This is a genomic window from Kitasatospora sp. NA04385, assembly GCF_013364235.1.
Classification (GTDB): Bacteria; Actinomycetota; Actinomycetes; order Streptomycetales; family Streptomycetaceae; genus Kitasatospora.
Genome location: NZ_CP054919.1, coordinates 1,609,877 through 1,666,119, shown reverse-complemented (window position 1 = coordinate 1,666,119; position 56,243 = coordinate 1,609,877). Strand labels below are relative to the sequence as shown.

The following is a 56,243-nucleotide window of genomic DNA, read 5'->3' as shown; positions in this document are numbered from 1 at the left end:
CGTGGCCCGGTAACCCGTCACCGCGTCCCAGGAGTTGTCGCCCGCGGTGACGTCGGTGATGCCGCTGAACTGCTGGGGCAGCAGGGCCAGCGCGTACAGGCGGGGGTTGAGCTGGCCGAGGCGGTGGCCCGCCAGCTGGTTCGCCAGGGCGACGACGCCGGAGAAGATCGGCGTGGCCTCGCTGGTGCCGCCGACCAGGTGCCAGCCGACGGCCGTCGGGTCGTACGACTCGTACGTCCAGGCGGCGCCGTCCACCGCCGCGCTCATCGAGATGTCCGGCGTGCCGCGGTGGTTGCCGGTGGTGCCGGCCACGGCGGCCTGGTACCAGGGGCGGGCGAAGACGCCGGAGACGCCGCCGCCCGCCGCGCCGTACTTGTCGTGCCACACCCGGTCGGGCGCGGTGCGGTTGCCGCTGTCGTCCAGGGTCAGCTGGGTGCCGCCGACCGAGGTGACCAGCGGGTCCGCGGACGGCCAGGAGTTGACCTTGTACGGGTACAGGTCGCTGCCGTTCTCCATCGCGTCGGTGGCGCCGTTGTCGCCGGAGGCGGCCAGCACCGTGACGTTCCGGGCGGCCGCCGACTCGAAGGCGTAGCGCAGCTTCTGGATCGACGTGAAGTCGCCCTTGTCGTAGCCGGGGAAGGTGTTCTCGGTCGCGCCGAAGCTCTGCGAGATCACGTCCACGTCGTGCGACTTCATGACGGCCTTCTCGGCGTCCATCATCTCGGGCAGGCCGGTGACGCCCTCGGTCTCCGCGACGCCGGTCTCCACCAGCACGATGTGCGCGTCGGGGGCGACGGCGTGCGCGTACTCCACGTCCAGGGTGGTCTCGCCGGCCCAGCCGGTGTGGTCCTCGTTGGTCGGGTCGAAGACGGGGACGTTGCCCCACTTGACCACCTCGACCTCGGTGTCCGGGATGCCCCACTGCTTGTCGAAGGTCTCCAGGTCGTGCTGGATCGTCGGCGAGCCGAAGGAGTCCACGATCACGATGGTGCGGCCCTTGCCGGTCACGCCCTGCTGGTAGAGCGGGTCCAGGTGGTAGGCGGTGCGGTACTGCAGCGGCGAGTAGCAGTGGATGCCGATCTGGGTGACGCAGTCCGAGGTCGATATCGGCGCCACCCGGCCGACCGCGTCGATCTGCCCGGCCGAGGCGGGGCGCAGGTGGAACACCGCCGGGAGGCGGGTGGTGGACTGGGCGGTGGCGGTCGCGCCGGTCAGGGCGGTGGCCCCGACGGCGAGCAGCGCGGCGGTCCGCAGCGCGGTGGAGCGTCGGGTGCCCGCGGTGGCGGGGTGCATGCCCAAGGAGACTCCTCGAAGAGACGGTTCCCCGGCCCGGTCCGGCCGGGGGCGCCCCTTATCCCATCGGCCGCCGCCGGACGCTTCCATAGTCCGAGACGGCGGTGGGCATGGCCCCGACAGGCCACCGGATTCGGTAAAGGGAACGGCGGGGTTCGGTAACGCCGCAGCTCCGGGGTCGGGGCGCGCGGGGCGCTGCTGCGCGCGGGCGGCCCCGGCTCGTAGAGTCGGGCGGCATGGGACTGCTGACAGCACTCGACGGCGGGTACGGGGATCGCGCGGACGCGGTGGCGGTGGACGGCGCCGCCCTGTCCTGGGAGCAACTGCTCGGCGCCGCCGGGGCGGTGGCCGAACGCGCCGTCGGGGCGCCCGGCCTGGCGGTACTGGCCCGGCCGACCGCCGAGACGGTCGCCGCGGTGGTCGGCGGCCTGCTGGCCGGCGTGCCGGTGGTGCCGCTGCCGCCCGACTCCGGGCCGGTGGAGCGCGCGCACATCCTGCGCGACAGCGGCGCCGCGCTGCTGGCCGGCACCGGACTCCCCGAGGACGCCGACGGCCTGACGGCCCTTCCGGTCGACCTGGCGGACCGCCCGTCCGGCGCCTGGCGCCCCGCCGCCGAGGACGGCGACCGGACGGCGTTCGTGCTGTACACCTCCGGCACCACCGGCGCCCCCAAGGGCGCGCTGATCCCGCACCGGGCCGTCGCCGCCGGGCTCGACGGCCTCGCCGACGCCTGGCAGTGGGACGCCGCGGACACCCTCGTGCACGGGCTGCCGCTGTTCCACGTGCACGGCCTGGTGCTCGGCGTGCTCGGCGCGCTGCGCACCGGCAGCCGGCTCGTCCACACCGGCCGGCCCACCCCCGCCGGGTACGCGGCCGCCCGCGGCAGCCTGTACTTCGGCGTCCCCACCGTGTGGTCGCGGATCGCCGCCGACCCCGCGGCCGCCCGCGGACTCGCCGCCGCCCGGCTGCTGGTGTCCGGCAGCGCCCCGCTGCCCGTGCCGGTCTTCGAACGGCTGCGGGAGCTCACCGGGCAGGCCCCCGCCGAGCGCTACGGCATGACCGAGACGCTGATCACCGTCGCCACCCGGGCCGACGGCGAACGCCGCCCCGGCGCGGTCGGCCTGCCGCTGCCCGGCGTGCGCACCCGGCTGGTCGGCGAGGACGGGCGGCCGCTGCCCGCCGACGGCGAGAGCGTCGGCGAACTCCAGGTGCAGGGCCCGACGCTGTTCGACGGCTACCTCGGCCGGCCCGAGGCCACCGCCGCCGCCCGCACCCCCGACGGCTGGTTCCGCACCGGGGACGTCGCGGTGGTCGAACCGGACGGCTTCCACCGGATCGTCGGCCGGGCCTCCGTCGACCTGATCAAGAGCGGCGGCTACCGGATCGGCGCCGGCGAGGTCGAGGCCGCGCTGCGCGACCACCCCGGGGTGGCGGACGCCGCCGTGGTCGGCGCCCCCGACCCGGACCTCGGCCAGGCCGTCGTCGCGTACGTGGTGGCGTCCGGCGCCGGGGTCGGGGAACGGGAACTGGTCGACTTCGTGGCGCGGCGGCTGTCCGTGCACAAGCGGCCCCGGCGGGTGGTGCTGGTCCCCGACCTGCCGCGCAACGCGATGGGGAAGGTGCTCAAGCAGCGGCTGCTCGACGGCGGGGCGTGACCCGCCCGGCGGCCCGGCGCGCGCTCCGGCGCGCAACCCGCCCCGCGGAGCGCCCTTTCAGGAGGCCGGGGAGTGGGTACCACTGGGATGGCGCGGGGGCCGGAGCCCCGCGCTGCCCGGTGCACGGCCGGGCCGCCGAGGAGGGGCAGGGATGCTTGTGATCGTCTGGGTCAATGGGGCGTTCGGGGCGGGCAAGACGAGCGCCTGCCGGGAGTTGGTCCGACTGCTGCCGGGAAGCCTGCTGTTCGACCCGGACACCCTGGGGCCCGCGCTGCGGGCCGCCCGGCCGGAGATCGCGGACTTCCCCGAGTCGCCCGCCTGGCGGCGGCTGACCGCCGAGACCGCCGCCGCGCTCGCCGCCGAGGCGGACGGGCCGGTCGTCGTCCCCGCCACGCTGCTGCGCCAGGAGCACCGCGACGAGATCTTCGGCTCGCTCGCGGGCCGGGGCATCCCCGTCCACCACGTCGTCCTCGACCCCGTCGAGACCATCCTGCGGGCCCGGATCGCCACCCGGGAGGACGTCCCGGGGGACCCGGAGGCCACCGCGGCGCTGCGCCGGCGCGCCCGCGAGGCGCTGCCCGCGTACCTCACCGCCCGGGGCTGGCTGGCCGGGGACGCCCGGATGGTCGACAACGGGGTGCTGACCCCGCGCCAGAGCGCCGAGCGGATCGCCGAACTGGTGCGCAGCGGCGCCGCCCGCTGCCCGATCGTGCGCAGCGAGGGCGGCGACGGGGACACCGTGGCCGCCGCGGTGCTGCTCTTCGACGACCGGGACCGGGTGCTGCTGGTCGACCCCGCCTACAAGCCGCACTGGGAGTTCCCCGGCGGCGTGGTGGAGCGCGGGGAGCCGCCCACCGCCGCGGGCGTCCGCGAGGTCGCCGAGGAGCTCGGCCTGCGGCTGCGCCCGGAGGAGCTGCGGCTGCTCGCCGTCGACTGGGAGCCCGGCGCGGGCCGCGGCCGCGGCGGGCTGCGGCTGGTCTACGACGGCGGACGGCTCGGCCCCTCCCAGGTGCTGCGGCTGCGGCTGCCCGCCGGGGAGCTGCGCGACTGGCACTTCGCGACGCTCCGGGAGGCCGCCGAGATGCTGCCCGCCGCCCGGATGCGTCGGCTGACCGCCGCGCTGGAGGCCCGGGCGGTGGGCGAACTGCGCTACCTGGAGGGCGGGCGGCCCGCCGCGACGGGGGTGGCGCCCGCGCGATGAGAGCCCGTGCCGGGGGCTCGGCAGAGCGCGCGCATTCAGGGGCTCGGGGAACGGCGAGTCCGTGGCTGCTGACGGTTCACTGCCGTTGGGCGCGTCTGCTGCTGGTTCTGTTCACTACACGCAGCAGCACGGACTCGCCGTTCCCCGAGTTCCCGGCGGGGCTCCCCAGGGGGAGCGGGCAGGATGGGGGCATGCCGTTCACCCTCAGCCACGCCGCCGCCGTCCTGCCCGGCCTGCGCGCCGCGAAGCGCCGGGGCGCGCTGGTCGCCGCCGGGCTGGTCGCCGGTTCGATGGCGCCCGACGTGCCGTTCTTCGCGGAGTCCCTCGTCCGGGGGGTCTACCGGCACGGCGGGTTGACGCACCGGTGGTGGGCGGCGCCGACCGTCGACGCGGCGATCGGCGCCGGGCTGGTCGCCGGGTGGTACGGCCTGTGGCGCGAGCCCCTGCGGGCGGCGGTGCCCGGCCGGTGGAACGCGGTGGTGCCCGCCGGGCGCCCGACGGCCGGTGAACTCCCCTGGATCGCCGGGGCGTCGGCCGTCGGCGCGGCCACCCACCTGGTCTGGGACTCCTTCACCCACCACGGCCGGGCCGGGGTCCGCGCCCTGCCCGTCCTGGAGCGCCGGGTCGGCGGCGTCCCGCTGCACGGCGCCCTGCAGTACGGGACGTCACTGGCCGGGCTGGCCGTCCTCGCCCGGTACGCCGGGCCCTGGCGGGAGAGCCGGAGGGGCACCGCGGCGCTGCTGGCCGCGACGGCGCTGGCGGGCGCGGCCGAGCGGGTGCGCCGCCGCGAGCGCGGGTTCGTCGACGAGGCCTGCTTCGGCGCGGGCGCGGGCCTCGCGGTGGGAGCTGCCCTGCTCGGCCTGGGAGAGCACCGCCGGGGGCTCGGGGAACGGCGAGCCCGGGGCTGCTGACGGTGCACTGCCGTTGGGTGCGTCTGCTTTTGGTTCTGTTCACTACACGCAGCAGCTTCGACCTTCGATGGGCTCCGGCCACCAGCAGCACGGACCCGCCGTTCCCCGGGCCCCTGAATGGTGCACGCTCGGCTGTCTAGAGGTAGCCGTTGGCGGCCAGGTGGGCGCCGATGGCGCGGTAGGCGGCCGGGTCCTCGGGGGTGAGGGCGGCGAGGCCGTCGACGTAGCGGTTGTACATGCAGAAGGCGGCGGCGATCAGGACGGTGTCGTGGACGGTCTCGTCGTCGGCGCCGGCGGCCTTCGCGGCGGCGACGTCCTCGGCGGTGACGGACAGTCCGCTGTCGGCGACCTTGGCGGCGAGTTGGAGCAGCGCGCGCATCAGGTCGGTGACGGGGGCGGTGGCCAGGTCGGTCTGGACGGCCTCGACCAGGGCGAAGTCCCCGTCGAGGCGGTGGGCGGCGGTGGCGCCGTGGGCGCCGGCGCAGTAGCGGGTGCGGTTGAGGGAGGAGACGTAGGCGGCGATCAGCTCGCGTTCGCCCGCGCTCAACGGCGACTCGCCGCGCAGCAGTTGTTCGGCGAGTTCGCTCAGGCGCAGGCCGGAGGCGGGCTTGGCGGCGAGCAGGCCCCGGATGCCGGGGGCGTCGGTGGGGAGCGCGATGTGGGGCATGGGGGCCACTGAAGCGGTTCGGGGCGGGCTTGGCAAGGGGGTTGACCTGGGCGGAGGGGATCGGCGGCGGGCGGGGCGGGGCAGGGCCGTGCGGGAGGGCGGGCAGATTAGGATGGGCGACCGTGACTGACACCGGTAGCACCCAGGACCAGGCCCTCGCCGACGACACCGGTGACGGGGCGTCGGAGGAGTTCGCGGGCACCGACCCGCAGGACGCGCAGGACGCCGAGGCGGCGGCCGCGCTCGACGGCGTGTGGGACGTCGTGGTGGTCGGCGCGGGCCCGGCGGGCTCCTCGGCGGCGTACGCGGCGGCCTCCCGGGGCCGGCGGGTGCTGCTGCTCGACAAGGCCGAGCACCCCCGGTACAAGACCTGCGGCGGCGGCATCATCGGCCCCTCGCGGGACTCGCTGCCGGAGGACTTCAAACTGCCGCTCCAGGACCGCATCTCGGCGGTGACCTTCGCGCTGAACGGGAGGTGGACGCGGACCCGGCGCTCGAAGCGGATGCTGTTCGGCGTGGTCAACCGGGACGAGTTCGACCTGCGCCTGGTGCAGGCCGCCGAGCAGGCCGGCGCGGTGCTGGTGACCGGCGTGACCGCGACGGGCGTGGAGCAGCAGGGCGGCGACAGCCGCACGGTGTTCGTGACGCTGGCGGGCGGCCGGAAGGTGGAGGCGCGGGCGGTGGTCGGCGCGGACGGCTCGGCCGGCCGGATCGGCCGGCACGTCGGCGTCAGCTTCGACCAGATCGACCTGGGCCTGGAGGCGGAGATCCCCGTCCCGGAGTCGGTGGCGCGGGCCTGGGCGGGCCGGATCCACCTGGACTGGGGCCCGCTGCCGGGCAGTTACGGCTGGGTGTTCCCGAAGACCGACTCGGGGACGCTGACGGTCGGCGTGATCTCGGCCCGCGGCGAGGGCGAGCGGACCAAGGAGTACCTGGCGGCGTACATCCGCCGCCTGGGCCTGTCCGGGTTCGAGCCGCTGGTGGAGTCCGGGCACCTGACGCGCTGCCGGGCCGAGGACTCGCCGCTGTCGCGCGGCCGGGTGCTGGTCGCGGGCGACGCGGCCGGGCTGCTGGAGCCGTGGACCCGGGAGGGCATCTCGTACGCGCTGCGCTCGGGCCGGCTGGCCGGTGAGTGGGCGGTGCAGGTGGCCGAGGCGGGCGGCGCGGCGGACGTGCGGCGGCAGGCGCTGAACTACGCGTTCGCGATCAAGGCCGGGCTGGGGGTGGAGATGCGGGCCGGGAAGGTCATGCTGGCCTCGTTCGAGAAGCGCCCGTACCTGTTCCACCTGGCGGTGTCGGTGATCAACCCGGCGTGGCGGGCGTTCGCCCGGACCACCCAGGGGCACACCACGTTCGCGCAGTTGATGCGGGACCACCGGGCGGCGCGCAAGCTGGCCTCGGTCGCCGGGCGGTAGCCGCAGCGGGTGGGCGCGGGCCCGCCCGGGAGGGGTCGCCTCCCGGGCGGGCGGTGCGGACGGGCGCGGGGGTTGGGATTCGGGGGGCCGCCCCGCACCCGCGTCCCGGGGTCACTTCAGGCCGGTGTCCAGGGCGTTCATCAGGGTGCCGGACGGGGTGTCGCCGGACATCTCCCAGACCATGACGCCCAGCAGGTTCTTGGACTTGAGCCAGGCGGTCTTCTGGGCGATCGACCAGGTGTCGTCGAAGGTCCACCACTGGCCGCCGTTGCCGGTGTAGCCGTAGGTGGAGACCGAGACCGGGTCGTGGTAGACGGTCAGGTTGGGCACCGAGGTGATCAGGTTGTTGTAGCCACGGGTGCCCGCCTCCTCGGCGAACTGGCCGGGTGCGGCGCCGCCCGCGGCCTGCCAGGCGCCGTGCGTGCCGCCGTCGGTGACGTTCTGCCAGCCGCGGCCGTAGAACGGGAAGCCGATGGTGAGCTTGCGCGGGTTGACCCCGGCGTCGAGGTAGGTCTTGACGGCGTTCTCGATCGAGAAGTGGAACGGGTACGGGTCGGCGGGGTCGGTGTACAGGTTGGCCTGCTGGCCGGTCCGGTTCGGCTCCCACGAGTTGTCGCTGCCGGAGCCGTGGAAGTCGTAGCCCTGGACGTTGGCGATGTCGAGGGACTGGAAGATCTGCGCGAGGTCCCAGCCCTGGCCGATCTTGGCCGGGTCGGCGGGGGTGAAGGCGGTGAGCAGCTTGTGCGAGCCGCCGAGGGCGTCGAGCTGGCGGCGGAACTCGGCCAGCAGCAGGGTCAGGTTCTGCTTGTCGGCGGCGGAGTAGTGGTTGCCGGCGTGGCCGTCGGGCGAGCCGGGCCACTCCCAGTCGAGGTCGATGCCGTCGAAGATGCCGGCGCCGGTGCCGGGGCCGCCCGCGCCGTTGTAGGACGGCAGGTTGCCCTTGATCCAGATGTCGATGCAGGAGGAGACCAGCTTCTTGCGGGAGGCGTCGGTGGCGGCCGCGTCCGAGAAGTACTTGGAGTACGTCCAGCCGCCGAGCGAGACCACGACCTTCAGGTTCGGGTACTTCGCCTTCAGCTTCTTCAGCTGGTTGAGGTTGCCGCGCAGCGGCGACCAGCCGTCGTCGGCGACGCCGTCCACGGACTGGGCGGCGCTCATCGGACGGGCGTAGTCGGCGTCGGCGTCACCGGCGCCGGTGCCCTGGTCGGGGTCCTGCGGGTTGGCGGTGGTGCCCTTGGTGACGCCCGCCAGGCAGGTCAGGTTGACCGGGTCGATGTTCTCGAAGGCGTAGTTGACGACGTCGAGCTTGGCGGCGCTGCCGGAGGTGTCGAGGTTCTTGACGAAGTACTGGCGGCCGTAGATGCCCCACTGCACGAAGTAGCCGACCCGGGAGTACTTGCCGGGCCCGGCGAGGTCGCCGGTGGTGACGTTCAGCGTGTTGGAGGCGGGGGAGTTGTTGTCGGCGGCGTCCCGGGCCTTCACGGTGAAGGCGTACGGGGTGGCGGGGGAGAGCTGGCCGACGGTGGCGGTGGTGGTGCTGCCGCCGACGGTCTGCACCAGGGTGGCGCCCTGGTAGACGTCGTAGGCGGCGACCCGCTTGTTGTCGGTGGCGGCGTTCCAGGCCAGCGAGACGCCGGTGCTGGTGACGCCGGTGGAGCGCAGGCTGCCGGGCGCGGTGGGCGGCACGGTGTCGGTGGCCGGGTCGACGGTGGCGGCGCTCAGCACCGGGCTGACCGGGCCGGTGTTGCCGCGGGTGTCCTTGGCCCGGACGGTGAGGCCGTACGTGGTGGCCGGGGTCAGGCCGGTCAGCGTGGTGGAGGTGCCGGTGGCCGAGCCGAGGATCACCGAGCCGTTCAGCACGTCGTACGAGGCGACCGGGAAGTCGCCCCTGCCCGCGGCCGTCCAGCTCAGCGAGAGGCTGTGCGCGGTCGCGTCGACCAGCGCCGGGGCGCCCGGCGCGGTCGGCGGGACGTCCGGGGTGCCGTCGCACTTGTCGCCGTTGACGCGGCAGTTGAGCGGGGCGGTGATCGGTCCGTTGCCGATGAACCAGAAGCTGTACGGCTCGGTCGAGCCGTTCGCCGGCACCGTCGCGTTGTAGTACGCGTTGGTGGCGACCACGTGGCTGCCGGTGGTGGTCGAGGTGCCGTTGTAGGTGCCCGTCATGGTGACGCCCGGGGGCAGGTCGAACTCCAGCGTCCAGCCGGTGACGGCGGTCGCGTTGGGGTTCTTCACGATGAACGTGCCCTTCCACCAGGACCCGTAGTTGTCGCCGGTGAAGGTGGCGGTCAGTTTGGCCGCGGCGTGCGCGGGCGTGGCGGCGAGCAGGGCCATCGGCAGTGCGAGCGCGGCGAGCAGGGCCAGCAGGCGGGCCCTGAGCCATTGCCTGGAGCGGACGTGCATCGGTACTCCCTGTCTGGTGTGGGGGGTTCCGTACAGGGGTGCCGGGAGCGGCACTCAGGAGGGTAAGTGGACTGGACCAACTCGTCAACAGGTCTATACCGGAAGCGAGTTGACGATCATTCGGGCGCGCGCCGAGGGTGCACCGGGGGGCGTGCCGGGGGCGGGCCGCGGCCGCTGTCGGCGCCCGGTGGCAGGATCGCGGCCATGGGACTCGACGTGATGGTGGGCGCGCTGATCGGCGCCGACGAGGAGACGGCCGACTGGTTCCGCGCGCAGTGCGCGGAGATCGCCCGGGTGCTGACCGCCGAAGGGCTGCCGGGGTGGCGCGAGCCGGAGGACGGGCCGCGCTTCGGCGACCGGATCTGGGGCTACTCCGGCCTGCACGCGCTGCGCCGCCTCGCCGCGCACCTGGCCGCGCACGGGAAGCTGCCCGAACCCCTGGCGGAGGGCGAGCGGGCCACCGACGACCCGGTGCTGCGCGCGGCCTACGAGGACGTCCCGGACGAGCGGCCCGGCCCGTTCGACCACCTGATCCACCACTCGGACTGCGAGGGCTACTACGCGCCGGTGGACTTCGCCCCCGTCCTGGCCGACTTCGAACTGAGCGGCGGCCTGCTCGGCTCCTCGGTGCGGCTGCTGGCCGAACTCGACGAACTCGCCCGGGCCCTGGGCCTGCCGGACGACCTCGAACCGGACTCCGCGGAGGTCGAGGAGGCGGTGGAGGCGGACGACCCGGCGGCGGAGGGCTGGCGGCGCTACGGCACCGAGTCGTTCATCTGCCTGCAACTGCGGGCGGCGGCGCGCTGCTCGGTGGCGACGGGGGCGGTGCTGGCGTTCTGCTGAGGCGGAACGCGCACATCCAGGGGCTCGGGGAACGGCGAGTCGATGCTGCTGACGGCCGGAGCCCATCGGTGTGTCCGTGCTGCTGCGTGTCCTGAACAGCACCCGAAGCAGCTGCGCGCCACGGCAGTGAACCCGCAGCAGCCACGGCCTCGCCGTTCCCCGAGCCCCTGGAGGGGGCTCTCTTCACGGGCCCAGCAGCCGGTCGGCGAGGGGGCTGCGGGCGTACAGGACCAGGCGGCCGTGGCGGGCCCGGGTGACCAGGCGGGTGGCGTGCAGGACGGCGAGGTGCTGGCTGACGGCGCCGGGGGTGACGCCGAGGCGGCGGGCGAGCTCGGTGGTGGCGGTGGGCTCCCGGAGCAGCGCGAGCAGGCGGGCCTTGGGGGCGCCGAGGAGTTGTTCCAGGGCGTGCGGGGCGGGCGGCGGGTCGGCGGGGCCGGCCAGGTTGCCCTGGCCGCGGGCGAGGTAGGTGATGGACGGGGTGAGGTCCGGGCCGATCGCGGTGAGCGCGCCCCGGGCGAAGCAGGTCGGCAGCAGGGTGAGGCCGCGCCGGTCCACCGCGATGTCGAGGTCGCCGTCGCCCCAGTTCCGGTCGATGGTCAGGACGCCCTCGGACCAGCGCAGCCGGTGGTCCAGGTCGGCGAACAGCCCGGCCGCGCCGCGTTCGCCCAGCACGCGGGAGCGGTGCACGATGTCGGCGTGCAGGACCGAGCGGGCCCGGGGCCACCACGCGGGCTCCAGGACGTGCGTCCAGTAGGCCTGGAGGGCGTCGGCGATCTCGGCGACCAGCGCGGCGGGGTGCCCGGCGCGTTCGGCGAGCGGGGCGGGCAGCACCCGGTCGTGCGGCAGGAAGGTGAGGGCGAGCTCGTCGGCGAGCCGGGCCGGGTCGAAGGCGCGGACCACGGCGAGTTCGGCGCGGAACTCCGGGAAGGGCGCGGCCGGACGGGGCGTCAGGAAGTCCGGCACGTACTTGTTGCTCGCGACCAGGGCGCGCAGCAGCGGCGCCTGCGGGAGCGCCTCGAAGGCCGGGCGCATCGCCTCGAACGCGACCCCGTGCGGGTACTGGCCGGGGTGGGTCCACATCCGCAGGCTGAGCACCGCCTCCTGGAGCGGCGAGCAGGCGAAGGAGGTGGCGGCCAGGTCGGCCAGGTCCAGCCGGAACCGCAGTACCACCGAGCCCCCCGGAGATCCGTCCGGCCCCGAGGATTCAGGCCGGGGCTAAATCAATACCACGGACCCTGCGTACCCGGTCTGATCGGGGCATGACCTCCACCGCTCCCGCGGCCGACCAGGCCGTGCCGCCGCCCCCTGCCCCCGACCGGGTCCGCAGCCGGTTCGCCCGGCTGCTCCCCGAGGACCCGGTGCTGCGCCGGCTGTCCGCGATCACGCTGGTCAACACGGTCGGCAACGGCCTGGGCATGACGCTCGGGGTGGTGTACTTCACCCGGGTCATGGGCTTCGGCGTCGGCGCGGTCGGCCTGGTGCTGACCCTCGCGGGGGCGTGCGGGGTGGCGGCGGGCGTCCCGGCCGGGCGGCTGTCGGACCGGTACGGGCCCCGGCCGGTGCTGGTCGCGCTGCTGGCGCTCCAGGCGGTCTCCGCGGCGGCGTACGTGCTGGTGCACGGGCTGGCGGTGTTCGCGGTGCTGGCCTGCCTGGTGGCCGTCGCCGACCGGGGCGGCTCGACGGTGCGCGGCGCGCTGTTCGCCGAGGTGCTGCCGGTGGACGGGCGGGTGGCGGGCCGGGCCTACCTGCGCTCGGTGACCAACATCGGCCTGGCGGTGGGCACCCTGGGCGCCGCGGCCGTCCTGCAACTGGACACCCGGAGCGCCTACTTGACGGCGATGCTGGTGGACGCGGCCTCGTTCGGGGTGATCGCGGTGCTGTACCTGCTGCTGGTGCCGGTCGCGCCGCGCACCGCCGAGCAGGCCGCGCGGGCGGCGGGCGGGCCGAACCCGGCGCTGCGCGACCGGGCGTTCCTCGCGGTGACCGGCCTGAACGCGGTGATCACCCTCCAGTTCGTGATGGTCGAGGTGGGCCTGCCGCTGTGGGTGGTGCGCGACACCGCGGCGCCGCGCTGGATGGTGGCGGGCGGGCTGCTGGTGAACACCGCGCTGGTGATCGCCCTCCAGGTGCGGGCCACCCGGGGCACCGAGCGGCCGCGGGCCGCCGCCCTGGTGTTCCGCCGCGGGGCGCTGCTGGTGGCCGCGTCCTGCCTGGTGGTGGGCCTGGCCGCCGGGCTGCCCGGCTGGGCGGCGGCGCTGCTGGTGGCGGGCGGGGTGGCCTGCCAGGCGCTGGGCGAGGTGTACAGCCAGGCGGGCGCCTGGGCGCTCAGCTACGACCTGGCGCGGGAGGGCGCGCACGGCGCCTACCAGGGCGTGTTCAACACCGGCGCGTCGGGCGCGCTGATGCTCGGCCCGGCGCTGATGACCTCGGTGGTGATCGCGCACGGCCTGGCCGGCTGGGCGCTGCTGGCCGCGCTGTTCGCCGCCGCGGGCTGCGGGATGACGGCGCTGGTGCGGCGCTGAACGCGGGCGGCCCCCGGCTGACGTCGAGTCAGCCGGGGGCCGTGCGTCAGGCCGTCAGGGCGTCAGCAGCTGAGGTTGTTGCCGGTGGGCACGCCCAGGATCGAGGTGAAGCTGGTGTAGGCGTTGATCCGGCTCTGTACCTGGGCGGGGTTGCCGCCGTTGCATTCGAGCGAACCGTTGATGGAGCGGATGGTCTCGCCGAAGCCGGCGCCGTTGACCATGGCGTTGTGCGCGGTCATGGTGCCCGGGCCGTTCTGGGTCATCCAGTACCAGATGCCGGTCTTCCAGGCGACGGCGGCGTCGGTCTGCACCAGGTTCGGGTTGTTCAGCAGGTCGATGCCGAGCGCGTCGCCGGCCGCCTTGTAGTTGAAGTTCCAGCTGAGCTGGATCGGCCCGCGGCCGTAGTACGCGGCCTGTCCGGCCGGGCAGCCGTAGGGCTGGCTGGTGTCGCAGTAGTGCGGGTAGTTCGCGGTGTTCTGCTCGACCACGTAGACCAGGCCGCCGGTCTCGTGGTTGATGTTGGCCAGGAACGCCGCCGCCTCCTGCTTCTTCACGGTGTCCGAGCCGGTGCCCGCGAACGCCGGGTAGGCGTTCAGCGCCGCGACCAGGCCGGAGTACGTGTAGAAGGGGTTCCGGTTCGGGAACATCTGGTTGAACTGGGCCTCGGAGACCACGAAGCCGCCCGGGTTGGGGGTGGTCACGGACGGGCTCGGGCTCGGGTTGTCGGTCGTGCAGGTGGTCGGGCTCCAGTACCAGGTGGAGACCGTCGGGTCGTAGCCCGGGTTGTCGTGGGTGGCGACGTAGAACTTGCCGTTGGGCGCGTACTTCACCACGGTGCCGGTGGTGTACTGGGTGCCGGCCACCCAGATCGACAGCTCGCACGACCGGGGGGTGGAGCTCGGGTTGGGGCTGGTCGAGGTGCTCGGGCTCGAGCTGGTGGTGCCGCCACCGCCGCCGCAGGCGCCCTGGTCGGCCCAGACGCCGGAGCCGCCGGTGCTCGGCGCCTCGCCCTGGGTCCACCACTTCGCGTTCCAGTTGTGCCCGTTGTACGAGGCGGAGGTGCCGCCGGTGTAGACCTGCGACGCGGAGTACGGGGTGGTACAGGCGGCCGCCGCGTTCGAGGTGCTGGGCACCATCACGGCCAGACCGGTCGCGGCCAGCGCGCCGGTCAGCAGCGCGGCGACCTTGCCGCGGCGGGAGCGGGCGCGGTGCGCCGGCTGGTGGGTGGTACGGGTGTGGGACATTCGGCCACTCCTTGTGGGGGAACGAGCGGTGTACCCAGCACTCAAGCGATCCTGTTCATTAAGTGTCAATAGGTCTAGACCTAAAGGCAGTTGAGGACGTGTACGGAGCGGTCCGCGGCGTGGCGGCCGGACCGGCCCGGGAAGATCGGGTACTGGTCAGTAGCGCCGGGGTGTGCCAGGGTGCACGGGACGCCCCTCCGACCCACCCTCAGCCGGAAAGGCAGGCCGCCGATGACCAGCGAAGCGCCCCTCGTCCGCCGCACCACCGCGGACGCCGTCACCACCCTCCAGCTCGACTCCCCGCACAACCGCAACGCCCTCTCCACCCGGCTGATGGCCGAACTCACCGCCCACCTCGCGGACGCCGCCGCCGACCCCGGGGTGCGCGCCGTCGTCCTCGGCCACACCGGACGGGTCTTCTGCGCCGGCGCCGACCTCTCCGAGGCCACCGGCGACGACCCCACCGCCGCGCCGCGCGGCCTGGTCGCCCTGCAGTGGGCCCTCGTCGACTGCCCCAAGCCCGTCATCGCCCTGGTCGACGGCCACGTCCGGGCCGGCGGGCTCGGCCTGGTCGGCTCCTGCGACCTCGCCGTCGCCGGGCCCGACGCCACCTTCGCCTTCACCGAGTCCCGTCTCGGCCTCGCCCCCGCCGTCATCTCGCTGCCGCTGCGCCCCAAGCTCGACCCGCGCGCCGCCGCCCGCTACTACCTCACCGGCGAGACCTTCGACTCCGCCGAGGCCGCCCGGATCGGCCTGGTCACCGAGGCCGCCGACGACGCCCCCGCCGGGCTGCGCACCGTCCTGGACGCCGTCCGGCTCTGCTCGCCGCAGGGCCTGGCCGAGTCCAAGCTGCTCGCCAACGCCGCCGTCCGGGAGTCCTTCGAACGGCACGCCGAGGAACTGGTCGCGCTGTCGGCCAAGCTGTTCGGCTCCGAGGAGGCCCAGGAGGGCATGCGGGCCTTCCTCGCCAAGCGGCCCGCGCCCTGGGTGCGCTGAGCGGCTGGGCGCGCTGAGCGGCTGGGCGGGTGGGCTGACCTCGGCTTTCGGCCGGAAGTTACCGGCCGGTGTGAGTTTGGTCCCGTTGCGGGCCGCGCGGGCGCACCGGCCGCTACGGTGAGCGCATGTCGATCGTCCGCAGGCTGCTCGGGCCCGTCCGCGAGAGGTCGCGCCGGGCCGCCGGGCGCGCCGTGCACCGGGGCTGGCGCTGGGTGCAGGACGCCGGCGCGGTCACCAACCGCAACCCCGGCCCGTACCGGTTCGGCGCACTCGGCGACGGCACCAAGCTGGCCTTCCCGCTCGGCACGGTCTTCAACGAACGCTGGATCACCATCGGCCCGTTCTCCATCATCGGCGAGCGCGTCACCCTGTCGGCCGGCTTCCTGCCCGGGCTCGACCTCGGCCCCGAACCGATCGTCCGGATCGGCGGCGGCTGCGTCATCGGCCGCGGCAGCCACATCGTCGGCCACCAGCGGATCGAACTGGGCGACGACGTGTGGACCGGCCCCGGCGTCTACATCACCGACCAGGCCCACGAGTACCGCGACACCGCGCTCCCGATCGGCAAGCAGTGGCCCCGCAACGCGCCCGTCTCGATCGGCGCCGGGTCCTGGATCGGCACCGGCGCGGTGATCCTCCCCGGCGCCCGGATCGGCCGCAACGTCGTGGTCGCCGCCAACTCCGTGGTCGCCGGCGAGGTCCCCGACTACGCGGTGGTGGCCGGCGCCCCCGCCCGCCAGGTCCGCGGCTGGACCCCCGAGGAGGGCTGGCAGCCCCCCATCCGCCACGACCCGCCCCGGCCCGTCCCCGACGGCGTCACCGCCGAGCAGTTGCGCGCCCTGGTCGGCTGGGACCTGCGCCTGCCCGGCGAGCGGGAACGGCCGCCCGCGGCCGGGAACTGACCGCCCGTCGGGGTAGGCGGGGGCGCCCACCTGCGCGGTCGCGGGGTGCGACGACCGTCACAGCTGCGCAACGGAGGCAACCGGGCGGGGCGGCCCGGCGTGGTGGGTTCTGTCGGGTCGGACCGGATGTCCGCCCGACGGATTCCGGACGTGGGGGTCGGGCCGCGGGGGCGCCGACCGGAACACGGCCGGATCCGTTCCACCCGCCCACACCAGTACCCGGGGAATTCGTACCGTGCGTCTCAGCCGTTCCACCGTGGCCGCCGTCCTGGCCGCCTCCGCCCTCGCCCTGACCGCCTGTGACCCGGACGGCTCCGGGTCCGACGCCGCCGCCTCCGCGCCGGCCGCCACCGCAGCCACCGCCGCCACTACTGCCGCCTCCGCGCCGACCGCCTCCGCCGCCGCGAAGCCGACCACCGGCGCCAAGCCGTCCGCGAGCGCGGGAAAGTCCACCGCCGCGGCCACCGGGAAGGCCACCGCCCCGGCCGCTGACTGCACGGCGAACGCGGCCGGGACGACGGTGCTGGAGGCCACCGAGAACGCCTACTCCGTGCACGTCTGGATGCGGGCCAGGTCGACCAGGTTCGTCTGCGGCCCCGACGTGGCGAACGACGGCTACTGGGAGCCGCAGGGCGACGCCCAGGTCTACGAGTTCGCCAACGAGGTGAGGACGACGCTGCTGGACGGGGACCTGAAGGCCCGGAGCGTCGACCTGACCACCTTCATGCGGGTGCAGGAGGCCTGCCTGAAGAAGGCCGCGCCGGCCGCGCCGTACCGCTGCTTCGGCAACCAGTACCAGGTCGAGCTCGGCGCCCAGAACAAGGTGCTCGCCATCACCCAGCTCTACCACCCGTGACGCACCGGCCTCAGGGCCGGTCCTAGCGGACGACGGGGCGGCGGCCCGGACGCGCAGGGCGTCCGGGCCGCCGTCGTCGTGCTCCGGCGGGCGGGCCGTCAGGCGGCGCGGTGCCGGCGGACGGTGAGGGCGAGCAGGCCGGCCAGGGCCGAGCTGGCGGCGACGGTGAGCAGGGCGGCCGGCAGCGAGAGCGCGTCGGCCAGGAAGCCGATCACCGGGGGGCCGATCAGCATGCCCGCGTACCCGAGGGTGGAGGCGGTGGCCACCCCCTGCGGACCGGCGGCCGCACCGGCCTGGGCGATGGCCAGCGGGAAGACGTTGGCCAGGCCGACGCCGACCAGGACGAAGCCCGCCAGGGCCAGCGGGACGGACGGGGCCAGGGCCGCGGTCGTCATGCCCGCGCAGGCGGTCAGGCCGCCCAGCAGCATCACCCTGGTCTGGCCGAGCCGCTCGGAGAGCCAGGTGCCGGAGAGCCGGCCCGCCGTCATCGCGAAGGCGAAGGAGGCGTACCCGGCGGCCGCCGTCGCGGTGCTGGCGTGCACGTCGTCGGTCAGGTGCAGGGTGGCCCAGTCCGCGAGGGCGCCCTCGCCGTACGCGGTGCACAGGGCGGTCAGGCCGAGCAGGACGACCAGCAGCCGGGCGTGCCGGGACGGGCGGGCGGCCGCGCTCCCGGCCGTCGCGGCGGTGGCGGCGGCGAGCCGGGGGCGGGCGGCCGGGGCGCGCAGCAGGGCGGTGCCCGCCACGGCGGCCACGGCCAGGCCGAGTGCGGCGGCCGAGGCCAGCGCCCAGGAGGCGCTGATCCGGGCCGCGAGCAGGCCGCCGACCGCGGCGCCGAGCAGGCCGCCGAGGCTGTAGCCCGCGTGGAAGCTCGGCATGACGGGCCGTCGGAGCTCGGCGACCAGGTCGACCGCGGCGCTGTTCATCGCCACGTTGGCCGCGCCGTAGCCCGCGCCGAACAGCAGCAGCACCGCGCCGAGCGCGAGCACCGAGTGGGTGTGCGCGGGCAGCGCCACGGCCAGCGAGAACACCGCCACCGAGGCGACGGTGACCCGGCGCGAGCCGTAGCGCAGGCACAGCCGCCCGACCAGGGCCATGGTGGCGACCGCGCCGGCCGAGATGCACAGCAGGGCCAGGCCCAGCGCGCTGTGCGAGGCGGCGACCTGGGCGCGGACGTCCGGGATCCGGACCACCCAGGCGGCGAACAGGAAGCCGTCGACGGTGAAGAAGGCGGTGAGGGCGAGGCGTGCCGCCGACCAGGAGGAGCTGCGGCCGGACGGGGTCTTCGAAGGGGCAGCGGAGAGGAGGGAAGAGCGGGCTTCTGTTTTGTTCAGTAGCGGCACAAAGTCAGAATAGGGGAGTGCCGCACACACCTTCAAGCCCGAATCCGAGCCAGAGTCGGAATCCGTCACCGGCGCCGTCCCGGGAGGCCCCCCGGGGCACGCCCAAGCGAGCCGCGCCCGACCGCGGCCGCACCCTGCTCGGACCGGCCCTGCGCCTGATCCACACCGGACAGGCCCCCACCCGCTCCGCGCTCACCGGCGCCCTCGACGTCACCCGCGCCACCGCCGGCGCCGTCACCGCCGAACTGGAGGCGCTCGGCCTGATCACCGTCGACTCCCGCCCGGCCGGCGGCGGCCGCGGCCGCCCCTCGCACCGCCTCGCCCTGACCGACCCCGGCCCCGCCGTCCTCGCCGCCCAACTGCACGCCGACGGCGTCTCCGCCGCCCTGGCCGGGCTCGGCGGCCGCCTCCACGACCCCGTCCACCTGCCGCTGCCCGCCGACACCTCGCCCGCCGCGCTGCTCGGCGCCGTCGCCGAGACCGGCGCCAGGCTCGCCCGCGACAGCCGCCGCCGCGTCCTCGGCTTCGCGCTCGCCCTGCCCAACCCCGTCACCGAACCCGACGGCACCGCCCTCGCCGCCCTGCACTTCGGCTGGCCCTCCGGCACCCCCGCCGCCGAACTCTTCGCCGCCGCCGTCGCCCGCACCGACCTCGGCCCGCGGGCCCGCACCGCCCCGCCCACCGCCGTCGCCAACGACGCCAACCTCGCCGCCCTCGCCGAGCACCGGCACGGCGCCGGCCGCGGCGCCCGCCACCTGCTGCTGGTCACCTCCGGACACCGCGGCGTCGGCGGCGCCCTGGTCATCGACGGCCGCCTGCACACCGGCAGTTCCGGCCTCGCCCTGGAGGTCGGCCACCTCACCGTCGACCCGCTCGGCCGCCCCTGCGCCTGCGGCAACCGCGGCTGCCTGAACGCCGAGACCGACACCGACGCGCTGTTCGCCGCCGCCGGGCGCCGCCCCGACCCGGACCGCCCGCTGCTCCCGCAGGCCCGCGCGCTGGCCCGCGACCCGGAGGCCGCCGCCGCCCTCGCGCACGTCGTCGACCGGCTCGGCCTCGGCCTCGCCGGACTGGTCAACATCCTCAACCCGGACCGGATCGTGCTCAGCGGCCTGCACCTCGACCTGCTCGCCGCCGCCCCCGACCGCCTCGCCGCGGTCGTCGCCGAACGCTGCCTGTGGGGCCGCAGCGGACGCATCCCGATCGTCCCCGCCCAGGTCGTCCACGCCGGGCTGGTCGGCGCCGCCGAACTCGCCTGGGAGCCCTACCTGGAGGACCCGCAGGCCGTCGCGGCGCCCTGAGCGGCGCGCCCGGCGGTGGCCTCGGCGGCGGCCTCGGCGGCGGGCGGCCGCGACCGGGCGGAGAACACAACGGCGCGGGGGACGGAGGACCGTCCACCCGCGCCGTTCGGCACGACCGTGCGTGCTTACTTGCCGAAGCGCAGCTTCCAGGGGGCCACCGCGGACTCCAGCTGCACGCCCAGGCTCATCTTCGACATGCCCTCGACCCGCTCCTCGAAGCGGATCGGCACCTCGGCGATGCGCATGCCGCGCTTGACGACCCGGTAGTTCATCTCGACCTGGAACGAGTAGCCGTTGGAGCGCACCGAGTCCAGCTCGACCGCGCGCAGCGCCTGCGCCTCCCACGCCTTGAAACCGGCGGTGGCGTCCTTCACCTTCAGGCGCAGGATCGCGTTGACGTAGAAGTTCGCCCACGCCGACAGCGCCTTGCGGTGCCACGGCCACTCCGACGCGGTCGAGCCGCCCGGCACGTAGCGCGAGCCCAGGACCACCGAGGCGTCCGTGGTCGTCAGCTTCTCGACCATCGCGGGCACCGCGGTGTGCGGGTGCGACAGGTCGGCGTCCATCTGCACGACGATGTCGGCGCCGTCCTCCAGCGCCCGCGACATGCCGGCGATGTACGCCCGGCCCAGGCCGTCCTTCTCGGTGCGGTGCAGCACCGAGATGTTGCCGCCGGAGTCCGCCGCCAGCTTGTCCGCGACGTCGCCGGTGCCGTCGGGAGAGTTGTCGTCCACGACCAGGACGTGCAGGTTGTCCATGCCGAGGTCGGCCAGCCGACCAACCAGGACCGGCAGGTTCTCCCGTTCGTTGTAGGTCGGAACAACCACAACAACCTTCGGGTGGGCCTCAGCCATGTTTTTCTATCCTCGATGCAGTACGAGCCGGATGCGGCAGTCTAGCGTTCCTTCCCGAACGTTCGTCCCACGGGGCCGTTTCGTCCGGGTACCCACCGGGTAACCCGGCGAAGGACTTTCGGGCCGGCGGGGAATCCCGGGCCCCGGCCGGTCCGTTCAGCAGGCATGACCGACACCGCGCCCGCCTCCCCCGCCCCCCGGCCCGAACCGCTGCACTACGCCGCTTTCACCGCCGACCCCGCCGGGGGGAACCCGGCCGGCGTCGTCCTGGACGCCACCGGGCTCACCGACGAGCAGCAGCTTGCCACCGCCGCCCGCCTCGGCTACTCCGAGACCGCCTTCCTGGTCGCCGACCCCGACCGGCCCCGGGCGTACGCCGTCCGCTACTTCAGCCCGCTCGCCGAGGTCCCGTTCTGCGGCCACGCCACCATCGCCGCCGCGGTCGCCCTCGGCGAACGGCACGGCCCCGGCGAGTTCCGGTTCGCCACCGCGGCCGGGCCGGTGCCGGTCGAGGTCACCCGCGACCGGGACGGCGGCTACCGGGCCACCCTGACCAGCGTGCCCGCCTCCGTCGAGGACGTGTCCGGGCCGGACGTCGCCGAGGCGCTCGCCGCCCTGCGCTGGCGGCCGGAGGAGCTCGACGACCGCCTCCCGCCCCGGATCGCCTACGCGGGCGCCCGTCACCTCGTCCTCGCCGCGGCGAGCCGGGCCCGGCTGGCCGACCTCGACTACGACTTCGACGCGCTCGCCGCGCTGATGCGGCGGCTCGACCTGACCACCCTCCAACTGGTCTGGGAGCAGGACGCCACCACCTACCACGTCCGCGACCCGTTCCCGGTCGGCGGCGTCGTCGAGGACCCGGCCACCGGCGCGGCCGCCGCCGCCTTCGGCGGTTACCTCCGCGAGCTGCGCGGCCTGTCCACCGCCCGCCTCACCCTCCACCAGGGCGAGGACCTCGGCCGCCCGGGCGTCCTCACCGTCGACCTCACCGAGGGCGACAGCCGGGTCCGCGTCACGGGGCGGGCCGTGCGGATCTGAGGGTTCACATTCAGGGGCTCGGGGAACGGCGAGGCCGGGTCTGCTGACGGTGCACTGCCGTGGCGCGCATCGGCTTCGGGTTCCTGTTACGGCACGCAGCAGCACGGACACTTCGATGGGCTCCGACCGTCAGCAGCACGGACCCGCCGTTCCCCGGGCCCCTGACGGGGCCGCTGTGTAGCACGGCCCGCCGTACTTCCGGGGGAGTACGCGTGTCTGCTCCGGCGGGACGATGGTGGGCGGCCGGGCGGTGGCTAGCCTTCCGGTATGGGTGAATCGCGACCGCTGTGGGTGCCGCCGTGGGTGCGGGCGGCGAAGGCCGGGTGGCCGGTGGCGGGGGCCGTGGTGGTGGCGGTGGCCCAGGTGGTCGGGACGACGGCGGCGCAGCGGCACCAGGACGGGCGGGTGCCGCTGGACGGCTGGGGGTACCTGCTGCTGGTGCTCGGCCCGGCGCTGCTGGTGCTGCGGCGCAGGTGGCCGGCGGCCACGGTCGCGGCGGTGGCGGCGGTGACCGCCGGGTACCTGTGGGCCGGGTACCCGTACGGCCCCGGGTTCCTGGCGATGGTGGTGGCGTTCTTCACCGCCGTCCGGCACGGCCACCGGCGGGCGGCGTGGCTGAGCGCGGGCGGCTTCTACCTGGTGCACCTGCTGACCGGCCACGTGCTGCCGGACGGCTGGCTGCGGGCCCCGGACCACGGGGTGCGGGGGTGGCAGGAGCTGGGCGTCACGGCCTGGCTGCTGCTGGTCTTCGCGGGCGCCGAGCTGGCCAGGTTCCGGCAGGAGCGGATCGCCGCGGTGCGGGCCGCCGAGGAGGAGGCGCGGGCCCGGCGCAACGACGAGGAGCGGCTGCGGATGGCCCGGGAGCTGCACGACATCCTGGCGCACTCCATCTCGCTGATCCACGTGCAGGCCGGTGTCGCGCTGGAACTGCTGGACGCCCGCCCCGAACAGGCCCGGGAGGCGCTGACCACGATCAAGGCGACCAGCAAGGAGGCGCTCGGCGAGGTCCGCCAGGTGCTCGGCACGCTGCGCGGCCCCGGCGCCGCCGCGCCGCGCACCCCCGCGCCGGGGCTGGAGCGCCTCGACGAACTGGTCGAACAGGCCGGGCACGCCGGGCTGGTGGTGACGGTCGAGCGGCGCGGCCGGGCGGCCCGGACGGGCGCCGGGCTGGAACTCGCCGCGTTCCGGATCGTCCAGGAAGCGCTGACCAACGTGCTGCGGCACTCGACGGCCCGCACCGCGTCCGTCGAACTCGCCTGGAGCCGAAGCGAGTTGACGGTGACGGTGACCGACCCCGGGCCGGCCGGCGGCGGCGACGCGGGCGGCAGCGGCAACGGGCTCACCGGCATGCGGGAACGGGCCGCCGCGCTCGGCGGCGGCGTCGAGGCCGGCCCCGACGCCGCCGGGGGCTGGCGGGTCCGGGCCCGGCTGCCGGTATCGGCCGGCACGGAGCACGGGAACGGGGGGACGGCGTGATCAGGGTGCTGCTCGCGGACGACCAGACGCTGGTCCGGGCCGGGTTCCGGGCCCTGCTGGACGCCCAGCCCGACCTGGAGGTGGTCGGCGAGGCCGAGGACGGCGAGCGGGCCCTCGCGCTGGCCCGCGAACTGCGGCCGGACGTGGTGCTGATGGACATCCGGATGCCCCGGACGGACGGGCTCGCCGCGACCCGCCGGATCTGCGCCGACCCCCTCCTGGCGGACGTCCGGGTGGTGGTGCTGACCACCTTCGAACTCGACGAGTACGTCTTCGAGGCCCTGCGGGCGGGCGCCGCCGGATTCCTGGTCAAGGACACCGAACCCGGCGACCTGCTGCGCGCGGTCCGGGTCGCCGCGGCGGGCGACGCGCTGCTCTCCCCGGGCGTCACCTGCCGCCTGATCGGCGAGTTCGCCGCCCGCTCCAAGGAACCCGCCACCACCCGCCTCGACGTCCTCACCGACCGCGAACGCGAGGTCCTCGCCCTGGTCGGCCTCGGCCTGACCAACGAGGACATCGCCCGCCGCCTGGTGGTCAGCCCGCTCACCGCCAAGACGCACGTCAGCCGCACGATGGTGAAACTCGGCGCCCGGGACCGGGCCCAACTGGTGGTGCTGGCCTACGAGTCGGGTCTGGTCCGGCCGGGGTGGCTCGGGTAGGCGGCCGGCGCCTGCTGCGGGGGGAGTAGGGCGGGTGTCGCCCGGTGGGGGACGTGCCGGGCGGGGTGGTGGGGGGACGGTGGAGGGGCCGGTAGGGAGCCGGTGTTCTTGGCCGAAGGGGATGAGTGGTGATGGTGACGTTGCTGGCTGACGGGTGGCACGGGCCCGGGCCGTGGGTGCTGGTGTTTCCGCTGTTCTGGCTGCTGGTGGTGGTGCTGGTGGTGACGGTGCTGCGGCGGGCGGCGTGGCGGCGGCGCGGGTGGTGCGGGGGCGGGGAGCACGCTCCGCTGGCGGTGCTGGGGCGGCGGTACGCGCAGGGGGAGATCGACGAGGCGGAGTACCGGGAGCGCCGGGGCGTCCTGACCGAGGAGCGCGGCGCGGGCGGGGGGAAGCGGTGACGGCCGCGGCCCGGGTCGAGGGGGCCGTGAAGGAGTACGGCGCGGGGGAGACCCGGGTGCGGGCGCTGGACGGCGTCAGCGTGGAGTTCGCGGCGGCCCGGTTCACGGCCGTGATGGGGCCCTCCGGGTCGGGCAAGTCCACCCTCATGCACTGCGCCGCCGGGCTGGACACGCTCAGCGGCGGGCGGGCCTGGCTGGGGGAGACCGAGCTGTCCGGGCTCGGCGACCGGGAGTTGACGCTGCTGCGCCGGGAGCGGATCGGCTTCGTCTTCCAGGCGTTCAACCTGCTGCCCACGCTCACCGTGCGGGAGAACATCACGCTGCCGCTGGACCTCGGCGGCGCCGCCCCCGACCGGGAGTGGCTGGACGCGCTGATCGACGTGGTCGGCCTCGGCGACCGGCTGCGGCACCGGCCGAGCCAGCTCTCCGGCGGCCAGCAGCAGCGCGTCGCGGTGGCCCGGGCCCTGGCCGGGCGGCCGCAGGTGGTGTTCGCCGACGAGCCCACCGGCAACCTGGATTCCCGCAGCGGCGGCGAGGTGCTCGGGCTGCTGCGCTCCGCCGTCGACACCATGCGCCAGTCGGTGGTGATGGTCACCCACGACCCGGCCGCCGCCGGGTACGCCGACACCGTGCTGTTCCTCGCCGACGGCCGTCTGGTCGACACCATGCAACAGCCCACCGCGGAAAGGGTGCTGGACCGGATGAAGGCCTTCGACGGCCGCCGCGGCACGGCGGCCGCCCGGTGAACGCCGGCGTGCGGATCGGGGCGCGTTCGCTGCTCGCCCACCGGCGCCGACTGTTCGGCACCGTGCTGTCGATCGTCCTGGGCGTGGCGTTCCTGACCGGCACCATGGTGCTCGGCGACACCCTGCGGGCCAACTTCGACACCCTGTTCGCGGACGCCGACGCGGGCACCGACGCCGTCGTCCGCAGCGCCCGGGTGCTGGACGTCCCCGACGTGCCCGGCGGGGTCCGCGCCCCGCTGGACGAGTCACTGACCGCGAAGCTGCGGGCGGTGCCCGGGGTGAGCGCCGCCGAACCGTCCGTGCAGGGCGCGGGCCAACTGATCGGCGCCGACGGGAAGCCGGTCGGCGGGCAGGGCCCGCCCACCCTGGCCGGGAACTGGATCGACGACCCGGAGCTCAACCCGTACCGGCTCGCCGAGGGCCGCGCCCCCGCCGCGCCCGGCGAGGCGGTGGTCAACCGGGGCGCCGCGAAGGCGGGCGGCCTGAAGGTCGGCGACAGCACGGTGCTGCGCACCCCCGACCCGGTGCGGATCACCGTGGTCGGCATCGCCACCTTCGGCGCCGACGCCGACGGCATGGGCCCCAGCACCTTCACCGCGCTCACCCTCGCCGACGCCCAGGCCCACCTGACGCCGAAGGGCAGCGGGCAGGTCTCCACGATCCGGCTGCGCTCGGACGGCCTGAGCCAGCGCCAACTGGTGGACGAGGTGAAGAAGTCGCTGCCGGACGGGGTGGAGGCGCTGACCGGCGCGGACGCCACCGCGCAGTCCACCGCCGACGTCTCCGGGCGCTTCCTGAGCCTGTTCACCACCCTGCTGCTGGTGTTCGCCGGCGTCGCCCTGCTGGTCGCCACCTTCACCATCCACAACACCTTCGCCATCGTCACCGCCCAGCGCACCCGGGACAACGCCCTGCTGCGCGCCCTCGGCGCCGGCCGCGGCCAGGTGCTCGGTACCACCCTCGGCGAGGCGCTCGCCCTCGGCGTGCTCGCCTCCGGGCTCGGCCTGCTCGGCGGCTTCGGCGTCGCGGCCGGACTGAAGGCGCTGTTCGCCGCGATCGGCTTCACGCTGCCCACCGGCGGCACCGTGGTCCACCCCGCGACGGTCCTGCTGCCGCTGCTCACCGGCACCCTGGTCGCCGCCGGGTCCGCGCTGGGCCCCGCCCTGCGCGCCGCCCGCACCGCCCCGCTGGCCGCCCTGCGCGAGAGCGCGGTGGACGACTCGGCGCGGGGCCGGAGCGCCCTGGTGCGCAAGGCGGTCGGCGCGGTCGCGGTGGCGGCCGGACTGCCCGCCCTGGTCGTCGGGGCGACGCGCGGCCCTCGCTGGCGCTGACCGTCGGCGGGGCGCTCGCGCTGCTCGCCGGGACGGTCGTGCTCGGGCCGGTCGCCGCCGTGCTCGCCGTCCGGGTGCTGGGTGCGCCGCTGCCCCGGCTGCGCGGCGTCACCGGCGCGCTGGCCCGCCGCAACGCGGCCCGCAACCCCCGGCGGACGGCCGCCACCGCCACCGCGCTGATGGTCGGCGTCGCCGTGGTCACCCTGTTCACCGTGTTCGGCGCCTCGGTCAAGGCGACCCTGGACGACACCGTCGCGCGCACCTTCGCCGGCGACCTCGCCGTCACCGCCCCCGCCACCGGGGCCGGCGGCAGCGGCGTCTCCCCGAAGCTCGCCCCCGCCGTCGCGGCCCTCCCCGAGGTGCGCAGCGCGGTCGGCCTCGGCCGGGGCGTCGCCCAACTCGACGGCCACGGGACCCAGTTGGGCGTCGCCGATCCGGTCGCGCTGGCCCGGGTCACCGACCTCGGCCGGATCGACGGCTCGCTGGCCGCCCTGGGCACCGACGGCCTCGCCGTCTCCCGCGCCGAGGCCGACGCGCACGGCTGGCGGGTGGGCAGCACGGTGGCCGCGCGGTTCACCGACGGCGCCGCCACCTTCACCGTCCGGGCCCTCTACCAGGGCGGCGGCGTCGCCGGGGACTACCTGATCAGCCGCGCGGCCTGGCAGCCGCACCGCGTCCAGGACGCCGACACGCTGGTCGCCGTCGCGCTCGCGCCCGGCGTCACGCCGGAGCAGGGCCGGGCCGCGATCGGGCGGCTGGCCCGGGAGTACGGCAACCCGCAGGTGCAGACCCGGGCCGAGTACGCGCGGAGCTCCGCCTCCGGCGTCGACATGATGCTCTCGGTGGTCTACGCGCTGCTCGCGCTCGCCGTGCTGATCGCCCTGCTCGGCATCGCCAACACGCTGACCCTGGCCGTCCACGAGCGCACCCGCGAACTCGGCCTGCTGCGCGCCGTCGGCCAGAGCCGGGCCCAGCTGCGGGCCATGGTGCGCTGGGAGTCGGTGCTGGTCGCCGCGTTCGGCACGGCCGGCGGCCTGGCCCTGGGCGCGCTGCTCGGCTGGGCGCTCACCCGGGCCGCCGACACCGCCGGGACGGGCTCCTTCGCGCTGCCCGCCGGACGGCTGGCCGTGGTCGCGCTGGTCGGCCTGGCCGCCGGGGCGCTGGCCGGGCTGCGGCCCGCCGCCCGGGCGGCGAAGCTCGACGTCCTGCGGGCGGTGGCGAGCGACTGACGCCCCGTCGGACGCCCCGGCCTCCCCGCCCGTACGCAGCCGTGCGCACCCGGATGCATAAGGGGAAGCTGGGGCCTCCGTAATCGTCACTTATCGTAGTCGACTGTTACACTCGGTGGAGCGTCCGGGGGAACCGGACGGTGGCGAGGAGAGCGTGCGATGAGCGACCACACCCAGGACGTGGACCGGACCGACCCCGAGTACCGGGCCTGGCTGAAGGAGGCCGTCCGCCGCGTCCAGGCCGACGCCAACCGCTCCGCCGACACCCACCTGCTGCGCTTCCCGCTGCCGGAGGAGTGGGGCATCGACCTGTACCTCAAGGACGAGTCGACCCACCCGACCGGCAGCCTCAAGCACCGGCTGGCCCGCTCGCTGTTCCTGTACGGCCTGTGCAACGGCTGGATCCGGCCCGGCGCCCCGGTGATCGAGGCGTCCAGCGGCTCCACCGCCGTCTCCGAGGCGTACTTCGCCCAGCTGATCGGCGTCCCGTTCGTCGCCGTGATGGCCCGCACCACCAGCCGCGCCAAGATCGAGCTGATCGAGTTCCACGGCGGGCGGTGCCACCTGGTCGACAACGCGGGCGAGGTCTACGCGGCGGCCGCCGCGCTCGCCGCCGAGACCGGCGGCCACTACATGGACCAGTTCACCTACGCCGAGCGGGCCACCGACTGGCGCGGCAACAACAACATCGCCGAGTCGGTCTTCGCCCAGCTGCGGATGGAACCCCACCCCGAACCCGCCTGGATCGTCGCCACCGCGGGCACCGGCGGCACCTCCGCGACCATCGCCCGGTACGTCCGCTACATGCAGTACGACACCCGGATCTGCGTCGCCGACCCGGAGAACTCCTGCTTCTTCGACGGCTGGGTGCACCACGACCCCGACGCGCACTGCCCCACCGGCTCCCGGATCGAGGGCATCGGCCGCCCCCGGATGGAGCCCTCCTTCGTGCCCGGCGCGATCGACCGGATGATGAAGGTCCCCGACGCGGCCTCGATCGCCGCCGTCCACCTGCTCGCCGACGTCCTCGGCAAGAAGGCCGGCGCCTCCACCGGCACCGGCCTGTGGAGCGCGCTGCGGATCGTCGCCGAGATGCGCCGCGAGGGCCGCAGCGGCAGCGTCGTCACGCTGATCTGCGACCCGGGGGACCGGTACCTCGACAAGTACTACGCGGACGGGTGGCTCGCCGCCGAGCGGATCGACCCCCGACCGCACCGCGCCGCCCTCGAGGAGTTCCTCGCGGGCGGCGACTGGGCGGAGGGCTGAGGGGCGGTCAGCCCTCCGTGCTGGAGCGGCCGGTGCGCCCGGAGCGCTCGGTGCGGCCGGTGCGCTCGGTGCGGCCGGTGCGCTCGGTGAGCAGCAGGACGGCGGTGACCACCACGAAGACGGCGGTGGCGTAGTGGACGCCGAGGGCCGTCGCGGTGCTGCCGTGGTGCACCAGGATGGTGGTGCCGTCGCCGAACGGGGTGACCGACTCGGCGAGCAGCGCCCAGCCGAGCGCCCGGCGGTGCCCGGTCAGCAGCAGGGCCAGCGGGACGAGGCCGGAGACGACGTCCCGGAAGCCCTTGACGGTGAGGAAGTCGGCGGCCTCGCCCCGCGGCCAGACCGGCATGCCGAAGCCGGAGGCGGTGTGCTCCGGGGCGAACAGGTAGCTGACGCCGACGTAGCCGATGCCCAGCGCGACCAGGACCGTGAACACGGTGGCGAGGTTGACCCGCAGGCGGCTGCCGGCCGGGCGGACGGTGGTGGTGCCGGCGGTGCTGGTGAGCGCGGACATGGTGGTTCCCCCTGGCGGTGTGTGGCGTGAACTGGTGGGCGCCGCCGTTTGGTTAGCGGCGCTAGCGACGAGAATGATGCTAGACCGGCAGTCCGCCGGATGTCTAGCGGTGCTAGGATTTCGTTCATGGCTATCAAGGAACGCAGGGCGCGCGAACGCGCCGAACGGGAACGGCTGATCGTCCGCGCCGCCCGCGAACTCGCCGAGGCCGAGGGCTGGGACGCCGTCACCACCCGCCGCCTCGCCGAACGCATCGAGTACAGCCAGCCCGTCCTGTACAGCCACTTCAGCGGCAAGGACGCGATCGTCGCCGCCGTCGCGGTCGAGGGCTGCGCCGAACTCGCCGCCCTGCTGCGGGCCGCCGCCGCGGACGTCGACGACCCGCGCGAGGCGTTCGCCGCCGTCGCCCGCGGCTACCTCGCCTTCGCCGAGGCCAACCCCGCCCTCTACGACGCGATCTTCACCCTGCCCAGCACCCTCCCCTTCGGCACCCCCGAAGCCCCCGCCCCCCTGCACGAGGCCTTCGCCGCCATCGCCGAACCCGCCACCCGCAGCGCCCGGGCCTGCGGACACGACCCCGGCGGCTACACCGAACTCGCCTGGTCCGCCCTGCACGGCATGGTCACCCTCGCCCGCAACGGCCGCCTGCGCCCCGACCTCGACCAGCCCCGCATCGACGCGTTCACCGCGGTCTTCTGACCTGCCGCCGGCCCCACGCGCGACGGGCCGCACCCGCCGGTCGGCGGGTGCGGCCCGTGGGGGTGCCGCTGCGGGTCACTGCACCCTTGGCAGCACGAACGGCATCTCCTGGCCCGGTTGCACGGTGACGTTCTCCCCGACGTGCCGGGTGATCTGCCCGCCGGAGTAGGTCTTGCCCAGCACGGGGAAGGAGACCGGGTCGTGGCCGGCCCGCAGCGTGGCCAGCGGGGCGTGGGTCTGCTCCAGCCAGTTGATCAGCTTCAGTCCGAGGCCGTGGGCGATCGCCTTCTGCTCGCCCGCCAGGTCGTGCGTCTCGCCGAGGTCGGTCGCCAGGTCGTACAGGGACGCCGAGTGGGTCTCGTAGTCGAAGATCAGCTTCCAGCGGCCCGAGCGGATCACCGACTGCGGGCGCTGGTCGCGGCCGTTCTCGTTGAGGTAGCCGGGCAGGTGCCAGTAGAGGGCGTCGCGGTCGATCGTCGCGGCGGGGTCGGCGAACACCCGGCTGAGGTCCTTGCCGTCGAGGGGCTGCCCGGCGGGGAGGGCGGCACCGGCCAGCGCGGCGAAGGTGGGGTAGTAGTCGATGGTGTCCACCGGGGTCGAGTCGACCCGGCCGCCCCGCACCAGCGCGGGGTTGGCCGACCAGGCGATGAGCGGGACCCGCAGGCCGCCCTCGTGCAGCTCGCCCTTCTGCCCGCGCAGCGGGCCGTTGTCGGTGTAGGTGCCCAGGCCGCCGTTGTCGGAGGCGAAGACGACGACGGTGTTGTCGGCCAGCACGTGGCCGGGGTTGCGCGGGTCCGGGGTGGTCTCCAGGTGGTCGACCACCCGGGCGACGCCCTGGTCGAGCCCCTCGGTCAGGGCCGCGTAGGCCGCGTTCGAGATGCCGGTCCCCGGGCTCTTGTGCTGGTACTTGGCCAGCAGGTCGGAGCGGGCCTGCCCCGCGCTGACCGGGTTGTGCACCGCGTAGGAGCCCATGAACGCGAAGAAGGGCGCGTCCTTGTGCCGGTCGACGAAGTCGATGGTGGCGTCCGTCACGGCGTCGGTGACGTGCTTGTCGGTGCCGACCAGGGCGTTGACGGCCGCCGGGTCCTCGCCGTGGGCGTACGGCTTGATGTTCGCGTCCACGTACTGCTGGGTGTAGGGGGCTCCGAAGGCGTCCAGCCCCGGTCCGATCTGCGACGAGAACACCCCGTTCTGCGCGTGGTAGGCCCCGGGCTGGCCGGCCGAGGAGCCGCCGATGTTCTCGTTGAAGCCGTGCACCGAGGTGATGTCGGAGTCGTGCTCGGCGACGTGGAACTTCCCCACGTACCCGGTCGTGTAGCCGGCGCCCTGCAGCGTCTCGCCGACGGTGGTCACCCGGGCGGGCAGGTCGGGCGCGCCGTCGGGAAGGCCCTGGGCCGGGCCGACCAGCAGGGTCTTGCTGCCGCCCCGGTTGAGGTCGTCGACCTGGTAGATGTTGTTGTCCGGCCGGGTCGGGTAGAGGCCGGTGAGCAGTTCGGCCCGGCTCGGCGCGCAGTTCTGCGAGGCGTACGCGTTGTCGAAGGCCACGCCCTGCTGGGCGAGCCGGGCCACGGCCGGGGTCTCGATGTAGTCGCTCGGGTGGCCGGCGGTGGTCAGCGGGGTGCTGACGTCCGTCCAGCCGAGGTCGTCGGCCAGGATCAGCACGATGTTCGGCTTCGCCGGTGCGGCGGAGGCGGCGGGCCCGGCGGACTGGGCGGTGGCCGGGGCCGCGAGGACGGAGAGGGTGAGCGCGGCCGGGAGCGCGAACGCGCCGAGGGCCTTGCGGCGGGTGCCGGTCATGGGGTCACGGGGTCCTTCCGGAGGATGGGGTGGTGCCCGCGTCATTGCGGGGGGCCGGGGGGCCGGGGGCCGGGGGCGTCAGCGCGGGGCGTCCGCGTCGTTGGCGCAGCGGAAGCCGATGTTGGCGGCGGCGGATTCGGGGGTGTTGCCGGAGCGGGCCGCGACCCGGTAGCGGTAGCAGTACGAGTCGTGGCACAGGTACGAGCCGCCCCGCATCACCCGGGCCCCGCCGGGGCCGCCCAGCGGTCCGCGCGGGTCGTGCACGGGCCGCTCGCCCGCGCGGGCGGCGTAGGTGTCGGCGGCGAAGGCGTCGGCGCACCACTCCCAGACGTTGCCCACCGCGTTCCACAGCCCGTAGCCGTTGGGCCGGTACGACCTGGCGGGGGCGGTGGCCAGGTAGCCGTCCTCGGCGGTGTTGCGGGACGGGAAGTCGCCCTGCCAGATGTTGCACAGCCAGCGCCCGCGCGGGGTGAGCTCGTCGCCCCAGGGGAACCGGCCGCCGGCCCGGCCGCCGCGGGCGGCGAACTCCCACTCGGCCTCGGTCGGCAGCCGCTTGCCCGCCCAGGCGCAGTACGCCTGGGCGTCGTGCCAACTCACCTGCACCACCGGGTGGTTCGACAGTTCGCCGATGGAGGACAGCGGCCCGTAGGGGTGGCGCCAGCAGGCGCCCTTGACGACCAGCCACCACGGCGTGCCGGTGGCCCGGCCCAGCACGTCCGCCGGGCGGGCCTGGACGGTGAGGTGGAAGACGGCCGACATGCCCAGCCGCTCCGCCTCGGTCACGTGGCCGGTGGCCTTGACGAACGCGGCGAACGCGGCGTTGGTGACCGTGGTGGCGTCGAGGTGGAAGGGGTCCAGGTGCACGTCGTGCACGGGCCCCTCGCCGTCCTGCGGGTAGCCCTCGCCGAAGGCGTCGCCCATCGCGAACGTGCCTCCCGGCAGCAGGAGTTGGCCTCGGGTGCGACGCGCCTGCGGAGCCGGGCGGAACGGGCGGGCCGGGGGTGGCGCGAGGGTCGGCAGCGGCAGCGGCCCCCCGTCGCACGACGCGGCCCCGGCGGACGGGGAGCAGCAGTGCACGTCAGCTCCCGGCGACCGCGGCGGCGAGCAACTGCCGGGCCTGGCCGACCAGGTCCGGGTGGGCGGCGGCGACGTCGCTCCGCTCGCCGAGGTCGGCGAACACGTCGTAGAGCTCGACGGGCTTGCCCGCCGGACGCACCCCCTTCCACCGGCCGAAGCGCACCGCCTCCGCCCCGTCCTCGGCCCGCCAGTACAGCGGCGGCCGCGCGGGCTGCCCGAGGCCGGTCAGCGCGCGCCGGAACGACACCCCGTCCAGGCCGGACGGCGTGGCGCCGCCGCCGAACTCGGCCAGCGTGGGCAGGAAGTCCCACACGGCCACCCGGTCGCGCAGCACCGTGCCGGGCTCCGGGGTGCTCGCGGTCCGCAGCGACGCCGGGAGCCGGACGATCAGCGGGACGCGGATCCCGCCCTCGTACACCGAGAACTTGATGCCGCGCAGCGGGCCGTTGCTGTCGAAGAACTCCGGGTCGTGCGGCAGCGTGCTGCCCACGTGCTCGAAGTGGGCCCCGGCGGCGTGCGGCCCGTTGTCGCTGACGAACACGACCAGGGTGTCGTCGGCGAGGCCGCGCTGCGCCAGCCGGTCCAGCACCGTGCCGATTTGGGTGTCGGTGTAGGTGATCTGGGCGGCGTGGTTGCGCTCGCCCTGCGGCCACGGCTCGGCGGAGTACGGCGCGTCGTCGGGGATCTCGTTGGGGGCGTGCGGGGTGTTGTAGTTCAGGCTGAGGAAGAACGGGCCGTCCTGGTGGCGGTCGATGAAGTCCAGCGCCTCCTGGGTGAAGAGGTCGACGGCGTACGTGACGTCGGCGCCCTGGTTCTCGGGGTACTCGACCCGCTGGCCGTTGCGCCACAGGTAGGTCGGCCAGTAGTCCTGGGCGTGCACCTGGTTGATGTAGCCGAAGAAGTAGTCGAAGCCCTGCCGGTTGGGGTGGCTGGGGTTGTCCCCGTTGTCGGGCCCGAGGCCCCACTTGCCGACCAGGCCGGTGGCGTAGCCGGCCGCGTGCAGCACCTCGCCCACGGTCACGTCCTCGGCGGCGAGCCCCCCGGCGGCGTCCGCGTTGGACTTCACCCGCGAGTGGCCGGTGTGCCGGCCGGTCAGCAGCGAGGCCCGGGTCGGCGCGCAGGAGGGGTTGGCGTACGCCTGGGTGAACCGCACCCCCTCGGCGGCGAGGCGGTCGACCACCGGTGTCTTGATCAACCGCTGTCCGTAGCAGCCGAGTTCGTTCCACCCGAGGTCGTCGAGCACGATCAGCAGGATGTTCGGCCGCCGGGCGGCCCCGGGCGCCGCGGTGGCGGCCGGGGCGGCGGTGGCACCGGGGGCGGTGGCCAGGCCGGCCAGCGCGGTCGCGATGGCGCCGGCGAGGACGGCGCGGCGGGAGGGGCCGGTGGTCGACCGGCCGGTCGTGTTCCGTGAGGGCATGGGAGGACGACATCACGTATGCGATATCCGAATCAACGGATTCCGGCAGATGGCAACGTAGCAGACATGTTGCGCAACAGTGAACGGCGCGAGACCCCGGCCCCGGGCCTCCGGCGGGGTGCGGCCCGGGTGCCAGCCGGGTGCCAGCCGCGTGCCAGGGGTGCCCCCGAGGGTGGAGGACGTCAGACGACGAGTCCTGGAGGTCGTGGTGGTGGAAGCGGTTCGTTCGGCCCGCCGGTGGTGGGCACTGGGGGCCCTGGTGGTGAGCGTGCTGGTGGTCGGCCTGGACGGGACGGTCATCAACGTCGCCCTGCCCACGCTGGCCGGTGAACTCGGCGCGGACAACCAGCAGTTGCTGTGGATCGGCGGCGGCTACCTGCTGACCTTCAGCGTCGCCATGCTCCCGGTCGGCCGGCTCGGCGACCGGCTCGGGCACCGGCGGGTGCTCACCGCGGGCACCGCCCTGTTCGGCGCGGCCTCGCTCGCCGGAGCCTTCACCGGCTCCGCGGGCGGGGTGATCGCGGTGCGCACCGCGATGGGCCTCGGCGCGGCGATGATCATGCCGGTCTCGATGGCCCTGCTGTCGCGGGTCTTCCCGCCCGAGGAGGTCCCCCGGGCCATCGCGGTCTGGACGGCCGCCGCCTCCCTGGGCATGCCCGCCGGGCCGGTGATCGGCGGCTGGCTGCTCAACCACTTCTGGTGGGGCTCGGTCTTCCTGTTCAACGTCCCCGTGGTGGCGGTGGCCCTGCTCGCGAGCACCCTGCTGCTCCCGGCCGACGGCCCCCGCGACCGCGTCCGCACCCGTCCCGCGCCGTTCGACTGGTCGGGCACCGCGCTGGGCACGGTCGGGATCACCGCGCTGGTGTACGGCACGATCCTGGTCCCGGCCGACGGCTGGACCTCCCCGGCCGTCCTCGGCCCGCTGACCGCGGGCGCGCTGCTGCTGGCGCTCTTCGTCCGGCGGCAGCGCCGGGCCGCCGAACCGCTGGTCGACCTGGCCCTGTTCGCCGACCGCCGGTTCTCCTGGGGCACCCTGACGGCCGTCTTCGGCAACTTCACCGTGATGGGCATCCTGTTCGTGGTGCCGCAGTACCTGGAAGCCGTCCAGGGCTACGACGCCTTCGGCACCGGCCTGCGGATCCTGCCGCTGATCGGCGGGCTGATGATCTCCGCCGCGCTCAGCGAAGGACTGGTCCCCCGGATCGGCGCCCGCGCGGTGGTCCCCGCCGGACTGGTGCTGCTGGCCGTCGGCGTCCTCCTCGGCGCCCGGGCCACGCCGGACAGCGGGTACGGGTTCACCGCGCTGTGGCTGACCGTGGTCGGCGTCGGCTTCGGCCTGGCGATCGTGCCGTCCACCAGCATCGTGATGGCCGCCCTCCCCGAGGAGCGCACCGGCGTCGGCACCAGCGTCCTGGAGACCCTCCAGCAGGTCGGCGGCGTCCTCGGCGTCGCGGCCCTCGGCAGCCTGCTCGGCGCGGGCTACCTGTCCCGGATCGACGTCACCGCCCTCCCCGCACCCGCCGCGGCCACCGCCCGTGACTCGGTCGCCGGCGCCGCCGCCGTCGCCGCCGAACGGCACGACACCGCGCTGCTCTCCTCCGCGCACGAGGCCTTCGTCCACGGCATGGGCTCCGTGCTCACCGTCTCCGGCACGGTCGCCCTGCTGGCCGCGAGCCTGGCGGCGGCGTTCCTGCCGGGACGCGCGATCAGGAGCTAGGAGGCGCGTATCCAGGGGCCCGGGGAACGGCGGGTCCGTGCTGCTGCGTGTCTCGAACAGAACCCGAAGCCGATGCGCGCTCCGGCAGCCCGGGCCTCCGCCGTTCCCCGAGCCCCTGGAACCCGTGCTCAGGGCCAGCGCAGCACCGTTTCGAGGCGGCCGCGTTCGTGGGCGGCGGCGAAGGCGGCCGGGCCGAGGGCCGTGGTGGCGGTGGTGGTGGCCCGGGCGGCGTCGGGGGCGTGGGCGGGGAGGTAGCCGCGCAGGGTGCGGGCGGTGCCGAGCAGTTCGGCGGCGCGGACGGGTGCGCCGGTGGCGGCGGCGTACGCGGCCAGGCCCTCCGCGATCGCGGCCCGGGTGCGCCGGTGCGGGTCCGCGCCGAGGGCGGCCAGCGCCCGGGCGTGCCAGCGGGCGGCGGCGTCCAGGTCGTGCTGCTGTTCGGCGAGGCAGCCGAGCCGGCCGTGCACCAGGGCCGCCGCCCGGCGCAGTTCGGCGCGCCCGGACCGGGGTTCGAGCAGTTCCAGGGCGCGCAGCAGCGGGCGGCGGGCGGCGTCGAGGTCGCCGGTGCGGCGGTGCAGGTCGCTGAGGGCGAGCAGCCCGGTGGCGGCGTCGGCGTGCTCGCCGAGCTTCTCCGCGGTGCGGACCGCCAGCTCGACGTCCTGCCGACCGCGGTCCGGGTCACCGGCCTCGGCCCGGGCCCGGCCCAACTGGACGAGCACCAGCGCGCAGTGGTCCGACCCGGTGTCCGCACCGGCGCGGTACGCCTCCTCGCCGAGCCGGACCGCCGCCGGGCCGTCGCCGCGGATCAGGGCGAGTTCGAGCAGCCCGCCGGTGGCCGCGTTGCGCCCCCACCGGTCGCCGATCCGTTCGAACTGCCGCTGGCCGTAATCGAGTTGCTCGGCAGCCAGGCCCAACTGCCCGTCGTCCAGGGCGAGGTGGCCCAGGCCCAGGTGGGCGGTGGCCCTGGTCCACGGGTCGGGGTGGTCGAGCAGGCCGCGCAGGCCGTCCAGGCCGGCCGGGCGGTCGTCCAGCAGCAGCGCGCAGCCGGCCGCGACCAGGGGCAGCACCGGGTGGGCCGGGCGGGCCGGCAGGTGGGACAGCACGGTGGCCACGGCCCGCCGGACGTTCGCCGGGTCGGGGCCGTCCTCGCCGCCCAGCGCGGGCACCAGGACGGCGATGGTCGTGCACAGCGCGTAGGCGTCGGCGAGGCCGGGCGGGGCCTGCCCGCCGACCAGTTCGCGGACGGCGCTCGCCCATCCGGCGGCCTCGCCGACGTGGTCGCCGATGGTCCAGAACCAGACCAGCGCACCCGCCAGCCGCAGCGCGCCCGCCGCGTCGCCGCTCGCGACCAGGTGGCCGAGCGCGGCGTGCAGGTCGTCGCGTTCCGCGTTCAGCCGCGCCGTCCAGCGCCCCTGCCCGGGGCCGCGCAGCTCGGGCTCGGCCCGCTCGGCCAGCGCCAGGAAGCACGCGGCGTGCGCGTCCCCGGTGCGGGCCGCCGCGCCGGAGGCCGCCGCCTTCTCGGCGGCGTACGCCCGGACGGTCTCCAGCAGGTGGTAGCGGACCTCGCCGCCCGGGCCGTCGCCGACCGCCCGCACCAGGGACTTGTCGACCAGCGCGGCGACCACCTCGATCACGTCCGCCCCCGGGGCCTGCGGGCCGCAGACCAGCTCGGCGTGCTCGGGCGTCGCCCCGCCCGCGAACACCGACAGCGCGGCCAGCACCGCGCGCTCGTCGGCGTCCAGCAGCTCCCAGCTCCAGTCGATCACCGCTCGCAGCGTCCGGTGCCGGGGCAGCGCGGCCCGGTCGCCGCCGGTCAGCAGCCGGAAGCGGTCGCCGAGCCGCTCCGCGACCTGCCGCAGCGTCAGGGAACGGGTGCGGGCCGCCGCCAGCTCGATCGCCAGCGGGATGCCGTCCAGCGCCCGGCAGATGCCCACCACCAGCGGCGCGTTCCCCGGGTCGATCCGGAAGCCCGGGCGGACCGCGGCGGCCCGGTCCGCGAACAGCCGCACCGCCGGGTACCCGGCGGCCTCCTCGGCGTCGTCGGCCTCCGGCAGCGGCAGCGAGGGCACCGGGCAGAGCGACTCGCCGGTGACGCCCAGCGGCTCCCGGCTGGTGGCCAGCACCCGGACGTGCGGGGCCCGCGAGAGCAGGCCGGCCGCCAACGCGGCCGCCGCGTCCAGCAGGTGCTCGCAGTTGTCCAGCACCAGCAGCAGCCGACGCTGCTCCAGCGCCTGTGCGAGCCGCTCGACCGGGGAGGGGAGCGGGACGAGCGGCTCGCCCACCCGCAGCGCGTCCGGGACGCCGACCGCCTGCAACACCGCCTGCGGCACCTCGGCGGGCGAGGCGACCGGCGCCAGCGCACCAGCCACACGCCGTCCGGGAAGTCCGCCGCCAGCCCCGCCGCCACCTCCGCCGCCAGCCGGGTCTTGCCCGCCCCGCCCGGCCCGGTGAGCGTCACCAGCCGCGTGGCGCCCAGCAGTTCGCGGACCGTCGCGCACTCGCGCTCGCGGCCGACGAAACTGGTCAGCGCCAGCGGCAGGTTGGAACGGCGCGGCGCGGGCCCCGACCGGGGCTCCGCGGTGAACTCGCCGCGCAGCAGCGCGAGATGGAGCGCGGACAGCTCGGGGGAGGGGTCCACGCCGAGCCGTTCGGCCAGGGTGCGGCGGGTCTCCTCGTACCGCTCCAGCGCGGCCGCCGGTCGGCCCGCCGCCGCCAGGGCCCGCATCAACTGGCCGTGCAGGCGCTCGCGCAGCGGGTGCGCGGCCACCAGCTCCTCCAACTCGCCCACCAGCTCGGCCCCCTGACCGAGCACCAGCTCGGCCGCCACCCGTTCCTCGACGGCCGTCAGGCGCAGCTCCTCCCAGCGCCGGGCCGCCAGGTCCGCGAACCCGGCGTCGGCGAACTCCGCGAGCGCCGGGCCGCGCCACAGCGCCAGCGCCCGCCGCAGCACCACCACCCGCTCGGCCGGGGCGGCCAGGCCGCGGGCCACCGCCGCCAGCCGCTCGAACTCCCCCGCGTCCACCTCACCCGCCCCCGCGCCCAGCCGGTAGCCGCCCGCCCCCGCCACCACCACGTCCCGCCCGCCGAGCGCCCGCAGCCGCGACACCAGCGTCTGCAACGCGTTCCCCGGCACGGCGGGCGGCTGCTCGCCCCACAGGTCCGCCACCAGCCGCTCGGCGGGCACCACCCGGCCCGCGTCCACCACCAGCCGCACCAGCAGCCCCCGCAGCCGCGCCCCCGCGACCTCCACGCCCCGGACCTCCAACGGCCCCAGCACACCGATCCGCACGCGGCCACCCCCTCACCGGCCAGTCTGCCACCCCCGGCGGCCGGCGCGCCTCGGACGACGGACCGTCACCGGCCGGGGCCCGCCGGGGTGTCGAGCCGGTCGGTGCGGACGGCGGTCACGAAGGCGGACCAGGTGGCGGCGGGGAAGAGCAGGACGGGGCCGTGCGGGTCCTTGGAGTCGCGGACGGGGACGGTGCCGGGGAAGTCGCCTGAGACCTCGACGCAGTTTCCACCGTTAGCGCTGTAGGAGCTTTTGCGCCAAACGACACTATGCAGCTCGTCCATGTTCAAAGCCTCTCCGTACCCCTCGAATGAACTCGATACTCGCGGCCTGGGACAGCGCCTCACCCTGGAGGTAATCGTACTCAACCAGCCACTCCTCCAACGTTTCCAGGTCACGTTCGAGGTAGCCGCGTTTCTGGGTTTCGCCGTAGCCGATGACCGACCTGTTCGGCATGGTCAGCAACACGACAGGGAGAGCGAATGACCTGGCTTCGGGGAGCGAGAACGGCGTCACCTGAATTCTGAAACGAGGGCGGGCAGCCACGGCCTCCAAGTGGCGGAGCTGGGTCACCATGACATCCAGGCCGCCAACCGGTCGCCGCAACGCCGCTTCGTCGATTACTGCGTGGTAGAACGGCGCCGGTGTCCGTTCCAGAGCCCGCTGCCGCTGGAACAGTGCTTCGCTCCGTTCGTCGGCCTGTTCCTGAGTCGCAACGCCTCGTAGTACAGGACCTGCCTGGTAGGCGCGCTCGTAGTCGTGAGTCCGGAGCAGACTCGGGATGATGCTGACCTCGAACACCCGAATTGCCGTCGCCTTCGCCTCGTTCCGCACCAGCTCGGGGAAGCCCTCGAACAAGGCGTGCTGACTCGCGGTGCTCCGCCCTCTGACGAACTGCTCGCCTGAACCAAACGCCCTGTCAAGCGCCGTTGCAACCTGTTGACTTGGTTTCCTCCGGCCGTGCTCGACCGCCGAGATGTACGACGACGTACAGCCGACCAGCGACGCCAGGTGCTCCTGCGTCCACTCCCGCTGCTCCCTTGACGTGCGGAGCAGTGCGCCGATCCCGTCTGCCGGGGACGCCTCGGGGTCAAGTTCCCTCTTGTTCACGGTGATTCGACCTACCAAACAAACCGCTGGAGACAAGTTGAACAGTCTCGAAGCCTAGGGGACAGTGGGCGCTCCCGGTAGCCATCGCGTCACGGAACGGAACCGCCGCGTCGCGTGCCGGTCGCCCACCGCCCATCGTGGTCGGGGCGGCTGGGGGCGGTGGCTGCGAAGGAGGTCGGTCACTCCGACGGGCGAGCGTGCGGAGCGGGCGGGCCGCGCGACGGCGCGTCGCGGGGCGCGAGGGAGAGGAGTGGTGCCATGTCGGATCACCAATGCGCAAGTAGGGCGGCCAGGTTGACGATCCGGGTCTACCGGGTGCGGCCCGACGGGAGCCGGACGGAGATCTCCTCCTGCGTCTCCGACCGGCAAGGGGATCTGCCGCTGGTCTCGGCGTTGACCTGGCCGGCCTGTGCCTGTCCGCGCTGTGCGGCGGCCGTTGTCGAAGTGGCCTGACCTCACCGAACACGACGAAGGGAAGCACGTGCTGTACACCGGACAACCGTTGGTGGCCGTCGACGTCCTGCAACGGTTCCTGCGCGGCGGGTTCGCCGACTGCGAGCAGGCTTCGGACTCGCTGGAGCGCGCCTTCCTGGCGGCCCGGTTGGACCCGCCGCCGGGGCTCTCGCCGGTCTACCGCGACGACGTCCCGCCGGAGAGCGCCGGTCTCGCGCTGGGGTGCGCGGGGCTGCCGTGGGCGCAGCGCCTGGCCGAGGCTTTGGTCGAACTCGCGGTGCTGCGCGGGGAGTTCACCGCCGCCGTCCGCGTCGCGTCGCCGTCCGAGCTGGGCCCCGAGGCCCGCTCCGCGCTGGGGGCCGCCTCGTGAGCGACGAGGTGCTGCGGCAACGCGCCTGGCGGATCGCCGAACAGCTCGCCAAGGCGGGTGGCGGCGGGGAGGCCGAGCTGACCGTGATCCCGAACGGCTACCGGATCGAACTCGACATCCTCCGCCCGCACGGCACCGACGACCACGCGGCCGTCCTGACCGCCCTCGCCCTCGGCGACCGCTGGGGGCACCGCTACTCCCCGCCCTCCCGCAACAACGGCACCGCCCGCGAGACCGTCTGGAGCGAGGTGCACCACAAACCGGGTGACCAGAAGGAAAGTTGAGGCCCGAGGCCGGAGCCGGGTGCACCATCGGCGCGCTTCGTCGGCCGAGGCGTCCGGACGGTGAAGTCCTCGCCCCCGACGGGCGGAGGCTGCTCGGCGCGGTACTAGTCTGTGCCGCATGGACCTGCCGGAGCGTCTCGCCACCCTGCGCGCCTTCGCCGCCGACGGTTCGGCCTTCCCCTCCGCCCAACTCGCCGTGCTCGCCGTCGAACTGGACCTCCCGCTCGCCGACCTGTACGCGGCGGCCGGTCGCGAGGTGCCGGTCGAGCTGCTGCCGCCGGAGCGCGACGACCGCACACTGGGCGACTTCGCCAGATGGGTGACCTACTGCGACCACGGGCAGTTGGCCGCGATCGAGGCGCACGTCCGCGCGCTGCCGCCGGTGCCGGACGTGCCGCGCCAGGCCGTCCCGCTGCCGTTCTCCCCCTGGTTCGGTGAAGCCGAACTGGCGCCCGCCGAGCACGGGTTCGCCGCCACCCTGCTCGGGATGATCCGCAATCGAGGCTTCTCCCTCTACTCCATCCCCTTCATGGGGCTCTCCCGCAGCACCATCCTCGACATGGTCCGGACCTGGGATTCGGACGGGCGCCGCCAATACCAACTGCTCGGCCTGACCGGCCCGTTGGGCTGGCCGCTGCCCGAACTGTTCGCCCTCGCCGGGCAGCCCTGGTCCCCGGAGTTCCGCCCGCACTCGCCCTGCCGCCACACCGGCCGGGTGTACACGGCCGCCACCCACCTGACCACCGGACAACTCGCCGCCGCGACCGGGGAGTTGACCCGGATCAACAGGGACCTGCCGCGCGGCGTCTGGCAGCCCAACCCCGAGGACCGCACCACCGAATGCCCGGACTTCAGCTGACCGGCTCCGCGCCGTACCAGCTCCCCGCCGGGTCGGCCCGCCGTCACTCCCGCTCCGGGGCGGGCCTCCCCTCGCCGGACCGTCCCGCGCCGGGCGCGCCCTCGTCCGGCTTCGATGCGTCCGGCTTCGACGTGTCCGGGTGGGTGAAGGCCAGGACGCCGCCCACCACGCCGATGACGATCAGTGCGACGGCGATGCTGACCCCGCCGGAGTGCTCCCAGTAGACGTCGCTCAGGTTGATCAGGTTGGCGGTCTCGTCGATGATCAGCGCGGTGCCGATGCCGTAGGCCAGGCCCATCCAGGTCCGCCAGCGCGGCGAGCGTTCGACCAGGCCGAGGGCCCCGACCACCATGAGCACGAGGATGCCCCACACGTAGTGGTGGAGGTGGACGCCGCCCGCCGAGACGTTCCCCACCCCGGCGGCGTCGATGTGGATCAGCCAGGTCAGCAGCCGCAGGAAGCCGAAGGTGAGGGTGAAGCCCCACCAGGCCAGCACCAGGCCGCGCCGGGTGGGGGAGACCTCCCGCCAGCGCCGCGGGCGGCGCCGGTCCGGGTTCGGTGACTGCTGCTGCCGTCGCTGCTGCGGGGATGCGTCCATCCGCCGACCCTAGGGCGTCTCCCCCCGGATCGTCCGGTCGCCGACCGGCGCGTGTCGCCGCCCGGCGCCGGTCTGCCCGGGTCCCTCGCGATCTCCGGTGCCGACCTGTGCGGCGACGAAGCCCACGATCACCGCTTCGTCCGCTCCCCCCTGCGGCGCCGTCAGATCCCGGCCCGCAGCTGCGACGCGGTGTCGGCGGCGGCGGGTTGTGCTGCCGCGGGGTGGCGGGTGAGCCAGCCGGTGGTGCGCAGGTGGGTGAGGGCCCAGTAGTGGGCGGGGTAGATGACCAGCAGCATCAGGGCGGTGAGGACGGGCAGCAGCAGCGGTGTCAGGAGCCGCTGGTGGGGGCGCAGTCCGGGGCGCAGCAGGGCGTAGACGAGGAGTTCGGCGGCGGCGCAGACGCCGAACGCGGCGAGCACGGTGCCCGGGTCGGAGCCGTGCACGGCGCGGACGGTGGCGGCGGCGAGGGTGGCGCAGACCAGGGGCAGCAGGGTGAGGCGGCACAGCTGGATGACCCGCATGGCGGCGGCGGGGGCGGGCAGGTGGACGAGCTCCCAGTACATCGAGCGCCAGGAGGAGGCGCCCCAGCGGCGGCGCTGGCGGAAGGTGCCGCGGACGGTGGCGGGCATGGCGGTGTCGACGTACGCGTCGGGGACGCTGACGGTGCGGCCGCGCAGCAGGGCGTACTCGCACAGGCGGCGGTCGTCGCCGACGGTGCCGGAGGTGAGGTAGTCCTCCAGGTTGTCGGTGATCACCGCCGTCCGGTAGAGGGACATGGCGCCGGAGGTGGGGTTGACGATGCCCAGACGGGAGGGCAGGGCGCGGACGACGAGGGAGGTGAGGAAGAGGTTGACGTCGACGGCCCGGGTGAGCAGGTTCTCGTCCCGGTTGGCGGCCAGGATGGTGCCGGTGGCGGCCTGGACGCGGGGGTCGCGCATCGCGTCGAGCAGGCGGGCGAGCGCGCCGGGGGCGAGGACGGAGTCGGAGTCGACGGTGAGCACGAAGTCGTGGCCGGCGGCCAGGTCGGTGGTGCGCAGCGCAGCGGCCTGGGCGTGGCGCTTGCCGCGGTTGGGGGTGCGCAGCCAGGTCACGTCGGGGTGGTCGAAGCCGGTGAGGGGGACGGTGGAGCCGTCGTCGACCACCACGACGCGGACGGTGCCGGGGTGCTCCTGCGCCAGGATGGAGCGGACGGCGGCGTGCACGGCGGCGTCCTGCTCCTGGTAGGAGGGGATGACGGCCAGCACGGCCGCGGCGGGCGTCGGTTCGTCGGGGCGGCGGCGTGCCGGGGGCAGTGCCAGCGCCATGCACACGCAGGCCAGGGCGGTCATGGCGAGGGTGTAGAGGTTGAAGAAGCCGGCGTGCCCGAGGTGGGGCAGCCGGTGGTGGGAGAAGCCGGTCCACAGGGCGGTCGCCGCCAGGACGCAGCCGACGGCCGCCGCCCGCAGGCGCGGGCGCTCAGCTGCCATCGTGGCGCGCCGACCGGCCGGACAGGCGCACCAGCAGGCAGCCGGCCACCACCAGGGCGACGACGACGGCAGCGAGCGTCCCCAGCGCCCAGTTCACGCCGAAGAGGGTGATCCCGGCACCGGTGGCCGCGAGTGACTGATTGCCGTACATGCGCATCTCCTCGAACGCTCGGGGGACTGGCGGACCGGCAGCGTCCGGCCCGCAGCGGCACCCACGAAGACCACGCCGCCCGCCAGAACGTAACCGCCAACCGCAGCGGTGCGCCCTCGCAACGCGGCGCGGCTACGCCGTTCGGCCGTGCCCGCGCCCCACTTGCCCGGCAAGGGCTCACCGGCAGCGGCGATCAGCACGGCGCCCTTGCGCGAGCGGCACCGCGGGGCGAGCGCGAGCAGCGGCCCGACGCGGTCGGTGATCCGGCCGGCCGCCGACTCGGACACCCCGAACAGCGGCGCGAACTGCCGCAGCGTCAGGTTCGTGCGCCAGGAGGCGGCGACCAGGAGAGCCCGGTCCCCCAGCGGCGGGCTCCACGGCCGGCCTCCGTTCGGAGCCGTCCTCGGTGGCCGACAGCGGTACGGGACAGCCTTCAGGCGGGGACGCGGTGGGCGTCGAGCCGGTGCTGCCCGGCGGTGGCCGCGGCGCGCCAGTCGGTCCAGCGGCCCCCCGACACGGCCGCCAGCAGGTCGAAGACCTCGCCGACCCGGTCGACGGCGACGGCCAGCGCGCACAGCCGGTCCACCAGGGCCGGGTCCGGGGCGTCGTCGGCGGCCGTCGCGTGCAGCGCCCGGACCAGGGCGACGGTGGCCGCGAGGCGTTCGGGGCCGGACAGTTCCGCGGCGAGCAGCCCGTCGAGGGCCGCCGGGTCCGCGGGGAGCGCGGCGACCTCCAGCAGCGGGCCTAGGGCGGCGGCGTCCGGGGCGGGCATCCGGTCCAGGCACCGCTGCCGCCGTCCGGGGTCGAGGCGGGCGAGGGCGCTCAGGACGGCCCACCGCTCGCCGTCCGGACGACGGGCGTCCGGCGCGGTGGGGACGGGCAGCGGCCCGGGTTCCGCGTCGAGCAACTCCGCGGCCAGCGCCAGGTTGACGGCGCTGCGCCCGTCGTCCGGGGCGGTGCCGGTCTCGAAGGCGGCCAGTTCGGCCCAGCGCCCGGCCAGCACCAGCGCCGCCGCCCGGTGGCCCGACTCCGGCAGGGCCAGGGTCAGTTCGAGCAGGCGCTCGACGGCGGCCGGATCCGGGGCGGGCCGCAGCAGTTCGTCCCGCACCCGCCCCGCGAAGTACGGCGCCAGGCTCCCGTACCGGTGCCCGGCCGGGAACCCGTACGCGCGCGGGTCGCGCAGCCGCAGCCGGGCCTCCCGGAAGTCCGCGGGCCCGAGCCGGTCGCAGGCCCGTTCGGCCGCGGCCCGCTGCACCAGGCGGCACAGCACGGCGATCGTCAGGTCGAGGAAGTCCCCCGGGGCCGGGTCCGCCGGGCCGTCCTCCGGCGCGGGGAACCAGGGCAGACCGGTGAGCGGCAGCCACTTCTGGACGTCGGCGAACGACCCGAGGACGTGGTCCCGGTGGAAGTCGTCGGTCTCGTCGGCCAGGTGGATCAGCTCGCCGTCGTTGCCGAAGCTGTCCAACCACACCGTGCCCGCCCAGGGGCCGTTGAGCACCAGCCGGGCCAGGAGGTGGCCGCGGGTCGCGCCCAGCAGCAGGGTGCCGTCCTCGTGACCGGCGCCCGCCGGGAGGTCGTGGAAGACGTCCTCCGGGGCGTCGAGCCAGCGGTAGAACTCGCCCGGCCCCTCCTCGAAGAAGTCGGTCCCCTCCGTTTCCTCCCAGTCGTCGATCAGGGCCGCCGGACCGGCCCAGGGGCCGTCCAGCGGGAAGGGCGCGGCGGCCCGCACCCCCCGCTGCTCGCTCAGCAGCTGCCCGGCGTACGACATCAGCAGGTGGGCGGGTTCGCCGAACTCCAGCAGGTACCGGCGGTAGTTCTCCGGCAGCCGCAGCCCCAGCCGGGTCTCCGCCGCCACCACCTCGGCCTCCGGCAGCGGGCGGAAGCCGGTCCGCCACACCGCGCCGTCGCCCGGCCGCAGGGCGGCCCACCGGGCGAGCAGTTCGCGTATCCGGGCCAGCCGCCGGTCGATCCGCTCGCCGTCCAGCGGTCGGCGGGACGCGGGCTCAGCAGTCATCACGGGGGTCCTTCACCGTCGGAGGGGGCCGTCACGGAATCCGCGCCGCGCGACGACCTGACGAGAACCCTAGCCAGCCGGACCGGGCCCGGTCCGCCAACACCGCACGCACCGGCCTCAGTTGCCGCCCCGCCGACCGCCCGACCCCCGCTGACGATCCGGCCCCCGCCGACGATCCGGCCCCGGCCGACCGTCCGGCCCCCGGCGGCGGAACAGCCCCACCACCCCGTCCCGGGCGAGGCCCGCCAACCCCGTCACGAGCAGCAGCGCCACGACGACGGCCAGCAGGCTCTGGACGTTCGCCGCGACGGGCAGTCCGAGGCGGAGCAGGCCGACCGCCGTCCCGCCGAGGAAGAGCGCGGTGCCCGCCAGCTCCGCGGCCACCCGGTGCCGCGGCGTGGTCCCGCGCCGCCCCCGGGCGACCTCGAAGCTCCCGCGGAAGAACCACCCGGCCACGGCCAGGGACTCACCCAGCACGATCAGCGGCGTCAGGCCCACGTCGAGCAACCACATCGGCATCCGACCACCTTCCCACGGCCGACCGCGGCGGTCATGCCACTTCCGGCGGAAGGCCGGGGCCGCTGCCGGTCCACCGCCGGCGCGCTAGGCGCCCGGCAGGTCGGCGGGGACCAGAAGTTGGAGGTCCTCGGTGGTGGGGGAGGGCAGGTGGGCGACCCGGGAGGCGTGGCGCTCGACCATCGTTTCGAAGACCTGGCGGGCGGTGCGGCCGTTGCCGAAGCCGGTGGAGCGGTCGATGGCGGCGAAGTGGGTGAGCAGGGCGCTCTCGGTGGCGTCGGCGAGCCGGTACTCGTGCTCGGCGGCCTGCGCGCGGGCGATGTCGAGCAGCTCGTCGGCGCTGTAGTCGGGGAAGGTGACGGTGCGCGAGAAGCGCGAGGACAGGCCGGGGTTGGCGGCCAGGAAGCGCTCCATCTCGACGGTGTAGCCCGCCACGATGACGACCACCTCGTCGCGGTGGTCCTCCATCAGCTTGACCAGGGTGTCGATCGCCTCCCGGCCGAAGTCCCGGCCGCCGTCCTCGGGGGCGAGCGCGTACGCCTCGTCGATGAACAGCACGCCGCCGCGGGCCCGGTCGAAGGCGGCGGCGGTGCGGATCGCGGTGGAGCCGATGTGCTCGCCCACCAGGTCCAGCCGGGCCACCTCGACCAGGTGGCCGCGCTGCAGGACGCCGAGCGAGGCGAGGATCTCGCCGTACAGGCGGGCCACCGTGGTCTTGCCGGTGCCGGGGGCGCCGGTGAAGACCAGGTGGCGGCGCGGCGAGGGCGCCTTGAGGCCGGCCCGCTGCCGGGCCCGGCCCACCGAGATCAGGTCGATCAGGGTGCGCACCTCCTGCTTGACCGTGGCCAGGCCCACCAGCGAGTCCAGTTCGGCCAGCGCCACGTCGGCCGGACGGCAGTCCGGGATCGGCCCGATCACCGCGGCCGCGGGCAGCGCGGGGACGGTGGTCCGGACGGCGGGGACGGGCGCGGCCGGCGGGGGAGCGGCCGCCGGGACGAGGGCGGGGACGGCCGGGAGGGCGGGCAGCGGCGCCGCGTCGTCCGAGGTGCAGCCCTCGGCGACCGGGCCCGGCTCGGAGAACTCGAAGCCCGCCCGGGCGTTGCGCTCGGCCCGGCAGCGCACCAGCTTCGTCCGGCAGCCGTCGATCACGTGGAAGCCGAAGCCGCCGCCCTGCGAGACCCGCACCGTGTCGAACTCGCCGCGCCCCTGCGCCGACACGTACACTCCGGCCTCGGCGGCGCCGCGCACCGTGCACTCGCGCAGCACCGGGTCGGCGCCCTTGGTGACGATCACGCCGGTCGCCACGTCCGCGATCTCGCAGTCGGTGAGCAGGCCGCCCGAGCCGTGGTCGCGGAACCACAGGCCGGTGCCCGCGCCCTGGATGCGGCAGCCCGACAGGTCGGCGCTCGCGCCGCCGCTGACCGAGACCGCCGAGGAGCGGATGCCGGTGAACGAGCAGTCCCGGACGGCCGCCGAGGAGCCCTGGTCGAGGACGAACAGCGCGTCGGGGAGGTCGTCCAGCGCGCAGTCGGCCAGCTCCAGGGCCGCGCCGTCGCTCACCCACAGCGCCGGGTAGTCGCCCTGCGCGGAGTGGAAGCGGCAGCCCTCGGCGAGCACCTTGGTGCCGCCGTCCCAGATCGACAGCGCGCCCCGGCCGAAGCCGTGCACCGTCACCTGGCGCAGCGTCAGCTTCGCGGCGCCGCGCAGGTCCGCCGCGTTCTCCGGCACCTCGTGCACCCGGCAGGAGGACAGCTCCAGTTCGGCGCCGGTGTCCAGGCTCAGGCCGTTGCCGGAGACCCGGTGCACCGTGCAGTCGGTCAGCCGGCCCACCGCCTGCGCCTCGGCCTGCACGCCCGAGCCGCGCACCTCGGAGACCTCGCAGCCGGTCAGCTCCGCCAGCGTCCCCGGGTCCGCCAGCAGGATGCCCGCCCCGCCGGCCCGGCGGACCTTCACCCGCTCCGCGCGCAGCCGGGAGCCGGCCAGCACCGCCACCCCGCTCTGCCCGGACGCCGCCACCTCGCAGTCCAGCAGCTCGGCCCGCGCCCGGGCACGCAGCCGCACCCCCAGGCCGGAGGGGTTCTCCACCACGCAGTTGACCAGCTGGGCGCGGGCGCCGTCGGCCAGCTCCACCCCCACCGAGGACGAGGTCTCCACCCGGCAGTCGGCCAGCACCGCGCCGTCCGCGCCCGCCAGCAGCACCGCCGGGGCCGAGCGGTCCGAGCCCTCCACGACCAGGTCGCGGACGGTCGCCGCCGCCGTCACCGTCAGGGCCGTGCCGCCGCGCACCGCGCTCTCCGGCGGCGAGATCCGCACGCTGCCCGGGCCCTGCTCGGCGACCAGCGTCACCGGCTTGTCGACCAGCACGGCCTCGCGGAACGTCCCCGCGCGCAGCGTCAGGGTGTCGCCGGGCTCGGCGACCTCCAGGGCCTCGCGCAGCGTGGCGTACTCCCCGCCGCGGCGGCGCCAACGCGAGGCGCTGTCCTGCGTGACCCGGACCCTGAGCTCACCCATGGCGATCTGTCATCCCCGCCTTCGTCGGTTGCGTCGGTTGCGCCGAGACGCTGCGCGATCGGCCCCACCGTAGCGCGCGGGGCGGACCGGGCGGACCGCCGCCTCGGTCCGCCGCCTCGGTCCGGCGCCCGGTTCAACGACCCGGGCCGGGGGTGGTTCCGGGTGCACGGAGCTGACGGCGCCCGGCCGGGGCCGGGTCAGCGGCGGTCCGGCAGCGGCGCCGGGACCTCCTCCAGCACCTCCACCGGGTCACCCACCGACAGCGTCCCCAGCACGTCCGCGCCAGCGGCCCGGACCGGCACCAGGTTCTGGCCGAACACCAGCTTCTGGCCGAAGCGGTGGTGGCGGCCCAGCGCCCGCAGCGGCTCCGGGCCGCGCCGCTCGCCGCTCTCCTGGTCGGTGGTGGTCACCACGCAGCGCCCGCACGGCTTGACCACCCGGAACTCCAGGCCGCCGACCCGGATGCGGCGCCAGCCGTCCTCGGCCCAGGCGGCGGTGCCGGAGACCACCAGGTTGGGGCGGAAGCGCTCCATCGGCAGCGGCGCCGCCTTGCGGGCGTCGTCCGGGTGGTCGGCGGCGATCCGGGCGTTCAGCTCGTCCAGCGAGCCGGTGGTGGTGAGCAGCAGCGGGAAGCCGTCCGCCATCGAGACGGTCTCGTCGGGGGCGGCGTACTTCGGGTTGATCGGACGGCTGGTGGCCGGGCGGTCCAGGTGCACCAGGCGGACCTCGCCGAGCTTCGCGGGCAGCCGTTCGGCCAGCCAGGCGGAGGTCTCCTTGGCGGCCTCGGCGGCCGGGAAGCGGGTGCCGAAGACGCTGACCTCGGCCTCGGGGGCGCCGCCGGACCGGGTCGGCACGGCCAGGGTGTGGACGGCGCCGTCCGGGCCGGTGAGGGTGAGCGAGGCGCCGTCGGCGGCCGGGGCGGGGCGGAACTGCCCGATCGAGGGCTCGTCGCGCTGGGTGAGCGCGGTGCCGTCGGCGCCGACCAGCATCCAGCGGCGGTCGCCGGCCAGGCCCCAGGGCTGCACCTGGGCGGACGGCGGGCTGAGCCGGTACATCGACTTGACCGGGTACAGGTGGAGGGCGGCGAGACTCGGCATGCCGACCATCCTGCCAGGCGGGCGGCCGGGCCCGGAACGGCGCTTCCCCGCACCCCGGCGGGGAGCCGGGAGGCGGGGAAGCGGCCGTGCGGAGCGGTGCGGTGCCGTGCGGTGCGCGGTGCCCGCCCGGGCGGGGTGCGCGGGCGGGCGGTGTGGGGGAGAGAAACGCGTCGTTGCGTGGTGACCTTGCCCCCCTGCGAGGGGTTCTCAGCCGGCCTGCGGGTACTGCCGGTACTGCGGGTACTGCTGCGGGGCCGCCGCCGGGCGCAGCGTGTTGCCGCCGAAGGACTGGTCGCCGAACGACTGCTGCTGCGGGGCCGGCTGGGCGCCGAACTGCTGCGAGTTGAAGGTCGGCGTGAAGCTCTGCGGGGCGGTGGCGAAACCGCTGCCCGGGGCCTGCGGCGCGGGGTACGCCTGGGCGGGCTGCGGCTGGAACTGCGCGGCCGGGCGCTGGCTGGGCAGGTAGCCCTGCGGGGCGCCCGCGTAGCCGTGCTGCGGCTGGGCCGGCACGTGCCCGTAGCCGGGCTGGGCCGGGACGTACGGGGCCGGGGCCGGGGTGCTGCTCGGGCCGGGGCCCAGCGCGAGACGGGCCGGAGGCAGCGCGGGCAGGTTCGACTGGGGGGCGTCGAAACCGGTGCCGAAACCGCTGCCGTAGGCGGAGGACCAGGAGGAGGCCGGGAGGGCCGGGGGCACGTTGATGGGTGCGATCTGCGGGATGCCGCGCTCTGCGACCAGGCTGTCGTAGATGGGCGTGCCGGAGGAGAAAGACGGAGGGGGGTAGCCGACTCCGTCGTAGGAGCGGGGCGAGGTCATGGGGCATACCGTAAGCCCACAACGTGCCTGCTGAGGAGAGCGGAACGGCCTGGAGTTCAACTGTTTACAGACTCTTCGCTCGCTTAAATCGGGCATTACCGGGCAGAGTTGGGCGAAAGGAGGTCCCGTTTCGGTCATCCGGGATCCATCGTCCGTGCACCACCCGCTCATCCGGTGCCGGGCAAAAGCCTCCGATCGGACGGGGGAAAGGCTCCGCCAAGGTTCCGTTAAGCCGGTAGTGGTCCAGACCGCCGAAAAGGCCGCCGGAACGGGTGCCGGCCCGGGCGGCGGGGAGCCGTCCGGGCCGGGCGGTGGTGCGGGAGGGCGCTCAGCGGGCCGCCGCCGCGGCGGCCTGGGCCGGGAAGCCCGGGCGGCCGGCCAGTTCGCTGGTGCAGTGGGCGCAGCGGGTCGCCGCGGCCGGGACGGTGCTGAGGCACTCGGGGCAGTCGGCCTTGGCCACCGGGGCGTCCTTGACCGGGTTGAAACGGTTCTGCAGTCGGCCGACCGGCAGCACGACGGCGAAGTAGATCACCGCGGCGACCAGCACGAAGCTGATCAGCGCCTGGAGGAACGCGCCGTACGGGAAGGTGACCCCGGTGACGGTGAACGACTCCTTGCTGAAGTCGCCGACCGCGCCGGAGGCGATGCCGATCAGCGGGGTCAGGAAGGCTGCGACGAAGCCGGTGACGACGGCCGTGAAGGCCGCGCCGATGACGATGCCGACCGCGAGGTCGACGACGTTGCCGCGCAGCAGGAAGCTGCGGAATCCCTTGAACATGGCAGCCATCCTGACGGTCCAACCTCCCTGCGGTCCAACCGAGTTCACCTGATCCGACTAATGGCCGAACCGCCTTGCGAGGATCGCTCAGGCGGGCGTGCCGGCCTCCTGGAGGGCTTCCCGGACGGCCGCCGCGAAGGGCTGGACACGCACCACCGCGTCGGCGACCCGGCGCACCGTCGCCGCGTCCATGTGCGACCACAGCGGGACGGTCAGCACCGAGGCCGCCAGCCGGTCGGTGCGCGGCAGTTCCTCCGCCTGCCCCAGGTGGGCGTACGCCTTCTGCCGGTTGACGGGCGGGAAGAAGTAGCGGCGGGTGTCGATGCCCTCGGCCTTCAGCGCCGCCGCCAGCTGCCGGTTGTCCAGGCCGAACGCCTCCGCGTCCAGGACCAGCGTGAGGTCCTTGAAGGTCGAGGTGTCGCCCTCCTCCGGCAGCGCCAGGCGCAGGCCGGGGACGCCGGCCACGACGCGGGCGAACTCGGCCACCAGCGCGCCTCGGTGGGCCACCCGCTCGGGCAGGCCGGCCAGCCAGGTCAGGCCGACCGCCGCGTGCAGCTCGCTCATCCGGGCGTTCAGGCCCGGGAACAGCGTGTCGTAGTCGCCCGGGTTGCCGTAGTCGCGGGCGGTGCGCAGGGTCTGCGCCAGCGCGGCGTCCCGGGTGGCGACCAGGCCGCCCTCGCCCGCCACCGCGACCTTCGTCGGGCTCATCGAGAACACCTCGGCCAGGCCGAAGTTGCCCACCGGCACGCCGCGCCGCTTCGAGCCCAGGCCGTGCGCCGCGTCGTACACCAGCGGCACCCCGGCCGCGTCGGCGATCCGCGCCAACTCCTCGGTCTGGCAGGGCGTCCCGTACACGTGGGTGGCCATCACCGCGGCGGGCGAGTCGGCGGCCTTCAGCCGGGCCTCCGCGTCGGCCGGGTCGAGCGTGATGTCCTGCTCCCGGGCCTCCGCGAACAGCGGGCTGCCACCCGCCCAGTGCGCGGCGTGCGCGGTCGCCGAGAAGGTGAAGCCCGGCATCAGCACCGGCCGCCGCCCGTCCACCCCCGCGGCCTGCAGCACCAGCATCAGCCCCGCCGTGCAGTTGGACACCGCCACCACGTGCGGCACCTCCAGCAGCTCGGCGGCCCGCTCCTCCAACCGGCGCACCGTCGGCCCGTTGGTGAGCATCCCGGAGTCCAGCACCTCGCCGAGCCGCCCGAGCAGCCCCTCCCGGTCGGGCACCTCCACCCGGGTCAGCGGCAGGCCGTCGGGGAAGGCGGGCGCACCGCCGAGGACGGCGGGTCGGTTCTGGTCGGTCGTCATGAGGTCGAGCCCCCCTGGGTTCGTGACGGATCCGGAGCGCCGACGGCGACCGGAAGCTCGGGGCCGTGGCGGGCGGCGCGCCACTGGCCCGGCTGGACCCGCCACAGCGGCGGGCGGCGGCTGCGTACCCGGCGGGCCGCGGCCGGCCGCGGGATCGCCAGCAGCACCAGGACCAGCGGCAGCACCTGCACCCGCTCGCGCGACAGGATGCCCATGTTGTTGATGGTCGAGAACGCCCAGCAGAACAGCAGCGTGTACACCACGGTGAAGGCGACGTACGAGCGCTGCACGAACAGCTTCGGGATCCGCGCCAGCTGCGGCCAGGCCCGGATGAACATCACCAGCAGCGCGAAGCACTCCACCGACTGGATCAGGTTCTGGATGTTCGACGCCTCGAACGGGAACGGCCGGAACAGCACGCTGACCACCGACATCGGCAGCTTCACCGGGTTCAGGCTGAACGCGGGCGCCGGCTCGTCCGCGGTGGCCGCGTTGATCACCGAGTCGCCCTGCGAGGTGCGCCGCGAGGTCTCAGACAGCACCTGGTTGACGGCGTCCCCGCCGGTGCCGTTGGTGCCGAAGAAGGTCGACACCTGTTGCAGCATCAGCGCCACGCCCACCGCCAGCACCGCAGCCGTCAGCACCGTGCGCAGCGGCCCCAGCGCCGACACCTGCCGCGGCCGCTTGCGCAGCAGGTACGCCACGCTCAGGCCCGCGCCCGCCAGCACCGTCACGTGCGGCCGCACCATCGCGGTGCCCAGCGAGCCCAGCGCGATGCACGCGAACGCGCCGAACCGCCGGTCCAGCAGCCGGGCCACCCCGTACGTGGTCAGGCCCAGGCAGAACATCATCCAGGCGTCCTTGCCGATGCTGGACGGCCAGAACAGCAGCGAGGGCAGGAAGAACACCAGCTTCGCGTAGCGCCGCGAGTCCGCCTCCGGGAAGGCGATCTGCAGCGCCCGCCAGAAGAACAGCAGCCCCCAGAAGCCCATCCAGGAGAACACCAGGAAGCCGCCCACCAGGGTCGGCCCGGTGACCGCGTACACCACGCCGGTGACGATGATGACGAAACCGGTGCCCGCGACCTTCATCCCCAGGTCGTAGTGCAGCCCGGCGGAGAAGTCCGTGGTGGTCAGGTACCGGGCCAGGTCGGAGCCCTTCTGGTGGTACATCTTGGCGTCCGCCGCGCCGCCGTACAGCACGAACGCCATCAGGTACCGCGGGAAGGCGCAGGCCAGCTTCGCCGCCATCGCCACCATCAGCAGCTTGAACACCCCGCGCTCCGGGTTGCCCGCCGCGACCCGGGCCAGGATCGGCGTCCCGACCGCCATCAGCGCGGGCGCCACCAGCAGCGCCCCCCAGGTGTCGTACGAGGTGTGCACCATCGCCAGCACGAACACCGTCACGTAGCCCAGCACCGCCACCCAGGCCAGCACCGTCAACCGGCCGCGCCGCAGGGACGCGCGCAGCCGGGCCGGGGCGAGCGAGCGCCCCGGCGGGCGCGAACGGGCGCGCCGGGCCGGGCGGGAACGGCCGACGAGCAGTGCCGCCATCAGAAGACCTCCAGGTCGCCGAGGCTGAACCGCCAGTCGGCGAGGGTGCGCCCGTCCGGCAGCGGACCGGTCGGGGTGCGGGCCGCCAGCACCATGCCGGTGCGCGGCGCCCGCACGCAGCCCGCCCGCAGGCCGACCGCGGCCGCCTCGGTGCCCGGCGCCAGGTGGGTCGCCGCGTGGTCGCAGCCGGCGGACGCCGCCACCCGCAGCAGCTGCGCCGCCGCGGCCCGGTCGCCCGGGCGGACGATCAGCTCGGACAGCGTGAACTCGGCCAGCGGGCCGCGCCGCCGCGGCCGCCCGAACGCCAACCCGACCAGCTCGCCGCCGCGTTCGACGCTCACCACCCGGTAGTCCAGGCCCGGCGCCGCCCCGTACCGCCAGGCCAGGTAGTCCGCGGTGCGCACCGTGCGCAGCCGCGGGTCGGCCGCGTCCGCCCCCTCCCGCTCGGCCAGCAGCTCCGCCAGCTGCCCCGCCCGCCGGGCGTCCGGCGCGGCCAGCCACCCGGCGGCGGACNGCAGTTCGCAGCGCGGCGGCCCCGAGGGGCCGGGCCGGCGGGACAGCGCCGCCCGGGCGCCCCGGGCGAACGACACCGGCCGGGCCACCCGCAGCGCCACCGGGACGCGCCCCAGCTCCCGCCAGCCCATCCTCAGGTAGCCGGGCAGGCTGTTCCCGTTCGGCGTGTTGAACACCAGCTCGGCCTCGCCGGAGACCTGTTCGAGCAGCTCGGTGGTCAGCCGCCGGAAGATCCCGCGCCCCTGGAAGTCCGGGTGCGTCGCGGTGTCCACCGGCCGCACCGCCCGCACCTCGCGGCCGCCCTCCCCGCGCCAGGACCAGCGCAGGAACAGCCGCACCCCCACCACCCGCCCGTCGTCCGCCACCGCGACCAGGCCCGGGCTCGACCCGAACGGGTTCGCCCGGTGCTTCCAGTCGAAGAACTCCGCGCTGCGCCGCCCGGTCGGGCCGCCCGCCAGCGAAGCCGTCAACAGCTCCAGCACCGCCGGCACGTCCGCCGACTCCAGCCCGCGGTACGTCAGTTCGCCACCCACGTCGTGCTCGTCCCCTCCGGACTCCGCCCCACCAGTCGGTTCAGTTCGCCAGGACCCGCGCGTACACCCGCTCGATCGCCCGCTGCGCGCCCGCCACGTCGAAGGACTCCGACCGCTCCCGGGCCGCCGCGCCCATCCGCTCCCGCAGGCCCGGATCGGCCGCCAGCGCGCCCAGCGCCGCCGCCAGCGCCGCCGGATCGCCCGGCGGCACCAGCCGGCCCTGCACGCCGTCGTCCAGCACCTCCGGCATGCCGCCGACCGCCGTCACCACCGAC

General features: G+C 75.2%; 48 protein-coding genes and 3 pseudogenes (2 of these 51 running past the window's edge). 22 read left to right on the top strand and 29 right to left on the bottom strand.

Annotation, left to right across the window (positions count from 1 at the left end):
* On the bottom strand, positions 1-1,299 hold the 5' portion of the coding sequence (locus HUT16_RS07165; protein WP_176186565.1) for a S8 family serine peptidase. It extends 75 nt beyond the left edge of the window; only the first 1,299 of its 1,374 coding nucleotides appear in the window; its start codon is at positions 1,297-1,299; its stop codon lies beyond the left edge, outside the window.
* A 230-nt stretch (positions 1,300-1,529) separates the two neighbouring features.
* Here HUT16_RS07165 and HUT16_RS07160 point away from each other — a divergent pair, with 230 nt between their 5' ends.
* The 3 genes from HUT16_RS07160 (at position 1,530) to HUT16_RS07150 (ending at position 5,060) form a co-directional block, all read left to right on the top strand.
* Positions 1,530-2,948 carry an acyl-CoA synthetase gene (locus tag HUT16_RS07160; protein WP_176186563.1) on the top strand — a complete coding sequence of 473 codons (1,419 nt, stop codon included), beginning with the start codon at positions 1,530-1,532 and terminating at the stop codon, positions 2,946-2,948.
* A 157-nt stretch (positions 2,949-3,105) separates the two neighbouring features.
* Positions 3,106-4,149, top strand: a complete 1,044-nt coding sequence (locus tag HUT16_RS07155; RefSeq protein WP_176192531.1) for an NUDIX hydrolase — start codon at positions 3,106-3,108, stop codon at positions 4,147-4,149.
* A gap of 191 nt (positions 4,150-4,340) precedes the next feature.
* Positions 4,341-5,060, top strand: coding sequence for a DUF4184 family protein (locus HUT16_RS07150; RefSeq protein WP_176186561.1), 720 nt, complete (start codon positions 4,341-4,343; stop codon positions 5,058-5,060).
* 136 nt (positions 5,061-5,196) lie between these two features.
* Here HUT16_RS07150 and HUT16_RS07145 read toward each other — a convergent pair whose 3' ends face one another.
* A complete protein-coding gene (locus HUT16_RS07145) occupies positions 5,197-5,727 on the bottom strand; it encodes a carboxymuconolactone decarboxylase family protein (protein WP_176186559.1) in 531 nt (176 codons plus the stop codon).
* A gap of 251 nt (positions 5,728-5,978) precedes the next feature.
* Between HUT16_RS07145 and HUT16_RS07140 the strand changes: the two genes are divergently transcribed.
* On the top strand, positions 5,979-7,142 hold the full coding sequence (locus HUT16_RS07140; RefSeq protein WP_176192530.1) for a geranylgeranyl reductase family protein: 1,164 nt from the start codon (positions 5,979-5,981) through the stop codon (positions 7,140-7,142).
* Positions 7,143-7,253: 111 nt separating this feature from the next.
* Here HUT16_RS07140 and HUT16_RS07135 read toward each other — a convergent pair whose 3' ends face one another.
* Positions 7,254-9,542: a glycosyl hydrolase family 18 protein gene (locus tag HUT16_RS07135; protein ID WP_176186557.1), complete on the bottom strand. Its 2,289-nt coding sequence runs from the start codon at positions 9,540-9,542 to the stop codon at positions 7,254-7,256.
* 204 nt (positions 9,543-9,746) lie between these two features.
* Here HUT16_RS07135 and HUT16_RS07130 point away from each other — a divergent pair, with 204 nt between their 5' ends.
* Positions 9,747-10,385 (top strand): hypothetical protein, encoded by a 639-nt coding sequence (locus HUT16_RS07130; protein WP_176186555.1) that lies wholly within the window; start codon positions 9,747-9,749, stop codon positions 10,383-10,385.
* Positions 10,386-10,568: 183 nt separating this feature from the next.
* On the opposite strand, the gene HUT16_RS07125 is transcribed toward HUT16_RS07130, so the two are convergent.
* A complete protein-coding gene (locus HUT16_RS07125) occupies positions 10,569-11,555 on the bottom strand; it encodes a helix-turn-helix transcriptional regulator (protein ID WP_217712036.1) in 987 nt (328 codons plus the stop codon).
* A gap of 89 nt (positions 11,556-11,644) precedes the next feature.
* On the opposite strand from HUT16_RS07125, the gene HUT16_RS07120 reads away from it, so the two are divergent.
* Positions 11,645-12,907 carry an MFS transporter gene (locus HUT16_RS07120; protein ID WP_176186553.1) on the top strand — a complete coding sequence of 421 codons (1,263 nt, stop codon included), beginning with the start codon at positions 11,645-11,647 and terminating at the stop codon, positions 12,905-12,907.
* A gap of 62 nt (positions 12,908-12,969) precedes the next feature.
* Here HUT16_RS07120 and HUT16_RS07115 read toward each other — a convergent pair whose 3' ends face one another.
* Positions 12,970-14,151 (bottom strand): glycoside hydrolase family 19 protein, encoded by a 1,182-nt coding sequence (locus HUT16_RS07115; protein WP_176186551.1) that lies wholly within the window; start codon positions 14,149-14,151, stop codon positions 12,970-12,972.
* A gap of 231 nt (positions 14,152-14,382) precedes the next feature.
* Here HUT16_RS07115 and HUT16_RS07110 point away from each other — a divergent pair, with 231 nt between their 5' ends.
* From HUT16_RS07110 to HUT16_RS39135, 3 genes are all read left to right on the top strand, one after another.
* The gene (locus HUT16_RS07110) at positions 14,383-15,147 is read left to right on the top strand and encodes an enoyl-CoA hydratase family protein (protein ID WP_176186549.1); all 765 of its coding nucleotides are present in this window, start codon (positions 14,383-14,385) and stop codon (positions 15,145-15,147) included.
* Positions 15,148-15,272: 125 nt separating this feature from the next.
* Positions 15,273-16,049 carry a DapH/DapD/GlmU-related protein gene (locus HUT16_RS39140; RefSeq protein ID WP_176186547.1) on the top strand — a complete coding sequence of 259 codons (777 nt, stop codon included), beginning with the start codon at positions 15,273-15,275 and terminating at the stop codon, positions 16,047-16,049.
* Between the two features lie 235 nt (positions 16,050-16,284).
* Positions 16,285-16,905 carry a hypothetical protein gene (locus HUT16_RS39135; protein WP_176186545.1) on the top strand — a complete coding sequence of 207 codons (621 nt, stop codon included), beginning with the start codon at positions 16,285-16,287 and terminating at the stop codon, positions 16,903-16,905.
* 98 nt (positions 16,906-17,003) lie between these two features.
* Here the strand turns inward: HUT16_RS39135 and HUT16_RS07095 are convergent, their stop codons facing one another.
* Positions 17,004-18,245, bottom strand: coding sequence for an MFS transporter (locus HUT16_RS07095; protein WP_176186543.1), 1,242 nt, complete (start codon positions 18,243-18,245; stop codon positions 17,004-17,006).
* 134 nt (positions 18,246-18,379) lie between these two features.
* Between HUT16_RS07095 and HUT16_RS07090 the strand changes: the two genes are divergently transcribed.
* Complete coding sequence (locus HUT16_RS07090; protein ID WP_176192528.1) at positions 18,380-19,546, top strand: ROK family protein; 1,167 nt, start codon at positions 18,380-18,382, stop codon at positions 19,544-19,546.
* A gap of 125 nt (positions 19,547-19,671) precedes the next feature.
* On the opposite strand, the gene HUT16_RS07085 is transcribed toward HUT16_RS07090, so the two are convergent.
* Positions 19,672-20,400, bottom strand: a complete 729-nt coding sequence (locus tag HUT16_RS07085; protein ID WP_176186541.1) for a polyprenol monophosphomannose synthase — start codon at positions 20,398-20,400, stop codon at positions 19,672-19,674.
* Positions 20,401-20,565: 165 nt separating this feature from the next.
* On the opposite strand from HUT16_RS07085, the gene HUT16_RS07080 reads away from it, so the two are divergent.
* The 7 genes and pseudogenes from HUT16_RS07080 (at position 20,566) to HUT16_RS07055 (ending at position 28,543) form a co-directional block, all read left to right on the top strand.
* Positions 20,566-21,438, top strand: coding sequence for a PhzF family phenazine biosynthesis protein (locus HUT16_RS07080; protein WP_176186539.1), 873 nt, complete (start codon positions 20,566-20,568; stop codon positions 21,436-21,438).
* A gap of 267 nt (positions 21,439-21,705) precedes the next feature.
* The gene (locus tag HUT16_RS07075; RefSeq protein ID WP_176186537.1) at positions 21,706-22,914 is read left to right on the top strand and encodes a sensor histidine kinase; all 1,209 of its coding nucleotides are present in this window, start codon (positions 21,706-21,708) and stop codon (positions 22,912-22,914) included.
* Positions 22,911-23,573, top strand: coding sequence for a response regulator transcription factor (locus HUT16_RS07070; RefSeq protein WP_176186535.1), 663 nt, complete (start codon positions 22,911-22,913; stop codon positions 23,571-23,573). Before HUT16_RS07075 ends, HUT16_RS07070 begins: the two co-directional genes overlap by 4 nt.
* Before the next feature lie 131 nt (positions 23,574-23,704).
* The gene (locus HUT16_RS37360) at positions 23,705-23,971 is read left to right on the top strand and encodes an SHOCT domain-containing protein (RefSeq protein WP_217712035.1); all 267 of its coding nucleotides are present in this window, start codon (positions 23,705-23,707) and stop codon (positions 23,969-23,971) included.
* On the top strand, positions 23,968-24,717 hold the full coding sequence (locus HUT16_RS07065; RefSeq protein WP_217712034.1) for an ABC transporter ATP-binding protein: 750 nt from the start codon (positions 23,968-23,970) through the stop codon (positions 24,715-24,717). Before HUT16_RS37360 ends, HUT16_RS07065 begins: the two co-directional genes overlap by 4 nt.
* A pseudogene (locus tag HUT16_RS07060) lies at positions 24,714-27,277 on the top strand (FtsX-like permease family protein). The gene HUT16_RS07065 and the pseudogene HUT16_RS07060 overlap by 4 nt, the downstream one beginning before the upstream one ends.
* A 159-nt stretch (positions 27,278-27,436) precedes the next feature.
* The gene (locus HUT16_RS07055) at positions 27,437-28,543 is read left to right on the top strand and encodes a PLP-dependent cysteine synthase family protein (protein WP_176186531.1); all 1,107 of its coding nucleotides are present in this window, start codon (positions 27,437-27,439) and stop codon (positions 28,541-28,543) included.
* A gap of 7 nt (positions 28,544-28,550) precedes the next feature.
* On the opposite strand, the gene HUT16_RS07050 is transcribed toward HUT16_RS07055, so the two are convergent.
* Positions 28,551-29,054, bottom strand: a complete 504-nt coding sequence (locus HUT16_RS07050) for a DUF4267 domain-containing protein (RefSeq protein ID WP_176186529.1) — start codon at positions 29,052-29,054, stop codon at positions 28,551-28,553.
* A gap of 126 nt (positions 29,055-29,180) precedes the next feature.
* On the opposite strand from HUT16_RS07050, the gene HUT16_RS07045 reads away from it, so the two are divergent.
* A complete protein-coding gene (locus tag HUT16_RS07045) occupies positions 29,181-29,753 on the top strand; it encodes a TetR/AcrR family transcriptional regulator (protein ID WP_176186527.1) in 573 nt (190 codons plus the stop codon).
* Between the two features lie 75 nt (positions 29,754-29,828).
* On the opposite strand, the gene HUT16_RS07040 is transcribed toward HUT16_RS07045, so the two are convergent.
* From HUT16_RS07040 to HUT16_RS07030, 3 genes are all read right to left on the bottom strand, one after another.
* Complete coding sequence (locus HUT16_RS07040; RefSeq protein ID WP_176186525.1) at positions 29,829-31,550, bottom strand: sulfatase; 1,722 nt, start codon at positions 31,548-31,550, stop codon at positions 29,829-29,831.
* 78 nt (positions 31,551-31,628) lie between these two features.
* Positions 31,629-32,576 (bottom strand): formylglycine-generating enzyme family protein, encoded by a 948-nt coding sequence (locus HUT16_RS07035; RefSeq protein ID WP_217712163.1) that lies wholly within the window; start codon positions 32,574-32,576, stop codon positions 31,629-31,631.
* Positions 32,577-32,628: 52 nt separating this feature from the next.
* Positions 32,629-34,044, bottom strand: coding sequence for an arylsulfatase (locus tag HUT16_RS07030; protein ID WP_176186521.1), 1,416 nt, complete (start codon positions 34,042-34,044; stop codon positions 32,629-32,631).
* 208 nt (positions 34,045-34,252) lie between these two features.
* Between HUT16_RS07030 and HUT16_RS07025 the strand changes: the two genes are divergently transcribed.
* Positions 34,253-35,761 carry an MFS transporter gene (locus HUT16_RS07025; RefSeq protein WP_217712033.1) on the top strand — a complete coding sequence of 503 codons (1,509 nt, stop codon included), beginning with the start codon at positions 34,253-34,255 and terminating at the stop codon, positions 35,759-35,761.
* A 128-nt stretch (positions 35,762-35,889) separates the two neighbouring features.
* On the opposite strand, the gene HUT16_RS37955 is transcribed toward HUT16_RS07025, so the two are convergent.
* From HUT16_RS37955 to HUT16_RS07010, 4 genes and pseudogenes are all read right to left on the bottom strand, one after another.
* Positions 35,890-38,127 (bottom strand): tetratricopeptide repeat protein, encoded by a 2,238-nt coding sequence (locus HUT16_RS37955; protein WP_254897675.1) that lies wholly within the window; start codon positions 38,125-38,127, stop codon positions 35,890-35,892.
* A 284-nt stretch (positions 38,128-38,411) separates the two neighbouring features.
* Positions 38,412-38,747: pseudogene (locus tag HUT16_RS39685) on the bottom strand (BTAD domain-containing putative transcriptional regulator); the annotation flags it as partial.
* Between the two features lie 365 nt (positions 38,748-39,112).
* Entirely contained in the window at positions 39,113-39,331 is a 219-nt protein-coding gene (locus HUT16_RS07015; RefSeq protein WP_176186517.1) for a DUF397 domain-containing protein, read from the bottom strand.
* Positions 39,315-40,157 (bottom strand): helix-turn-helix transcriptional regulator, encoded by an 843-nt coding sequence (locus HUT16_RS07010; protein WP_176186515.1) that lies wholly within the window; start codon positions 40,155-40,157, stop codon positions 39,315-39,317. The genes HUT16_RS07015 and HUT16_RS07010 overlap by 17 nt, the downstream gene beginning before the upstream one ends.
* Before the next feature lie 481 nt (positions 40,158-40,638).
* Between HUT16_RS07010 and HUT16_RS07005 the strand changes: the two genes are divergently transcribed.
* From HUT16_RS07005 to HUT16_RS06995, 3 genes are all read left to right on the top strand, one after another.
* Complete coding sequence (locus HUT16_RS07005; protein WP_176186513.1) at positions 40,639-40,980, top strand: hypothetical protein; 342 nt, start codon at positions 40,639-40,641, stop codon at positions 40,978-40,980.
* Positions 40,977-41,264: a hypothetical protein gene (locus HUT16_RS07000; RefSeq protein ID WP_176186511.1), complete on the top strand. Its 288-nt coding sequence runs from the start codon at positions 40,977-40,979 to the stop codon at positions 41,262-41,264. Before HUT16_RS07005 ends, HUT16_RS07000 begins: the two co-directional genes overlap by 4 nt.
* A gap of 118 nt (positions 41,265-41,382) precedes the next feature.
* Positions 41,383-42,123, top strand: a complete 741-nt coding sequence (locus HUT16_RS06995) for a hypothetical protein (RefSeq protein WP_176186509.1) — start codon at positions 41,383-41,385, stop codon at positions 42,121-42,123.
* Between the two features lie 43 nt (positions 42,124-42,166).
* On the opposite strand, the gene HUT16_RS06990 is transcribed toward HUT16_RS06995, so the two are convergent.
* The 14 genes and pseudogenes from HUT16_RS06990 to HUT16_RS39130 all read right to left on the bottom strand — a co-directional run.
* Positions 42,167-42,721 carry a hypothetical protein gene (locus tag HUT16_RS06990; RefSeq protein WP_254897674.1) on the bottom strand — a complete coding sequence of 185 codons (555 nt, stop codon included), beginning with the start codon at positions 42,719-42,721 and terminating at the stop codon, positions 42,167-42,169.
* Between the two features lie 161 nt (positions 42,722-42,882).
* Entirely contained in the window at positions 42,883-44,187 is a 1,305-nt protein-coding gene (locus HUT16_RS06985) for a glycosyltransferase family 2 protein (RefSeq protein WP_176186507.1), read from the bottom strand.
* Entirely contained in the window at positions 44,177-44,338 is a 162-nt protein-coding gene (locus HUT16_RS06980) for a hypothetical protein (RefSeq protein ID WP_176186505.1), read from the bottom strand. The genes HUT16_RS06985 and HUT16_RS06980 overlap by 11 nt, the downstream gene beginning before the upstream one ends.
* Positions 44,339-44,553: 215 nt before the next feature.
* Positions 44,554-44,724 (bottom strand): annotated as a pseudogene (locus tag HUT16_RS06975) (transposase family protein); the annotation flags it as partial.
* 47 nt (positions 44,725-44,771) lie between these two features.
* The gene (locus tag HUT16_RS06970; protein ID WP_176186503.1) at positions 44,772-46,352 is read right to left on the bottom strand and encodes an SMI1/KNR4 family protein; all 1,581 of its coding nucleotides are present in this window, start codon (positions 46,350-46,352) and stop codon (positions 44,772-44,774) included.
* 117 nt (positions 46,353-46,469) lie between these two features.
* Positions 46,470-46,871 carry a hypothetical protein gene (locus tag HUT16_RS06965; protein WP_176186501.1) on the bottom strand — a complete coding sequence of 134 codons (402 nt, stop codon included), beginning with the start codon at positions 46,869-46,871 and terminating at the stop codon, positions 46,470-46,472.
* Between the two features lie 84 nt (positions 46,872-46,955).
* Positions 46,956-49,379 carry a right-handed parallel beta-helix repeat-containing protein gene (locus tag HUT16_RS06960; protein WP_176186499.1) on the bottom strand — a complete coding sequence of 808 codons (2,424 nt, stop codon included), beginning with the start codon at positions 49,377-49,379 and terminating at the stop codon, positions 46,956-46,958.
* 197 nt (positions 49,380-49,576) lie between these two features.
* Positions 49,577-50,476 (bottom strand): MOSC domain-containing protein, encoded by a 900-nt coding sequence (locus tag HUT16_RS06955; protein WP_176186497.1) that lies wholly within the window; start codon positions 50,474-50,476, stop codon positions 49,577-49,579.
* Positions 50,477-50,683: 207 nt separating this feature from the next.
* On the bottom strand, positions 50,684-51,289 hold the full coding sequence (locus HUT16_RS06950) for a DUF6643 family protein (protein WP_176186496.1): 606 nt from the start codon (positions 51,287-51,289) through the stop codon (positions 50,684-50,686).
* 328 nt (positions 51,290-51,617) lie between these two features.
* Positions 51,618-52,067: a large conductance mechanosensitive channel protein MscL gene (gene mscL / locus HUT16_RS06945; protein WP_176186494.1), complete on the bottom strand. Its 450-nt coding sequence runs from the start codon at positions 52,065-52,067 to the stop codon at positions 51,618-51,620.
* An 87-nt stretch (positions 52,068-52,154) separates the two neighbouring features.
* A complete protein-coding gene (locus HUT16_RS06940) occupies positions 52,155-53,369 on the bottom strand; it encodes a DegT/DnrJ/EryC1/StrS aminotransferase family protein (RefSeq protein ID WP_176186492.1) in 1,215 nt (404 codons plus the stop codon).
* Entirely contained in the window at positions 53,366-54,922 is a 1,557-nt protein-coding gene (locus HUT16_RS06935; RefSeq protein WP_176186490.1) for a hypothetical protein, read from the bottom strand. The genes HUT16_RS06940 and HUT16_RS06935 overlap by 4 nt, the downstream gene beginning before the upstream one ends.
* Positions 54,922-55,968: a GNAT family N-acetyltransferase gene (locus HUT16_RS06930; RefSeq protein ID WP_176186488.1), complete on the bottom strand. Its 1,047-nt coding sequence runs from the start codon at positions 55,966-55,968 to the stop codon at positions 54,922-54,924. The genes HUT16_RS06935 and HUT16_RS06930 overlap by 1 nt, the downstream gene beginning before the upstream one ends.
* Positions 55,969-56,008: 40 nt before the next feature.
* Positions 56,009-56,243, bottom strand: partial view of a glycosyltransferase gene (locus HUT16_RS39130; RefSeq protein WP_176186486.1) — the 3' portion only. 2,732 nt of this gene lie beyond the right edge of the window; the window shows 235 of its 2,967 coding nt (coding positions 2,733-2,967); its start codon lies off the right edge, out of view; it ends in the stop codon at positions 56,009-56,011.

Bases quoted from the DNA above. Each gene is read 5' to 3' on its own strand.
- HUT16_RS07160 (WP_176186563.1), top strand. From the start codon at position 1,530: ATGGGACTGCTGACAGCACTCGACGGCGGGTACGGGGATCGCGCGGAC.
- HUT16_RS07150 (WP_176186561.1), top strand. From the start codon at position 4,341: ATGCCGTTCACCCTCAGCCACGCCGCCGCCGTCCTGCCCGGCCTGCGC.
- HUT16_RS07145 (WP_176186559.1), bottom strand. From the start codon at position 5,727: ATGCCCCACATCGCGCTCCCCACCGACGCCCCCGGCATCCGGGGCCTG.
- HUT16_RS07135 (WP_176186557.1), bottom strand. From the start codon at position 9,542: ATGCACGTCCGCTCCAGGCAATGGCTCAGGGCCCGCCTGCTGGCCCTG.
- HUT16_RS07130 (WP_176186555.1), top strand. From the start codon at position 9,747: ATGGGACTCGACGTGATGGTGGGCGCGCTGATCGGCGCCGACGAGGAG.
- HUT16_RS07120 (WP_176186553.1), top strand. From the start codon at position 11,645: ATGACCTCCACCGCTCCCGCGGCCGACCAGGCCGTGCCGCCGCCCCCT.
- HUT16_RS07115 (WP_176186551.1), bottom strand. From the start codon at position 14,151: ATGTCCCACACCCGTACCACCCACCAGCCGGCGCACCGCGCCCGCTCC.
- HUT16_RS07110 (WP_176186549.1), top strand. From the start codon at position 14,383: ATGACCAGCGAAGCGCCCCTCGTCCGCCGCACCACCGCGGACGCCGTC.
- HUT16_RS39140 (WP_176186547.1), top strand. From the start codon at position 15,273: ATGTCGATCGTCCGCAGGCTGCTCGGGCCCGTCCGCGAGAGGTCGCGC.
- HUT16_RS07085 (WP_176186541.1), bottom strand. From the start codon at position 20,400: ATGGCTGAGGCCCACCCGAAGGTTGTTGTGGTTGTTCCGACCTACAAC.
- HUT16_RS07080 (WP_176186539.1), top strand. From the start codon at position 20,566: ATGACCGACACCGCGCCCGCCTCCCCCGCCCCCCGGCCCGAACCGCTG.
- HUT16_RS07075 (WP_176186537.1), top strand. From the start codon at position 21,706: ATGGGTGAATCGCGACCGCTGTGGGTGCCGCCGTGGGTGCGGGCGGCG.
- HUT16_RS37360 (WP_217712035.1), top strand. From the start codon at position 23,705: ATGGTGACGTTGCTGGCTGACGGGTGGCACGGGCCCGGGCCGTGGGTG.
- HUT16_RS07055 (WP_176186531.1), top strand. From the start codon at position 27,437: ATGAGCGACCACACCCAGGACGTGGACCGGACCGACCCCGAGTACCGG.
- HUT16_RS07050 (WP_176186529.1), bottom strand. From the start codon at position 29,054: ATGTCCGCGCTCACCAGCACCGCCGGCACCACCACCGTCCGCCCGGCC.
- HUT16_RS07045 (WP_176186527.1), top strand. From the start codon at position 29,181: ATGGCTATCAAGGAACGCAGGGCGCGCGAACGCGCCGAACGGGAACGG.
- HUT16_RS07040 (WP_176186525.1), bottom strand. From the start codon at position 31,550: ATGACCGGCACCCGCCGCAAGGCCCTCGGCGCGTTCGCGCTCCCGGCC.
- HUT16_RS07030 (WP_176186521.1), bottom strand. From the start codon at position 34,044: ATGCCCTCACGGAACACGACCGGCCGGTCGACCACCGGCCCCTCCCGC.
- HUT16_RS07015 (WP_176186517.1), bottom strand. From the start codon at position 39,331: ATGGACGAGCTGCATAGTGTCGTTTGGCGCAAAAGCTCCTACAGCGCT.
- HUT16_RS06995 (WP_176186509.1), top strand. From the start codon at position 41,383: ATGGACCTGCCGGAGCGTCTCGCCACCCTGCGCGCCTTCGCCGCCGAC.
- HUT16_RS06990 (WP_254897674.1), bottom strand. From the start codon at position 42,721: ATGGACGCATCCCCGCAGCAGCGACGGCAGCAGCAGTCACCGAACCCG.
- HUT16_RS06985 (WP_176186507.1), bottom strand. From the start codon at position 44,187: ATGGCAGCTGAGCGCCCGCGCCTGCGGGCGGCGGCCGTCGGCTGCGTC.
- HUT16_RS06980 (WP_176186505.1), bottom strand. From the start codon at position 44,338: ATGTACGGCAATCAGTCACTCGCGGCCACCGGTGCCGGGATCACCCTC.
- HUT16_RS06970 (WP_176186503.1), bottom strand. From the start codon at position 46,352: ATGACTGCTGAGCCCGCGTCCCGCCGACCGCTGGACGGCGAGCGGATC.
- HUT16_RS06965 (WP_176186501.1), bottom strand. From the start codon at position 46,871: ATGCCGATGTGGTTGCTCGACGTGGGCCTGACGCCGCTGATCGTGCTG.
- HUT16_RS06960 (WP_176186499.1), bottom strand. From the start codon at position 49,379: ATGGGTGAGCTCAGGGTCCGGGTCACGCAGGACAGCGCCTCGCGTTGG.
- HUT16_RS06955 (WP_176186497.1), bottom strand. From the start codon at position 50,476: ATGCCGAGTCTCGCCGCCCTCCACCTGTACCCGGTCAAGTCGATGTAC.
- HUT16_RS06950 (WP_176186496.1), bottom strand. From the start codon at position 51,289: ATGACCTCGCCCCGCTCCTACGACGGAGTCGGCTACCCCCCTCCGTCT.
- mscL (WP_176186494.1), bottom strand. From the start codon at position 52,067: ATGTTCAAGGGATTCCGCAGCTTCCTGCTGCGCGGCAACGTCGTCGAC.
- HUT16_RS06940 (WP_176186492.1), bottom strand. From the start codon at position 53,369: ATGACGACCGACCAGAACCGACCCGCCGTCCTCGGCGGTGCGCCCGCC.
- HUT16_RS06935 (WP_176186490.1), bottom strand. From the start codon at position 54,922: ATGGCGGCACTGCTCGTCGGCCGTTCCCGCCCGGCCCGGCGCGCCCGT.